A 54,248-nucleotide genomic window follows, 5' to 3' on the forward strand; every position below is an offset into this window, starting at 1 on the left:
GCGATGGGTCTCGCCCGAGCGCTCGCCGACCAGGGCGTGCTTGGCCTCGTCGTGCCAGTAATAGTCGGCCCCGATGGTGGAGATCGGCACGAAGCCGTCGGCCCCGGTCTCGTCGAGCTTGATGAAGAGGCCGGACCGGGTGACGCCGGAGATCTGGCCGGTGAAGGTCGCGCCGACCCGGTCGGCGAGGTGATGGGCGATGAGACGGTCGATGGTTTCCCGCTCGGCCGCCATGGCCCGCCGCTCGGCGGCCGAGATCTGCTCGCCGATCTGGTCGAGGGCCGCCACGGACATCTCGGAGGACAGGCCGTCCGAGCCGAGGCGGCAGGCGGAGATCAGGGCCCGGTGGACGATCAGGTCGGCGTAGCGCCGGATCGGCGAGGTAAAGTGGGCGTAGCGCCGGAGGTTGAGGCCGAAATGGCCGAGGTTCTGCGCGGCGTAGACCGCCTGGGCCTGCGAACGCAGGACGACCTCGTTGATGAAGATGGCGTGCTCGGTCTCCGCCACGGTGGCGAGGATGCGGTTGAACAGGGCCGGGCGCAGGATGCCTTCCTTCGGCAGCTTGATGCCGATGGAGGCCAAGACCTCGCCGAGGGCCCGCATTTTCTCAAGGGCCGGCTCGTCGTGCACCCGGTAGATCAGGGGTTGGCGCGCCTGCTCGAGGGTTTCGGCGGCCGCGACGTTGGCCTGGATCATGAACTCCTCGATGAGGCGGTGCGCATCGAGGCGGGCCGGGACCACCACGCGGTCGACCGCCCCGTCCGCGTCAAGCAGCACCTTGCGCTCGGGCAGGTCGAGGGCCAGCGGTCCGCGGGCGTCGCGGGCCTCGCGCAGGGCGGCGTAGGCCTCCCAGAGGGGTCGCAGCACGGGCTCGAGGAGGGGGGCGGTGACGTCGTCGGCGAAGCCGTCGATGGCGGCCTGGGCCTGGGCGTAGCTGAGCTTGGCCCGCGAGCGCATCATCACCCGGTGAAAACTGTGCCGGCGCTTCGTGCCGTCGGCGGCGATCACCATGCGGACGGCCAGCGCCGGCCGGTCCTCGGCCTCCCGCAGGGAGCAAAGGTCGTTGGAGATGCGCTCGGGCAGCATCGGCACGACGCGGTCCGGGAAATAGACCGAGTTGCCGCGCACCAAAGCCTCGCGGTCGAGGGCCGAGCCCGGACGCACGTAGGCGGCGACGTCGGCGATCGCCACGGTGACGACGAACCCGCCCGCGTTGGCCGGGTCGGGATCCGACGTCGCCATCACGGCGTCGTCGTGATCCTTGGCATCCGGCGGGTCGATGGTGAGCAGCGGTTCGGTGCGCCAATCCTCGCGGCCCGCGAGCCCCACCGGTACCACGGCGTCGGCCTCCGCCAGGGTGGCGGCGGCGAAGACGTGCGGGATGTGGTGAAGGTGCAGCGCGATCAGGCTGACGGCCTTCTCCGAGCCCAGCGACCCGAGGCGCTCGCGCACCCGGCCCTGGGCCAAGCCGAAGCGGCTTTCGCGCTGGAGGGTGACGCTGACGAGGTCGCCGTCGCGGGCGTCCCCCTCTTCGCCGGCGGGAATCGCGACTTCCCGGCCCTGTGCCCGCTTCTCGACGGGGATGATCCGCCCGCCCTCGGGGCCGGCGCGGAAGACGCCGATGATGTCCGACTTGCTCTTGCCCAGCACCTTGATGACGCGGGCGGTGTAGCGGCCCGGCTCGCCGGCGCTGGCCTCGACGCGCAGGAGCACCCGGTCGCCGATGCCCGGCGCCGGCTGGCCCGGGCGCTTGCCGCCGCGGGGCGTGGCGACGGTGATCTTCGGGGCGGCGGCGTTGCCGACGTCCCACTCGGCGGGGCTCGCCAGGAACTCGCCGTCGCGGTCCCGGGCGGTGATGTCGGCGAGCACCACCGGCGGCAGGCGGCCGGAGGGCGCGAGCCCGCCGCGCCCGCGGGCGATGGCGCCGTCCTCCTCGATCTCCTTCAGGATGCGTTTGAGGCCGATCCGGTCGGCGCCCTTGATGTTGAAGGCCGCCGCGATCTCGCGCTTGCCGACCGTCTCGGTGGAGGCGGCGATGAAGGCGAGGATCTGCTCCCGGGAGGGAAGACCGGCAGCGCCGGGATTGGGATGGATACGTTTTGCCAAGGGATCCGGCTCGCTGCGCGGGCGCGAAGCCATACGCGAAGAGGACGTGTCTCGCCGGGGGCGGGAGCGCACCCCGACGACTGCTCCGTAACATGGGCGCTGGACCCCGCCCCGGCAACGGCGCGGGCCCGGCCCTCAACATGGTTCAGCCGGTGGCGGCCGACTTGCGCAGGCGCTCGACCGCCGCATCGACGTCGAAGCCGGGCGCAACGAGTTCGGCCAGGGTGAACGGGCACAGGGCCGGCAAGCCGAATTCCACCTGTCCCTCGGCCTCGCGATATTCCGGGGCCTCGGCCTCGCGCACGCCCTGGGTCCAGAAGCCCTCGATGGTCAGGCCCTCGGTTCGGGCGGGGTCCGCGGCCAGCTTCGCCTGACCCTGCCGGGCGGCCTCGCGCCAGAGGGCGCTGGCCCGGTCGTCCGACATGAGGGCGGCCCGCACGAGGTTGGCGAGGAGCGTGCGAAGTTCCGTGGTGGTCTCGGACATGAAGGGCGCTCGGCGCGAGGGATCGGTCCCAACCCGAGGGCAAGCCTCGCGCCAGCCCGGATCACGATGCCTCTCAGTAGGGCGTTCCCTTCGCCCGCTGCCCCCGCAGGGCCTCGGCGTACCAGACCAACTCGTCGAGGAAGCGCTTGGCGGCCTTCGGCAGCCACTCGTCCTGGGCTGCCCCGGCTTCGTCCAGGGCCTTGCCGACGCGGGGGATCGGTAGGAGCGAGGGGATGCTCGAGGCGCCGAGCTCGGCCAGCATCGCTCGGAGCTGCATCGCCGCCCGCACGCCGCCGTACTGTCCGGCCGAGTAGCAGACGATGCCGGAGGGCCGCCAGGAATACTCCTCCAGGAAGTGGTCGAGGGTGTTCGAGAGGGCGGGCGGGATCGCATGGTTGTACTCGGCCGAGACGACCAGGAAGGCGTCCGCGCGCCGGTAGAGCGTCGCCAGGTCTTCGAGGACGGTTGGGGCCTCCCCCTTCGGGTATTCCTTGTACATCCGGTCGAGGAGGGGGAGCTTCAGCTCGGCCGGGTCCACCAGGGGCGCCTCGATGCCGCGGCGCTCCAGTTCACCGATGGCGAAGCGGGCAGCGCGCAGGCCCTGCCGGTCGGAGCGGACGGAGCCGAGAATGACGGGGACGACGAGGGACATGGGAGGACCTCCGGGGATGCCGCTCCTGGATACGCCGGGGTGCCGGCAGCCTCCAAGCCCACCGGCCGGCGGGCTCCGCTGTCAGAACCGCGTCGTCAGCCGCGTGAGCCAGTCGGGCGAGGCGTCGACGAGGCGCGTTTCCAGCGCCTTGTCGACGCCGAGCACGATCGCGAGTCCCGTCAACACGAGGATGAGGCCGAGGGCGATCTTGAGGCCCTTCCCGAGGCCCATCATGCGGTCGCGCCAGCCCACCAGGGTGGCGCGGGACAGGGTGCCGAGGATGCAGAGGGGCAGGGCGGCGCCAAGGCCGAACAGAACCATGGTGAGGGCGACGGCGCCGAGGTCGCGCCCCTGGGAGGCGAGGAGCGAGGCGGCCCCGAGGGTCGGCCCGACGCAGGGGCTCCAGACCGCGCCGAGGAGGAGGCCGACGCCGAACTGCCCCGAGAGGCCGGCGGTGGCGAGCCCGCCGAAGCGTGCCTCGGTCCAGTTGCTCAGCGGACCGGCGGCGACGGCGAGGCGGGTCTGCGCCGCCGGCAGCATCAGCACGAGGCCGAGCAGGATCATCAGGATGGCGGCGCCCGTCCGGAAGATCCCGGTGTCGAGCCCCAGGCCGAAGCCGATCGTGGCCACGAACAGGCCGATCGCCACGAAGGAGAGGGCAAGACCCCCGGCGAGTGCCAGGGGCCCGAACCGATGCTCGGAGGCGGCGGCGCCGAGGACCAGCGGCAGCAGCGGCAGCACGCAGGGTGAGAGCACCGACAGCAGGCCGGCGAGGAAGGCCAGTCCCAGGCTCGCGCCCATCGGAGCGTCCTAAAGCGTCTTCTCGACGAGGCCCTCGATCCACTCGGGCTGGGTCTCGCCCACCGAGCGGCCGGTCTCGGTCTCGCCCTTGAAGGCGATCAGGGTGCTCTGCATGCGGGCGTTGAACTGTCGCAGCACGTCCTTGCGGGTGTCGAAGTCGACGTCGAAGATGACGAGGTCCTTGAACCGGGGCTGCTCGGCGAGCTTGGCCAGGATCGGCTTCTGGGTCTTGCAGATCGGGCACCAGGGCGCGCTCACCTCGATGAGGATCGGCTTGCCCGCCTTCTGCGCGGCCGCGAAGGCCTCGGGCGTGAAGGGCACCGTTTCGGCGGCGGCCGGCCCAGACAGGGCGAGGGGCGCGAGCGCCAGGAGGGCGAGGAGCGAGCGGCGGTACAGCATGGAAGGGCTTGCCTCGGCTTGGATGTGAATCGGGCCTCAGGGCCCGGCGCCGTCCTGAGCGCGTCGCGTCCAGGTTTCGTCGGGGTGGATCGCCGCCGTGTCGTGGCGCTCCTGCCAGCCCTCGATTCCCTCGGGATACCAGTGGACGTTCCGGTAGCCGAGCCCGATCAGGCGCTTGCCGAGGTTCCAGCTGCCCCAGCAATCCGGGTGGCAGTAGGTGACGATCGCCCGGCCGCGGTCCCCCTGCGTCAGCGCCGCGATGCGGTCGGCGAGCGCGGCCTGTTCCGGAGGGGTGAGGGTCCCGGACCCGGCCCCCGGCAGCCAGGTACTGTCCGGGATGGCCCGGTGGATCGGCCGCCACAGGCGTCCGGCCGGCTGGTTCGGCGGCGTCGGGCCGGCCTCGGACACGTCGATCAGCACGACCGACCCGCCCGCGATCAGGGCGTCGAGTTGAGGCCCGTCCAAGACCGTGGCGCCCGCCAGGGTCTTGGGGGTGTAGCCCTGGAGCGCGCCCTCCCACAGGCCGGCGGGCTCGGGCACGTCGACCGGCGAGTCCGCCGGGGACGCGGCGGTCAGAACCGTGGCGGCCAGGCAAGCCACCAGGAAGGCGGCCGCGGCCCCGCGGAGGCGCTCAGTTGCTGGCGACCGGTGCATCGAAGCTGCGCTCCCAGCGTCCGCCCTGGTTGTCCTGCGTCACCACCGTGACCGGACCCTTGCCCTCCGGCAGCATGGCGAAATTGATCACCGGGTTGGCCGAGATCGAGATGTCGCCCTCCATGACGAAGACGTTCTTGCCGCCGTAGCTGACGCTGATCCGGTTGATGTAGCGCGCGGGCGTGTACTCGCGGCTGACCTGATTCATCTGCAGGCCGGTGAAGTTCGGATGGCGGATCATCAGGGTCGCTGCGATGGGCTTGCCCGGGGCCGCATCGGCGAATTTCAGGCGCATGTCGCCCATGCCCTTCATCGCCTCCTCGTCGGTCATCCCCATGGGCGCGGAGCAGCCGCCGGAGGCCTTCACGAACTGGGTGGTCTGCACGAGCGCGCCGTCCTTGGTCTCCGCGACCGCGTGGACGTTGGTGTAGGTGTTGACCCGGACGCGCAGTTTCAGCTCCTCCGGATCGGCGGCGGGGCCGAAGGTGAAGTGCGCGGCCAGCGGCGCCGGATTGTCGTCGATGACGAGGTAGAGGCCCTTGATCCGGTCCTTGTCGGCGATCGTCAGGGTCAGGGGCACCAGGGAGGCATCGTTGGCCCGGTCCGGCAGGTCCATCCGCACCAGCGGCTTGGCGGTCTCCACCGGGCGGTTTCCGAAGATCGATTGCTGCAGGTCTTTCCAGTGCGCGTCGCGCTCGGCCGCATCGTCGCCCGCGGCGGCCCAGGCGGTCACGGGCGCGGCCAGGGCCGCGAGGAACAGGCCAGCGTTCAGGGCGGCGGCGCGGTGGGACATCCGCATGGCGTTTCACTCCTCGCACGATCGTGCAGGCCGTCTCGCGACTGCGGAGGCCTTTGCAGCCTGCTTACGCCAAGGCGCGGGGAAAGTCCGATTTCGGATTGTGGTGCGCGGAAATATCGTGCGCAAGATTGCGTGACGAGGCGTCGGGCACGTCAGGGCGTTCGATTCGTCGAGGCATCCGTCTTCGTCGCTGAATCGATGTCGCCGTGTCGCGTGCCCTTACCAGAGCGAGAATTCCGTGCCGAAATCCGTGGTCTTGAGCCGATCGCAGGTCTGCGGGTCCGCCCGGCAATCCGCGTCGGGCTTCAACGCAAGGGTCCCGTTCGGGGCGGTCTCGAAGGTCAGGAGCACCGGGGGCTCGTCGCCCTTGGTGTAGGCGAGGCTGACCTCGAAGCGGACGAAGTCGAAGCGGTCGCGGTCGGCATAGACGATGAGGTCGCGCGAGACCGACTCGCCGGGATTCAGATCGGAGGGCTCGCCCCCCGCCGCGGTGGCGCCGGCGAACAGCCGGCCCTCGCGCAGGATCGCCTCGCCGGAACCCGCGAAGTCGTAGGCGCGCGCCGTCCGTGTGCGATCCGCCGACGCCTTCCCGTCCTCGGGCTTGCCGCTGGAGGACGCATCGAAGCGCACCCGTACCCCCGTGACGTTGTAGACGAGGCCGAGTACGCGCACGCCGGTCTGGCCGACGTTCTTGCGCGTCACCGTGGAGCGGATGGCGACGTGCCGGTCGCGCTCGCCGGCCCGCACGAGGCTCGTGGTCACCGAGACGGCGGGCGGCTCCAGGGCCGGCTTGATCCGGGCCTCGTAGATGAAGGTGTAGACCGCCCATGCGCCGGCCGCGAGGATCGCGAGGGTCTGCACCAGGGCGTTGGTACGCTCCAGGCGGTCGCCCCGCCGGGATCGCTGAATCTGGTCGTCCGTCTGCATCCCGGTCCCGGCCCTCACGTCGGGGCGGCAAGCCCGCTGGCAGGGTCATGGTTCCGCCTTCGGGGCCTGCCGCGACCCACAGTCGGGATTCCGCAGGTCGTCGGAAACGCACAACGCCGGAGCCCCGCGCGAGGCCCCGGCGTTGCGCCGTCATCCGGTGAGCCGGGCCTGACGCCCGGCTCGGTCGCTCTCAGAGCGAGTAGTACATCGTGAACTCGACCGGGTGCGGGGTCATCTCGTAGCGCATGACCTCCGTCATCTTCAGCTCGATGAAGGAGTCGATCTGGTCGTCGGTGAAGACGTTGCCGGCCTTGAGGAAGGCGCGGTCGCGGTCGAGGTTCTGCAGGGCCTCACGGAGCGAGCCGCAGACGGTGGGGATCTTCTTCAGCTCGCGCGGCGGCAGGTCGTAGAGATCCTTGTCCATGGCCGCGCCCGGATCGATCTTGTTGATGATGCCGTCGAGGCCGGCCATCAGCAGGGCCGAGAAGGCGAGGTAGGGGTTCGCCATCGGGTCGGGGAAGCGGACCTCGACGCGCTTGGCCTTCGGGTTCGTCGTCCACGGGATGCGGCAGGAGGCCGAGCGGTTGCGCGCCGAGTAGGCGAGCAGCACGGGGGCTTCGTAGCCGGGTACCAGGCGCTTGTAGGAGTTGGTCGACGGGTTGGTGAAGGCGTTCAGCGCCTTGGCGTGCTTGATGATGCCGCCGATGTACCAGAGGCACTCCTGCGAGAGGTCGGCGTACTTGTCGCCGGCGAAGAGCGGCTTGCCGTCCTTCCAGATCGACTGGTGCACGTGCATGCCCGAGCCGTTGTCGCCGTAGACCGGCTTCGGCATGAACGTCGCGGTCTTGCCGTAGCTCTGGGCGACCTGGTGGATGCAGTACTTGTAGATCTGCATGTGGTCGGCGAGCAGCGTCAGGGTGTCGAACTTCATGCCCAGTTCGTGCTGGGCGGACGCCACCTCGTGGTGGTGCTTCTCGACCTTCACGCCCATGGACTGCATGGCGGCCAGCATCTCGCCGCGCATGTCCTGCGCCGAATCCTGCGGCGGCACCGGGAAGTAGCCGCCCTTGGTGGCGACGCGGTGGCCGAGGTTGCCGCCCTCGTAGTCGGTGAAGCCGTTGGTCGGCAGCTCGGTCGAATCGAGCTGGAAGCCGGTGTGGTACGGGTCGGAGCCGAACTTCACGTCGTCGAACACGAAGAACTCGGCCTCGGGACCGACATAGATGGTGTCGCCGATGCCGGTGGACTTCAGGAAGGCCTCAGCCAGCTTGGCGGTGCCGCGCGGGTCGCGGCTGTAGGGCGCGCCGGTGGAGGGCTCGAGCACGTCGCAGACGATCGACATGGTCGAGGCCGAGAAGAACGGATCCATGCAGGCGGTGGCCGGGTCCGGCATCAGCAGCATGTCGGATTCGTTGATGGCCTTCCAGCCGGCGATCGACGAGCCGTCGAACATCGTGCCTTCGGAGAACATCTCGTCGTCGATCAGCGAGACGTCGAACGTGACGTGCTGCCACTTACCGCGCGGATCGGTGAACCGAAGGTCGACGTACTTGACGTCGTTGTCCTTGATTTCCTTCAGGACGTCGGCTGCTGTCTTGGCCATCCTTGGGGGTCTCCTTCATGTCTCGGCCCGTTGCGGCCGTGGTTTTGCCGCAGCGTGCGCCGGCGCGCCGCAGAGCGGAAGGGTCTTAGCCGTCGAGCGTCGCGGGCGTGGAGCGTCTTGGGCGTCGAGCGTTTAGCGCAGGTGGAGCGTCCGGGCCAGCGCAATTTCTCGGCGCCCGGCACCGGGCCGCCGCGAGAACAGACGCAAAAACAGAAACTTAGATCCGCTTTTCGGCCGTCTTGGCAGGTCGGAGAGCCCTGATGGGATCGGATGTCCGTGACGCCGCGCGCGTCTGTCCGCATGGCGGGGGAGAATCGGAGCGCGCCGAGCGGTGCGGCGGGACCTCCGGGGCGCCTCTCCGGGAACGAGGCCGGATCCAGGCCGAGGGGGTGTCCGCGCGAGGCCTTCCCGTCGATCGTTCACGGGGCGGAGTCTTTCGCCGGGCGTCCGGGGCGGGGACCCGAGGCCTCAGATCGCGTCGGTCCCGGTCTCGCCGGTGCGGATGCGGATGGCTTCCTCGATGGTCGAAACGAAGATCTTGCCGTCGCCGATGCGCCCGGTCTGGGCCGACTTGCGGATCGCCTCGACGGCGCCCTCCACGAGAGCATCCGACAGGACGATCTCGAGCTTCACCTTGGGCAGGAAGTCGACCACGTACTCGGCCCCGCGATAGAGTTCGGTGTGGCCCTTCTGGCGTCCGAAACCCTTCGCCTCGATCACGGTGATGCCCTGGAGGCCGACCTCCTGCAGAGCTTCCTTCACCTCGTCCAGTTTGAAAGGCTTGATGATCGCTTCGATCTTCTTCATGCCGGGCGGGCCTGACCTCGATGCTTCTTGATCCATCGTTGGTATCATCGCCGTCCCGCCTTCGCCACGCCGATTTGTTCGGTGAGGGCGGAAAACTGCACAACAAACATGCAGGTGCCGCAAATCGTTTGAGCGGATGGCGGGCCTGAGGCCGTTTCATGAGCCCCAGACGAGCAGCCGGCAGACATCCCGGCACGCATTCCAGAAGGAATCCCCCATGACCACCCTGCATCTGCTCAACGTCGAGGCGATGCGCCGGGTCGATGCAGCCGCGATCGCGGCCGGAACCCCCGGTCTCGCCCTGATGGAGCGGGCCGGGGCCGCCGTGGCGGAGCGGGCCCGCTTGCTGGCCGGGGCGGGTGCGCGCATCCTCGTCCTGTGCGGACCGGGCAACAACGGCGGCGACGGCTACGTGGCGGCCCGCCGCCTCGTCGAGGCCGGCCATCCGGTCGACCTTGCCGGGCTGGTGCCGCCCGCAGCGTTGTCCGGCGATGCGGCCGAGGCGGCGAAGGCCTGGATTGGACCGGTGCTCGCGCTTTCGGCGGTCGGCGATCTCTCGGCCTACGGCCTCGTCGTCGACGCCCTGTTCGGCGCAGGTCTCGCACGCGATCTCGAGGGGGACGTCGCCGCCCTGGTGAACCGGCTCGGGCAGGCCGCCTGCCCGGTCCTCGCCGTCGACGTGCCCAGCGGGATCGACGGCGACACCGGCGCCGTGCGCGGCGTCGCGGTGCTGGCGACCGAGACCGTCACCTTCGTGGCCCTGAAGCCCGGACACCTGCTCCAGCCCGGACGGAGCCATTGCGGCACCCTGCAGGTGGCCGAGATCGGGATCGGCGCGGACGCGCTGGAGGCGGGCCTAGCCGGAGCCGCGCCGGCCTGGCGCAACGGCCCGGGCCTCTGGGAGGCGGCCTTCCCGCGGCTGAGTGCCGCGAGCCACAAGTACACGCGCGGGCACGCCCTCGTCCTCTCCGGCCCCGCCTATCGCACGGGGGCGGCCCGAATGGCGGCCCGCGCCGCGCTGCGCGTGGGCGCCGGCCTCGTCACCCTGGTCTCGCCGAGCGCGGCCCTGGCGGAGAACGCCGCCCACTGCACCGCCCTCATGCTGCGCGCCTGCGACAGCGCCGACGACCTCGACGACCTCCTCGTGGACGAGCGCCTCAACGTGGTCCTGGCCGGCCCGGGCCTCGGAATCGGCGCGGCCACCCGCGATCTCGTGGCGGTGGCGGCCGCGGCGGGGCGCACCCTCGTCCTCGACGCCGACGCCCTGACGAGCTTCACGGGGCAGGCCGCCCTCCTGGGGGCCCACCTCTGCGATGGCGGGTCCGCCGCGGTGCTGACGCCGCACGAGGGCGAGTTCGCCCGCTTGTTCGAAGGTACGGACGCGGTCGATCCGGAGGCGGACAAGCTGACGCGCGCCCGCCGCGCCGCTGCTCTGGCCGGCGCCGTCGTGGTCCTCAAGGGCGCCGATACGGTCGTCGCCGCCCCCGATGGCCGGGCCGCCATCAACGATCACGGCACGCCCTATCTCGGCACCGCCGGCGCCGGCGACGTCCTGGCCGGCCTCGTCGCCGGGCTCCTGGCCCAGGGGATGGACCCGTTCGAGGCGGCGGCCGCGGCGGTCTGGCTCCACGGCGATGCGGGTCTGCGCCACGGGCCGGGCCTGATCGCCGAGGACCTGCCGGAGAGGATGCCCGAGGTTCTCCGCGCGCTGCTCGGGGCCTAGGTGACCTCGAACAGGGTCCAGAGCCCGGTGTCGAAGCGCTCCAGCACCGTGGCGCTGATGAGCCAGCGTCCCGGATTGTCCGCCTTGAAGGCGATCCGCGCCGTGCGGCCTTCGAGAAGCTGGAAGGTGTCGAGCCAGTAGGGCTCCCAGCCGTCGTCGAGGGGGTGGAGCAGCCGGAAGACGTGGCCGTGCAGGTGCAGCGACTGCGGGAAGGCGGTCTCGTTCCGGATCGCCAGCACCACCACCTGGCCGCGCTTGACCGAGAAGAGCGGCGCCATCCCGGCCGTGCCGGGGGCGCCGTTCACCGACCAGACCCGGGACGGGTCGCCGGTATAGACCGGCTCGGCGGCGGGCTTGTCCTTGTCGAGGCGGGCGCCCCCCGTGAGGGTGATGTCGCGTCGGACCGCGTTCTGCAGCTTCACCTCGGCCGGCAGCAGGGGATTGTCGCCGATCTTGGCGATCGGCGGTCGCGGCGGTGCGGCGGCTTCCGCCGTGGTCGAGAGGGTCGCGAGCGCGATGCCGTTGCCGATCAGCGCCGTGATCGCGCCCTTGTCGCCGGCGTCGGTGGGCATGTCGAGCATGAGGTCGTAGCGGGTGCCGGGCGGGAAGGGCAGGGTGGCGCGCAGAGGCTCGAAGGTGTCGGTGGGCTGGCCGTCGACCGCCAGCACGTAGACTTTCACGCCGTCGAAGCGGATGCGGGTGCCGCGGGCGTTGCAGACGTTGCCGAGGCGCAGCCGCAGGCGGCTGCCCGGACGGGCCGTGATCGGGGCCGGCACCGGCACGCCGTTCAGCGTGACGAGGCTGCCGAGGCGCCCCGAGCTTGCCGCGAAGAGCGGCTGGCCGAAGGGCAGCAGGGTCGTCGTGTCGTCGAGCCGCCAGTCCTGCATCAGCAGGGTCAGGTCCTGGTCCACGGCCGGGGGCGTGGCCTCCTCGACCACTAGGGCGCCGGCGAGGCCCCGGCCCGAGGGCTCGCTCGAGCCGCCGACCACCAGGGGACGGATCAGGAAGGTGCCGGCATCCGGCGGCACGAACGCGTAGGTGAAGTCGGCGCCCGGGGCGATCGGCGCCTGGGTGACGCCACCGACGCCGTCCATGGGATTCTGGTTGCGCACCCCGTGCCAGTGTAGGCTGAGCGGCTTGTCCGTCCTGTTCTCGACCTTCAGCCGCGCCGTCTCGCCGAGCCGGATCCGCACCACGGGCGGCGCGGCCTGGCCGTCGAACGACCAGACCGGCGTCGCGGCGGCCGGCTCGGGTTTCAGGCGCAGGGTGCCGGGGGCCGCCGTCAGGGTGCGGGCGGGGCCCGCAGCGGCCGGGGCGGGCACGGAAGCAGCCGGGGCGGACGGCGCCTTCGTCCCCTGCGCACGGACGCCGCGGGGCAGCAGGGCCAGGGCCGCGACGCCGCCCAGCAGGGCGCGGCGCGAGGCCGAGACGGGATCGTTCGGGACGAGCGATCGGGTGTTCGGCATGAAACCTCGGCATCGGGGGAGGGCAGGGCGCGGCGCGCGTCCAGGCGGTGATCGCGGTCCGGGCAGCGCTTGTAGAATGGGGATTCGGCGGACGCCAAATCGCCCCCCGGCGGCGGTCGCCGATGCCGGGAGCGATCGGCGGCAGGCCCCGATTTTTTTGCTGCGGCCCGTGGCGCGCGTGCTATAGGACCCCGCTCTGGCGGCGGAAAGCGCGCCGGGCGTTGGCGCTTGCGGGCGTGGCGGAACTGGTAGACGCGCTGGATTTAGGTTCCAGTGTCGCAAGACGTGGGGGTTCGAGCCCCTCCGCCCGCACCAGTCCATCGCCATCGGGAACGGATTGGCTCAGTGCGATGGCCGGCCGGCCCGCTGCACGAAGCCGGCCCCCGGCGGCGCATCGTTCCGGCGCCGACCTCGTGGGGCCCGCAGGAGCGGGCCGCGAGGGACCAACCGAATTTGCGCGATCACACGGACGACAGCGGAAAGACGACCATGCAGGTGACCGAGACACTCTCCCAGGGACTGAAGCGCGAGTTTCAGGTCCTGCTCGCCGCGAACGAGCTCGAGGAGCGCCTGACCAGCGAGCTGTCGACCCTCAAGGACAAGGCTCAGATCAAGGGCTTCCGTCCCGGCAAGGTGCCGGTCGCGCATCTGCGCAAGCTCTACGGCCGCTCGGTCATGGCCGACGTGCTGCAGAACGCCGTCAACGAGGCGAACCAGAAGATCGTCACGGAGAACAACCTCAAGCTCGCCCTCGAGCCCAAGATCGAGTTCCCCGGCGAGCAGTCGATCGTCGAGCGCGCCCTCGACGCCAAGGACGACGTCTCGTTCAACGTCGCTCTCGAGGTGCTGCCCACCTTCGAGCTCGTCGACCTGTCCGACGTCAGCCTGACGAAGCAGGTGGCCAAGCCCTCCGACGCGGAGGTAGACGAGGCCATCACCCGCATGGCCTCCTCCAACCGCGCCTTCGCCCCCCGCGAGGAGGGGGCCGCCGCCGAGACCGGCGACCGCGTCACCATCGACTTCGTCGGCCGCATCGACGGCACCGAGTTCGAGGGCGGCACGGGCGAGGGCATCGACCTGGAGCTCGGCTCCGGCTCGTTCATCCCCGGCTTCGAGGAGCAGCTCGTCGGCGCCAAGGTCGGTGACAAGCGCGTCGTGAAGTCGACCTTCCCGGAGGCCTACGGCGCCGCCCACCTCGCGGGCAAGGATGCCGAGTTCGACGTGACCGTCACGGCGATCCAGGCCCCGGGCGAGACCAAGATCGACGACGAGCTCGCCAAGACCTTCGGCATGGAGTCCCTCGAGAAGCTCAAGGAGGCGGTCTCCACCGCCATCGGCAGCGACTTCGAGGCGCAGTCCCGCCGCAAGCTCAAGAAGGACCTGCTCGACGCCCTCGACACGAAGTACGCCTTCGAGCTGCCCCCGAGCCTCGTCCACCAGGAATTCGCCGCCGTCTGGGCCCAGGTCGAGCAGGACCTGAAGTCCCGCGAGAAGACCTTCGAGGACGAGGGCACCACCGAGGAGAAGGCGACCGCCGAGTACCGCAAAATCGCCGAGCGTCGCGTCCGCCTCGGCTTGGTGCTTGCACAGGTCGGTGAGACGGCCGATATCAAGGTCTCGGACGACGAGGTGAACCAGGCGCTGATCGCCCGGGTGCGGCAGTATCCCGGACAGGAGCAGCAGGTCTGGGACTTCTACCGCAAGAACGCCCAGGCGCTCGCCGAGCTCCGTGCGCCGATCTTCGAGGAGAAGGTCGTCGACCACGTGCTCGCGCAGGTGACGCTCACCGAGGAGCCGGTCTCGAAGGAGGCGCTGTTCGCCGACGAGGACGACGCCGAGGCGGGTGCCGAGGGCCAGTCCGAGACGAAGAGCGCGACCGACGCGTCCGCCTCGACCGGAACCGACGAGGGCCTGCCCGCCGTCGCCAAGGCCGATTGAGCCCGGCTGCTCCCACGAGGGCGGCGGGCTCGAGAGTAAGGCGATGTTCACCATCGCCGTAGTTCGCTGAAACGTCCGGTGCGCGCCCGATTCGCGGCGCGGCCGGACCCCTTGTAGCTGGGGCACGTGATGATGAGAGATCCGGTCGACTATTATAACAGCGCGCTCGTGCCCATGGTGGTCGAGCAGTCGAGCCGCGGTGAGCGTGCCTTCGACATCTACTCGCGCCTGCTTCGCGAGCGCATCATCTTCCTGACCGGCCCGGTCGAGGATTACGGCGCATCGCTGATCGTCGCGCAGCTGCTGTTCCTCGAGGCCGAGAACCCCAAGAAGGAAATCTCCTTCTACATCAACTCGCCGGGCGGCGTCGTGACCTCCGGCCTGTCGATCTACGACACCATGCAGTTCATCCGCTGCCCCGTGACCACGCTCTGCGTCGGCCAGGCCGCGTCGATGGGCTCGCTGCTGCTCACCGCCGGCGAGCCCGGCCACCGCTTCGCCCTGCCGAACGCCCGGATCATGGTCCACCAGCCCTCCGGCGGCTTCCAGGGCCAGGCCACCGACATCCTGATCCATGCCCGCGAGATCGAGGCCCTCAAGAAGCGCCTCAACGAGATCTACGTGAAGCACACCGGCCGCGACTACGACACCATCGTCCAGGCACTGGAGCGCGACAACTTCATGACGGCCGACGCCGCCAAGGAGTTCGGGCTCATCGACGAGGTGATCCAGAAGCGGCCGGAGCCCGTCGCCGCGTAAGCTCGACCGGGACCGCCGGGCCGTCCGACCCGGCGCGTCGTTTCGAGGCGGGGCGCTTTTTGGGCGCCTGCCTTGATCCCGTCGCGGTCGCGTGCTTGCATCGCCAGTCTGATCGAAGTCGGCAGATGCGCGCAGGTGACTGTTTCTTTAGGCGGACGCCATTAAATTCGAAGGATGCGTGTGCGCCCCGGACCGGCGCCATGCCCGCGAACGGAGACCGATATGAGCAAGACTGGCGGCAACGACTCGAAGAGCACGCTGTACTGCTCGTTTTGCGGCAAGAGCCAGCACGAGGTCCGCAAGCTGATCGCGGGCCCGACGGTGTTCATCTGCGACGAGTGTGTCGAACTGTGCATGGACATCATCCGCGAGGAGTCGAAATCCTCCCTGGTGAAGTCGCGCGATGGGGTGCCGACCCCGAAGGAAATCCGCCGCGTCCTCGATGACTACGTCATCGGTCAGGATTTCGCGAAGAAGGTCCTCTCGGTCGCGGTCCACAACCACTACAAGCGCCTCGCCCACGCTTCGAAGCACAACGACGTCGAGCTGGCGAAGTCGAACATCATGCTGATCGGGCCGACCGGCTCGGGCAAGACGCTGCTGGCCCAGACCCTGGCCCGCATCCTCGACGTGCCGTTCACCATGGCGGACGCCACGACCCTGACGGAGGCCGGCTACGTCGGCGAGGACGTCGAGAACATCATCCTGAAGCTGCTCCAGGCCTCCGACTACAACGTCGAGCGGGCGCAGCGCGGCATCGTCTACATCGACGAGATCGACAAGATCTCGCGCAAGTCGGATAACCCGTCGATCACCCGCGACGTCTCGGGCGAGGGCGTGCAGCAGGCGCTGCTGAAGATCATGGAAGGCACCGTCGCCTCCGTGCCTCCGCAGGGCGGCCGCAAGCACCCGCAGCAGGAATTCCTGCAGGTCGACACCACCAACATCCTGTTCATCTGCGGCGGCGCCTTCGCGGGCCTCGAGCGGATCATCTCGGCCCGCGGCAAGGGGACCTCGATCGGCTTCGGCGCGACCGTGCAGGCCCCGGACGACCGCCGCACCGGCGAGATCTTCCGCAACGTGGAGCCCGAGGACCTGCTGAAGTTCGGCCTCATCCCCGAGTTCGTCGGCCGCCTGCCCGTGCTGGCGACCCTGGAGGACCTCGACGAGACCGCCCTGAAGCGCATCCTGCAGGAGCCGAAGAACGCCCTGGTCAAGCAGTACCAGCGCCTGTTCGAGATGGAGAATGTCGACCTGACCTTCCAGGAGGAGGCGCTCTCCATGGTCGCCCGCAAAGCGATCGAGCGGAAGACCGGCGCCCGCGGCCTGCGCTCCATCCTGGAGACAATCCTCCTGGAGACGATGTACGACCTGCCGGGCCTCGAGTCCGTCGAGCAGGTCGTGATCGGCCCCGAGGTGGTCGAGGGCAAGGCCAGGCCGCTCTACATCCACGGCGACCGCAACAAGGAAGCCCCGGCCAGCGTCAGCGCCTGAGGCCCCGCGCGGGTCTCGTCAGGTCTGGGTCGAGCCTCGGGGCGGATGCTTGAAACCATCCGCCCCGATTTCCATCTGAAGCCTCAGCGCGACGGCCGTACGCTCACCCCCTGAGGTGCGGTGTCCCGCCACCAGCCGCACCGTCCAAGACCGTTTTCCAGACTGTCTTCCAAGACCGTCCCTTAAGACACTTCCGACCCCCTCGCGGCCCGGTCGGCCCCTGGCAGGATGCTTGCTCCCTGGGAGGAGTGACTGCCCGGCGTCCATCATGAGGAAGTCCGATATGACTCAATCGAAATCGCGCCAGCCGGTCGTTCCGGGCTCGACGGGCTCCTATGCCGTCCTCCCCTTGCGCGACATCGTCGTGTTCCCCCACATCATCGTCCCGCTCTTCGTCGGCCGCGAGAAGTCGATCCGCGCCCTCGAGGAGGCGGTCCGCACCGACCGGCACATCCTGCTGGCGACGCAGATCAATGCCAGCGAGGACGATCCCTCGACGGACGCCATCTACAAGATCGGCACGCTCGCCAGCGTGCTGCAGCTCTTGAAGCTGCCCGACGGCACCGTGAAGGTGCTGGTCGAAGGCGCCGGCCGCGCCAAGATCGCCCGCTTCACCAAGTCCGACACCTACTACGAGGCCGAGGCCGAGACCCTCACCGACGAGCTCGGCGACAGCGTCGAGGCGGAGGCCCTGGCGCGCTCGGTCATCGCCGAGTTCGAGAATTATGTGAAGCTCAACAAGAAGATCTCGCCCGAGGTCGTCTCCGCGGTGACCCAGATCGACGAGCCCTCGAAGCTCGCCGACACCGTGGGCTCGCACCTCGCCGTCAAGATCGCCGACAAGCAGGCGATCCTGGAGATTCCCACGGTGGCGCAGCGCCTTGAGCGCGTGCTGTCGCTGATGGAAAGCGAGATCTCCGTGCTTCAGGTGGAGAAGCGCATCCGGACCCGCGTCAAGCGGCAGATGGAGAAGACCCAGCGCGAGTACTACCTCAACGAGCAGATGAAGGCGATCCAGAAGGAGCTGGGCGACTCCGAGGACGGCAAGGACGAGCTGGCCGAGCTCGAGGAGAAGATCGAGAAGACCAAGTTCACCAAGGAAGCCCGCGACAAGGCGGTGGCGGAGCTCAAGAAGCTGCGCCAGATGTCGCCGATGTCGGCCGAGGCGACCGTGGTGCGCAACTACCTCGACTGGATGCTCGGCATCCCGTGGGGCAAGCGCTCGAAGATCAAGAAAGATCTCCTCGGCGCCCAGGTCATGCTCGACGAGGACCATTTCGGCCTCGACAAGGTGAAGGAGCGGATCGTCGAGTACCTCGCCGTGCAGCAGCGGGCGAACAAGCTCACGGGTCCGATCCTGTGCCTCGTCGGTCCTCCCGGCGTCGGCAAGACCTCGCTGGGCAAGTCCATCGCCAAGGCGACGGGCCGTGAGTTCGTGCGCATGTCGCTGGGCGGCGTGCGCGACGAGGCCGAGATCCGCGGTCACCGCCGGACCTATATCGGGTCGATGCCCGGCAAGATCGTCCAGTCGATGCGCAAGGCGAAGACCTCCAACCCGCTCATCCTGCTCGACGAGATCGACAAGATGGGTATGGACTTCCGGGGCGACCCGTCGGCCGCCCTGCTGGAGGTCCTCGACCCGGAGCAAAACGCCACGTTCAACGACCACTATCTGGAGGTGGATTACGACCTCTCGAACGTGATGTTCGTCACCACCGCCAACACGCTGAACATCCCGGCGCCCCTGATGGACCGCATGGAGGTGATCCGCATCGCCGGCTACACCGAGGAAGAGAAGCTCGAGATCGCGCGCAAGCATCTGATCCCGGGCGCCGTGAAGAAGCACGGTCTCGACGCCAAGGAGTGGCAGGTCGACGATTCCGGCCTGTTGATGCTCATCCGCCGCTATACGCGGGAGGCGGGCGTCCGCAACCTGGAGCGTGAGATCTCCAACCTGATCCGTAAGGCGGTGAAGGAGATCCTCATCACCAAGGTGAAGGCTGTCGCCGTCACCGAGGAGAACCTGCCGGTCTTCCTCGGCCCGCCGAAGTTCCGCTACGGCGAGATCGACGAGGAGGATCAGGTTGGCGTGGTCACGGGTCTGGCCTGGACCGAGGTCGGCGGCGAGTTGCTGACGATCGAGGGCGTCATGATGCCCGGCAAGGGCAAGATGACGGTGACGGGCAACCTGCGCGACGTGATGAAGGAGTCGATCTCCGCCGCGGCGAGCTACGTCCGCTCGCGGGCCGTCGACTTCGGCATCGAGCCGCCGCTGTTCGACCGCCGGGACATCCACGTCCACGTTCCCGAGGGGGCGACCCCGAAGGACGGTCCGTCCGCCGGCATCGGCATGGCCACCGCGATCATCTCGACGCTGACGGGCATCCCGGTGCGCCGCGACGTGGCGATGACGGGCGAGGTCACCCTGCGGGGCCGCGTGCTCCCCATCGGCGGCCTGAAGGAGAAGCTGCTCGCGGCGCTCCGTGGCGGCATCAAGACGGTCCTCATCCCCGAGGAGAACGCCAAGGACATCGCCGAGGTGCCCGACAGCGTGAAGAACGGGATGGAGATCATCCCGGTCTCGCGGATGGACCAGGTGCTCCAGCACGCTCTGGTTCGGGTCCCGGAGGCGATCGAATGGGAAGAGCCGGCCCCGAAGGTCCGCCCGGTCATCGCCGACGACGATTCCGCGACGGTCATCGCCCACTGAGGTCGATGCAACTCTGACCCGAAACGAGGCCCCGGCAGGCATGCCGGGGCCTTTTTCATGCCCAGACCCAAGGGCCGCCGGGGGAGGGGGTTGCGCGCCCGCCCGCGCGTCCGCTACGAAGCCGTCGCGCCGCGCGACGAAGGCCGGCGCTCCGGGCGGTTAGCTCAGTTGGTAGAGCGTCTCCTTTACACGGAGAGGGTCGGCGGTTCGAGCCCGTCACCGCCCACCAGTCGCAACGCGGCGATCGCGACCCTGCCCCAACGCTGAGGTGTCCCGTGGCGGACGATGCCGAGATCCACGCGAGGCCGGCCCGGGGATTCCCGCCGCCCTGGATCGTGGTCGAGCGGGACGGAAGCTTCTGCGTCGAGGACGGAGAGGGCTTGGCCGTGGCCTGGACCTACTTTTCGGAGGAGGCCGGTGCCCATGCGGCCACGGGCGCGATGACCCGGGAGGAGGCGCAGCGCATCGCCAAGGCGATCGCCATGGTGCCGGAGATGCGGACCATCATCCGCTCCCTGCAGGATGGTCTCGCTGAGGCGGATGCCGACGATGGGCGGGGCTGAGAGGGCGCGATCGGCCGGAACCCTGCGATGACCGGGGTCGGCATCGATGGGGTCGAGGCCATCGGGTATTCCGGCACGGCTCTCACCATCACGGCCTCGGCGATGACCACCATGATCCCGCTGCGGATCATCGCCCTCGTCGCCAGCGTGGCCGTCATCACCTAGGGCCTGCTGATCGGGAGCTGACCGGTGGTCCTCACCGAGGCGATCCAGATCCCCCTCAACGCCTATCGGCTCTGGCAGATGGTGCGCCTCGTGCGCCAGGGGGAGGCGGCGGCCGAGGGCGACCTCTCCCTCGACTGGCGCCGGCCCTTCGGCCGCGCGGTCCGCTTCCGGGCGGGGCGGACCGTCTTCCGCCACGGCGATGACGCGGGCGAGATGTTCGACGTGGAGAGCGGTCGCTTCCGGAATACGGGATCGCGGTGCGGGCCGGCGGGGTCGTCGGCGAGCTCGGATTGCTCTCGCCGGGCAACACCCGGACCGCCTCGCTGGTCTGCGTCGAGGCGGGGCAGGCCCTGCGGATCTCCGATTTGGAGGTCAAGCAGCTCTACGACCAGAACCCGGAATTTCGCTTCTCCTTCCTGAAGCTCACCAGCGAGCGCCTGATCCAGGGCGCGCAGGCGCGCGCCCAGCCCCACGAGGCGGCGGGACCCGCGACGCGGACCGGGGCGCTCTGAAGGGGGCACCGCGCCACCGGCCGCGAAGGCCCGTGCGCAACGTCTCAGCCGCCGGCCATCACCAGGGCCCAGTAGCGCTTGTAACGGGTGCCCGGCGCGTCGACGCGGGCGATGCCGATGCGCCGGAGCTGCGGGATCAGCATGTTCTTGTTGTGCTCGCTCGAGGCCTTCCAGCGGGCCAGCACCTCGTCGAAGGTGGCCGAGCCGGCGCTGAGGTTCTCCGCGGCGTAACTCCGACCGAAGCCGGCCTGGGCCATGCGGGAATCGAAGGTGCCGCCGATCTCGTGGCTGAGGCGGCCGGCCTTCGCGTTGGAGGCCGCCTGGTACGAGGCGGCCCGGATCAGGCTCGAATCGATCACCACCGGGCCGAGGCCGTGCTGCGCCCGGTAGCGCGAGATCGCGGCGGCGGCCGCCTGCTCGTCCAGGATGACGAGGCTGGTGGGCTGGTCGGGGGCGAGGAGGGTGGGGGCACCGCAACCGGCCAGTGCCAGCAGGACGGCGAGGCCGAGGGCGCCCGCGCCGAGGCGGAGCGGCGGGCGCGGAGGGGCGGGACGGGGAAAGCGCATCGGTGCGGACGGATCTCGGGAATGGGCCTGTCGGCCCTTCGCCTCCGCATTCCATGCGGCGAAAACGCGGCGGTCCGCACGGGTTCGCGCGCCGGAGGGGCGCCTGTGTCTCCCTGGTCACGGGGCAAAGTCAGATCCGCGTGCCGCGATCGCGGGGCGGCGCACCGCAGCGCCAGGCGGTGATGCGGAATTCGGGATGGCTGCCGATCCACTGCGCCAGCTGCGGCTGCGCCACGTGCAGGCAGGCCGGGGCGTCGTCTACGTCGAGGGCGAGCCTGCGCGACTCGCAGGTATCGGGCGCGCGGGCGAGGCAGACGGTGAAGTAGAGGAAGAAGACACCCGACATCCGTCGCCCCCCGAAGAATCCTCGGGAAGGGTAGGGCGCGGCGGGGAGAAGACGAGATGGTGCGTGCGGAACGCGATGGCGCGGGCGACGGGACTCGAACCCGCGACCTCCGGCGTGACAGGCCGGCACTCTAACCGACTGAGCTACGCCCGCATCCAATATTCGGTGAAGAAGTGACGTGGCGCGGGCGACGGGACTCGAACCCGCGACCTCCGGCGTGACAGGCCGGCACTCTAACCGACTGAGCTACGCCCGCTTGACGTCCCGCCCCGTTTCCGGCGGTGTCGGGGGTGTAGGTTCAGCGCCCGGGGCTGTCAAGCAATCCCCGAGCGCATTCGGCCGGGAATTTCCGGTCCCGCCTCGGTCGCGCGATGGAGCCCCGAGAGTCGGCATTGAATCCGCGTCGCTTTTCTGTCATAGCCCCCTCGCGTTGAACCGCCCGGCCGATCGGGCTGCCGTGGCGGTTCGTGCTGCTCCATCAGAAGCATCAACCGAGCGCATCTCTTCGATCCAGCCGGATCGGAGCCGCTGCGCGTTCAGGAGAGCCAAATGCCCAAGCTGAAAACCAAGTCGGGCGCGAAGAAGCGCTTCAAGATCACCGGCACTGGCAAGGTCATGTATGCCCAGGCCGGCAAGCGCCACGGGATGATCAAGCGGACGACGAAGCAGATCCGCAACCTGCGCGGCACCACCACCCTGTTCGAGGGCGATGCTGCCAACGTGAAGAAGTACTTCCTGCCCAACAGCCGGTAAGCCTTCACGACGCCGACACTGCTTTTTTCGTAATCCAGGAGAACTCCCATGGCCCGCGTCAAACGCGGCGTGACCAGTCACGCGAAGCACAAGAAAGTCCTCAAGGCCGCCCGTGGTTATTACGGCCGCCGCAAGAACACGATCCGGATCGCCAAGCAGGCGGTTGAGAAGGGCATGCAGTATGCCTACCGCGATCGGAAGAACAAGAAGCGCACGTTCCGTGCCCTCTGGATCCAGCGCCTCAACGCCGCGGTCCGTGAGCATGGCCTGACCTATTCGCGCTTCATCAACGGCCTGTCGAAGTCCGGCATCGAGGTGGACCGCAAGGCCCTCTCGGAGCTCGCCATCCACGAGCCCGCCTCCTTCGCCGCCGTGGTCGAGCTGGCCAAGGCCGCCCTCCCGGCAGCCAAGGCCGCTTGAGTTAAGGCCGCCTGAGGCGAGCCCGGCTCGCCCAAGCCGGGCGCTCTTCTTCACGAAAGGCGCGGCGCCCCCGGGGAGCCGCGCCTTTCGTCTTTGTGCCCGACGATCCGGGGTTTTTGGCCCCCTGCCGCTTGCGTTGCGGCCGGGGACCGGGAAAACCCTCGCCCCGATGCCGATCGAGCCCGCCCGGTCCCGCGAGGGGCGGCGCCGCAGCCGGTGAGTGGAACCGATGACCGATCTCGACACCCTCGAAGGCGACCTGCTCCGTCAGGTCGCGGACGCCGCCGACGAGGCCGCCCTCGACGCCGTGCGCGTCGCGGCGCTCGGCAAGAAGGGGTCGGTCTCCGAACTCCTGAAGACCCTCGGGGCGATGACCCCCGACGAGCGCAAGGCGCGCGGCCCCCTCATCAACGGCCTGCGCGACCGGGTGCAGGGCGCGCTCACGGCCCGGCGGGACGCCCTGGCGGAAGCGGCCCTCGCCGCCCGCCTCGCGGCCGAGCGCATCGACGTGACCCTGCCGGTGCGCGAGGCGCCGGAGGTGCGCGGCCGCGTCCACCCGATCAGCCAGGTCATGGACGAGATCACGGCGATCTTCGCCGACATGGGCTTCTCGGTGGCGGAAGGGCCCGACATCGAGACCGACGACTACAACTTCACCGCCCTCAACTTCCCGCCCGGCCACCCGGCGCGAGAGATGCACGACACCTTCTTCCTGGCCCCCGACCGCAACGGCCAGCGCAAGGTCCTGCGCACCCACACCTCGCCGGTGCAGATCCGGACCATGCGGTCGCAGCAGCCGCCGATCCGGGTGATCTGCCCGGGACGGACCTATCGGCACGATTCCGACCAGACCCACACGCCGATGTTCCATCAGGTCGAGGGGCTGGTGATCGACAAGGCGGCCAACATCGCCAACCTGAAATGGGTGCTGGAGGAGTTCTGCCGCACCTTCTTCGAGGTCGAGGCGGTGAAGATGCGCTTCCGCCCGTCGTTCTTCCCCTTCACCGAGCCCTCCGCGGAGGTGGACATCCAGTGCTCGCGCAAGGGCGGCGAGATCCGTTTCGGCGAGGGCACGGACTGGCTCGAGATCCTCGGCTGCGGCATGGTCCACCCCAACGTGCTGCGCAATTGCGGCCTCGATCCCGACAGCGTCCAGGGCTTCGCCTTCGGCGTCGGCATCGACCGGATCGCGATGCTGAAGTACGGGATGCCGGACCTGCGCCCCTTCTTCGAGGCGGACGTGCGCTGGCTCGACCATTACGGCTTCCGGCCCCTCGACATCCCGAGCCTGGTGGCCGGGCTGACGGGCTGATCCCCGGCTTTCGCGCGCCGGCCCCGGCCGGACGAGACCTTTTCTTTCCTGTTCGGCGCCGGCATCCCGCCCACCTGGGAGCCTCGGACGCCAGGGGATTCAAGCGATGAAACTCACCCTCTCCTGGCTCAAGGATCACCTCGACACCGAGGCGTCCCTCGACACCGTGGCCGAGACCCTGACGCGGATCGGGCTCGAGGTCGAAGGCATTGAGGACAAGGCCGCCAGCCTGAAGTCTTTCGTGATCGCCCACGTGCTCACCGCCGAGCCGCACCCGAACGCGGACCGCCTGCGCGTCTGCACGGTGGAGGCCGGCACCGGACAGCCCGTGCAGGTGGTGTGCGGCGCGCCCAACGCCCGCGCCGGGATGAAGACGGTGTTCGCCCCCCCGGGCACCTACGTGCCCGGCCTCGACAAGACCCTGGCGGTGGGCACCATCCGGGGCGTCGAGAGCCTCGGCATGCTGTGCTCGGGCGCCGAGCTCGGCCTCGGCGACGAGGCCAGCGGCATCCTCGACCTGCCCGCGGATGCGCCCACGGGCCAGCCCTACGCCCTTTACGCCAAGCTCGACGACCCGGTGGTGGAGATCAACCTCACCCCGAACCGGCCCGACTGCACCGCCATCCACGGCATCGCCCGCGACCTCGCGGCGACCGGCCTCGGCGATCTCAAGCGCCCGCCCCAGCCGCCGGTGCGCGGGGAGGGCGCCTGCCCGGTGCCCGTCACCCTCGATTTCGCGGCGCCCGACGCGGGCCTCTGCCCCTACTTCACCCTGCGCCTCGTGCGCGGCGTCAAGAACGGCCCCTCGCCGGACTGGATGCAGGCGCGCCTGCGAGCGCTCGGCCTGCGCCCGATCAACGCGCTCGTGGACATCACCAACTACCTGACCTTCGACCGCGGCCGGCCCCTCCACGTCTTCGACGCCGCCAAGGTGGCGGGCGGCCTCGTGGTCCGCCGCGCCCGCGACGGCGAGACCCTGAAGGCCCTCGACGGCAAGACCTACGCGCTGACCGGCGACACCGTCGTCATCGCCGACGACAAGGGCGTCGAGTCCATCGGCGGCATCATCGGCGGCGAGGCCTCCGGCTGCGACGACGGGACCACCGACGTGCTCATCGAATCGGCCCTGTGGGACCCGGTGAACATCGCCCAGTCCGGCCGCCGCCTCGGAATCATCACCGACGCCCGCTACCGCTTCGAGCGCGGCGTCGATCCGGCCTTCACCCTGCCGGGCCTCGACCTCGCCACCCGCCTGCTCCTGGAGATCTGCGGCGGCAGCCCGAGCCAGCCCGTGATCATGGGCGAGCCGCCCCAGACCGAGCGCGTCATCGACTTCCCCTGGACCGAGACCCGGCGTCTCGCCGGGATCGAGCTCTCCCGAGCCGAGATGAAGGTCACGCTGGAGGCCCTCGGCTTCCACGTCGCCGGCTCGGGCGACCGGGTGAAGGTGCTCACCCCCTCCTGGCGGCCGGACGTCGAGGGCAAGGCCGATCTCGTCGAGGAGATCATCCGCATCGCCGGCCTCGACCGCATCGAGCCCAAGCCCCTGCCGCGCATCGAGGCGGCGGTGGGCAAGCCGGTGCTGACCGTGTTGCAGAAGCGCACGCGCCTCGCCAAGCGGGCGCTGGCCAGCCGCGGCCTCGTCGAGGCCGTGACCTGGTCGTTCATTCCGCACGACGACGCGATCCTGTTCGGCGGCGGGGGCGCCGACCTCGCCCTGGCCAACCCGATCGCGGCCGATCTCTCCGACATGCGCCCGAGCCTCGTGCCCGGCCTGCTGCGCGCCGCCCAGCGCAACGCCGACCGCGGCAGCCCGGACGTCGCCCTGCTCGAGGTCGGCCAGTGCTTCGCCACCGATCAGCCGGAGGGGCAGACCATCCGGGCCGCCGCCATCCGCCGCGGCACCGCCACCCAGGCGGGCGCGGGCCGGCACTGGGACGGACGCACCGACGGCGTCGATGCCTTCGACGCCAAGGCCGACGCCCTGGCCCTGCTCGCCGCCTTCGGCATTCCCACCGGCGGCCTGCAGGTCGTGGCCGGCAGCCCGGACTGGCTGCATCCCGGCCGTTCCGGCACCCTGCAGTTCGGCCCCAAGAACCCGGTCGGGTTCTTCGGCGAGGTCCATCCCCGCGTGATGAAGGCCCTCGACCTCAAGGGCCAGCTCGTCGCCTTCGAGATCACCCTCGACGCGGTGCCCCTGCCGAAATACCGTCCCACCAAGGTCAAGCCGGCGCTGGCCCTGTCGGACTTCCAGCCGATCTCCCGCGACTTCGCATTCGTGGTCGGCCGCGACGTGGCGGCCGGGGACGTGGTCAAGGCCGCGCAGGCCGCCGAGCGCAAGCTCATCGCCGGCATCGACGTGTTCGACCTCTACGAGGGCGTCGGCATTCCGGAGGGCGCGAAGTCGGTGGCGATCGCGGTCCGCCTTCAGCCGGTGGACCGAACCCTCACCGATGCGGAGATCGAGGCCGTCAGCGCCCGGATCGTCGCCGAGGTCGCGCGCAAGACCGGGGCGACCCTTCGCTCCTGACAGGAGAGACCACCCATGCTCGATGCGGACCTCGTCGCCGCCCTCTCGGCCGCCAAGTACCTCCCGGCGCCCGAGATGCGCGCGGCCCTGGCGGAGCCGGATCGCATCGCCGACGCGGTGCTCGCGGTCCTCGATCGGGCCGCCCGGGAGCCGGACCTGGAGGAGGCCGAGGCCGACCTCCTGTTCTGGGGCCTGCACGTCCTCGCCGCGGCCCGGGACAGCCGGGTCTACCGACCGCTGATCCGGCTGCTGGCCCTGGACGGCGAGACCCTCGACATCCTCCTCGGCGACGCGGTGACGACGACCCTGACCCGGATCCTCGTCAGCGTCTTCGACGGGGACGCGGCTCCCCTCGGCGCCCTGCTGGTCGACAGCACCGTCGACGACGCCGTGCGGAACGAGGCCTTCGCCGCCCTGGCCTACCTGACCCAGACCGGCCGCATCCCGCCGCAGGAGACCCACGACCTCCTGGTCCGCTTCGACGACAAGCGGGCCGCCGTCGAGGGCGACCTCGCCTGGGCCGGCTGGGAGGAGGCGATCGCCCTCCTGGGCCTGCGCGACCTGGGGGGACGCGTCCTCGCCGCCCGTCGGGACGGGCGGCTCACCCAGTCGAACAGCGACCCGACCTGGTTCCCCAGGGCCCTGCGCGAGGCGGAGGCGGAGGGCGACGACCTCGGCCGCTTCGATCCCCTGCGCTTCGGCCCCCTCGAAGACCCCCTGGCGGACCTCGCCTGGACGGCGGAGGGCTTCGGCCAGCCGGTGCGCAATCCCCTGAAGCACGTCGGCCGCAACGACCCGTGCCCCTGCGGCAGCGGCAAGAAGTTCAAGAAATGCTGCCTCGACAAGGCCGTCGCCTGACGGGGGCTCGCGGGGCGAATGGCGCCGCTCCGCCGGGTGCCCCGCGACCACGCGGGCGCGCCGCTGCGATCCGGTTCGGTGCAAGGACGGAACCCGGAAATCCACCTTGGTTAATCCCGGGCCCGCGCAATGCTCGCATGGTCAGGCCCCTTTTTAATCCCTGCCGGATCGAACAAAATACCAGCATAGCCCGGTGCGATTCCGGCGTTTCAGCCTGGGCCGGCCCTTGTGCGGGGCAGCGTGACCGAACATATTTCGCCCTGAGGCGTCGCTTGGCGCCAAGAGGTCCTGTGCGTGAGCCTCATTCCGAAATCACACGCTGAGAGAGCTTCCAAGGGAAACTCCCATGGCATTCGATAACAGCCCCTTCCGGTATGGCGCCCAGCCGACCGGGTACGCCGGCAGCCAGGTCGAGATCGACCAGGGCCTGCGGACCTTCATGCTCGGCGTCTACAACAACATGGTCATCGGCCTCGGAATCTCCGGTCTCGTGGCGCTCGGCCTCAACATGGCCGCCGTCGCGCAGACGGCGACCGGCCGCGTCGCCCTGACGCCGTTCGGCCAGCTCCTCTACACCAGCCCGCTGAAGTGGGTCGTCATGCTGGCGCCGCTCGCCTTCATCTTCATCTTCTCGATGCGGATGGAGCGGATGTCCGCGGCCTCGGCGCGCCTGACCTTCTTCGCCTTTGCGGCGGTGATGGGCGCCTCGATGTCCTCCCTCCTGCTTGTCTTCACGGGCGCGAGCGTGGTGCGGGTGTTCTTCATCACGGCGGCGACCTTCGGCGGTCTCAGCCTCTACGGCTACAGCACCAAGCGCAGCCTGTCGGGCATGGGCTCGTTCCTGATCATGGGCCTGATCGGCCTCATCATCGCCTCGCTGGTGAACATCTTCCTCGCTTCTTCGGCGCTTCAGTTCGCGATCTCGGTGATCGGCGTGCTGATCTTCGCGGGCCTCACCGCCTACGACACGCAGAAGCTCAAGGAGATGTTCCTCTACAGCGGCGCCGATGCCGAGGGTGCGGCCAAGCTGTCGGTGAACGGTGCCCTGACCCTGTACCTGGACTTCATCAACATGTTCCAGATGCTGCTCTCGCTCCTCGGCGACCGTCGCTGAGCGAACCCGGTCTCTTGGAGGCATGACGAAAAGGCCCCGGCGGGACACTGCCGGGGCCTTTTTCATGGGCTAAGTGCCGGGGCCCGGTCGCCACGCAGGCGCGATCACACCGCCCGCAGCGGTGGCTCCAGGACGGCCAGGACGCGGGCGAGGTCGGTGCCGCGCTTCATCACGAGGCCAGAGGCCGCCACCACAGCGTAGGCGCCCTGGCGCCGGGCGAGCTTGGGGTCCTTCTCGACCCGGTAGAGGGGCATCTCGGAGCTGCGCCGGTAGATCGAGAACACCGCCTTGTCGCGCCGGAAATCGAGGGCGTAGTCGCGCCACTCGCCCTGCGACACCATCCGTCCGTAGAGGTTGAAGAGAACGCGCAGTTCGGCGCGGTCGAAGGCGATCTGGGGCTGCACCGGCGCGGTCGGGAAGGGGATGACCCGGGCGGCGGCCTCGGGCGATCGCGAATCGGCACCGGTTCTCTCGCTCATCGTCACTCCTGTCCCGGACTGGTCCCTCATGATGGTGCTGGGCCCTCCTCGCGGCAAGGGCGGCGACTCCCGCTCGGCACGGACACACATCACCACGATTTCGCCGCCATGAGGCCCAGCGTCGGCCTTGATGGAGAGTAACACCTGTGGCCGAAACTTCGTCGATCCCGTTCCGGCGCGGCGTCCGATCTCCACGGCTCCCCAGCTCTTCGGACGGCGCCCGATTCGGCGGGACCGGCACTCCAGAGGTTTCGAGACCCAAGGACTTCAGGCCGCCTCTTCGGAGCGCGGCCCTTTTTTTGGCCCGCGCCCGCGGAACGGATGCCGGCGCGGGCCCGTCCCTCGGTGATCTACCCGACAGAACCCGCGATCCTGCGAGGCACTTCTCCACAAAGTAGCCGAGGCGAGGACAGCGAGGCACCCGAGTGGCGCGCTATTATTTCGACATTCACGACGGCCGCGCGTTCGTCCCGGATCCGATCGGCCAGGATTGCGTCGACGCGGACCATGTCCGCCGCGAAGCGATGCGTGCCTTGCCGGAGATCGCGCGGGACGCGATCTCCCAGCGCGGGGCCGATGCCCAGGCCTTCAAGGTCGTCGTTCGCAACACGGACAGCGCGGCGGTCTACACCGCGACCCTGACCTTCTCGGGCTCGTGGGTGAGCCCGGGGGAGCGGCCGGACGAGCCTACGCCGTGAGGGCCGGATGCCGGCCGGCGGCGGCTTCGTCGCCCTGGCGCCGGTGCCGAGGAGGCGGCCGGAGCGTCGGATCCCGGCAGGTCTTGTGCGGCAGGTCTTGTGCGGCAGGTCTCGTGCGGCAGGTCTCGTGCGGCAGGTCTCGTGTGGCAGGTCTCGCCCGACAGATCTTGCGTGACAGAACTTGCGCGAAAACTCTGCCGCACGGAGAAACTCCGTCTATGAAGGGGTGAATTTACCGCCGGGGACGGGTCGTGGTCAGCTTCGATGCCGAGTTTCGCCAGACGCTCGCGACCCTGTTCGCCTGGCGCCGCGACGTGCGCCGGTTCCGGACCGATCCGGTGGACGAGGCGCTGCTGCGCGGCTGCCTCGATCTCGCGTGCTTCAGTCCGTCCGTCGGCAACAGCCAGCCCTGGCGCTTCGTGCGGGTCGCGGAGCCGGCGCGCCGGGCCCGGGTGCTCGCCAGCTTCGAGCGCTGCAACGCCGCCGCCGCCGAGGCCTACGCCGCCGAGCAGCGGGAAGCCTATGTCCGCCTGAAGCTCGCCGGCCTGCGCGAGGCCCCGGTCCATCTCGCGGTGTTCTGCGACGAGGCCACCGCCACCGGGCATGGCCTTGGGCGCGCGACCATGCCGGAGATGCTGCGCTACTCCGTGGTTACCGCCGTCCAGACCTTCTGGCTCGCCGCCCGGGCCCATGGCCTCGGCGTGGGCTGGGTCTCCATCCTCGAGCCCGGCACGGTCTGCGAGATCCTGGAGGTGCCCTGCACCTGGAGCCTCGTCGCCTATCTCTGCGTCGGCTTTCCCGTGGAGGAACACGAGGACCCGGAACTCGTACGCCATGGCTGGCAGCAGCGCCTGGGCACCGGAATGCCTCTGATCGAGCGCTGACCCTCCGGGACCTGACAGAGTCAAGGAAGTCCGAAGGCGAAGCGCGAGCTTTGTTGCGATTTCGCGGGCCGTGCTTTACCGCGCTGCCGGAATCCTGCGTATTGTCCGCGCTCCTCTGCTTCGTTTTACCGGAACGAGAACCTGCCTGCGCGCTTGATGCTCGGGCAAACGGTCACGCTTTCGGAGAGACAGGTCATGGTTCGGCACGGCACGGTTCACCCTCGCGCAGGGGCTGCGGCGGTCCTTGGCGCTGCCCTCGGGGCGTCTCTCCTGGGGGCACCCGCCCAGGCCCGGGAGGTCGTGGCCTTCCACGACGGCGTGATGCCGGGCTCGATCATCGTGCGCACCGCCGAGCGCCGGCTCTACCTCGTCAACGGCGACGGCACCGCGATCCGCTACCCCGTCGCGGTCGGCAAGCCCGGCAAGCAGTGGAGCGGCGCCACCCAGATCGACGGCAAGTACGTGGAGCCGGCCTGGTCGCCGCCGCGGGAGGTCAAGCGCGACAACCCCCGTCTGCCTGCCGTCATCGCCGGCGGCTCGCCCTCCAACCCGATGGGCGTCGCGGCGATGACCCTGGCCGGCGGCGAGTACGCCATTCACGGCACCAACCGGCCGAACTCGATCGGCACCTACGCGTCCTACGGCTGCATCCGGATGTACAACCAGGACATCGCCGACCTCTACGAACGCGTCTCGGTGGGCACGCAGGTCTACGTCACCCGCTAGCGTTCATCGGGGATCCGGGGATACCGGTTCTCCCGAAAAGACAAACGGCAAGACAGGGCTCTCGGACCGGATACCCGCGCGACCTCGACACGACCGCGCGGGTCTTCCATGGGGTTGTTAACGTGCCGGCGGCGCCGTCGCTTCGACGGCCGTGAAGGCCTCGAGGATACGGTAGGTATGCTCGGCGCCCTCCGGCACCAGCCAGGAATCGCCGGGCTCGAGCAACACCGTCTCGCCCTCGACGATTAGCTCCGCCCGGCCGGCGATCACGTAGCCGACCGTCTCGTAGGGGCGCTTGGCCATGGGCTTGTCGGCGCTGGGCGCTTCGTCGCGCCACATCCGCATCGCGACCACCTGCCCGCGGGCCAGGGCGACTTCGCCGTGCGGACCCGCGCCTGCAGTCTTGCTCGAAACCTTGATCGCCATCGTCGTGCTCCTTGGCGTGTGTCCGTGGCCGGAACAACGGGAGGGGATCGCCGCCGTTCCGGCGACGAAACGCCCTCGGAGTTTGTCAGGGATCAGTGGAAACCGGTGATCCCGGAACGACGAACGACGAGAAGGGCCTCGCGGGTCCGTCAGGTTCGGGATGAACCCGACAGAGTCTAGAAGTCGACGGCGATGCCCTTGATCTCCCAGTCGTCGTAGCGCACCGGCTCCAGGCCGCCCCGGCCCTGTCGCTCCCGCTTCGCCGCGATCGCGGCGGCATGGGCATCGATCGCCGCCCGCCGCTCCGCCGCCTCCGCCAGCGCCCGCGCCGCCTCCGGCGTCAGGGCCCGGCCCTCGGCCGGAGCCTCATCCGCAGCGTTTTCCGTCGGTTCCGGGCTGGTCATGGCTTGCATCTCGGTGTCACGGGTGGAAGGGCATCGCAGGGAGGCCCGCCGTGCGCGGGCTCATGCTTCAGGAAGTGGCACTCATGGCGACACGCCGCAACACGGATGCGCCGACGGCGCCGATCGATCGCGGCGTCGCCGGGCTGGCCGCCCGTCAGGTCGCGCACAGCGCGGTGGCCGACCTCATCGGCAAGACCCGCGGCTTCGCCCTCGAGGATGCCCTGGCGCAGGCCAGCCGGAACGCAGGCCTCGACGCCGCCGATGCGGGCCTCGCCCGCGCCATCGCCACCGCGACCTTCCGGCGCCTCGGCTTCCTCCGCCGGGTGCTCGCCGCCCGCATGTCGCAGGGGCTGCCCGAGGACCAGCCACGCCTCGTGGCGCTCCTGGCCACCGGCGCCGTGCAGATCCTCGATCTGAACGTCCCCGACCACGCCGCCGTCGACCTCGGCGTGCGCCTCGCCAAGGCCGATCCGCAACTCCAGCACCTGTCCGGCCTCGTGAATGCGGTCCTGCGCCGGATCGTGCGCGAGCGGTCCGAGATCGTGGCCGATCCCGGCGATCCCCTGGCCGACAACACCCCGGACTGGCTCGCCCGGCGCTGGCGCGCCGCCTACGGCGAGGAGACGGCCCGCGCCATCGCGGCGGCGCATCTCCAGGGCGCGGCCCTCGACATCACGGTGCGGGGTTCGGCGGCCGAATGGGCGGAACGCCTCGGCGGCGTGGCCCTGCCGACCGGCAGCGTGCGCCTGCACGACATCCACGCCGCCGTCGCGGACCTGCCGGGCTATGCCGAGGGCCAGTGGTGGGTGCAGGACGCCGCCGCGGCCCTGCCGGCCCGGCTCCTCGCCGTCCGCCCCGGCGAGCGGGTCGCCGATCTCTGTGCCGCCCCCGGCGGCAAGACCGCACAGCTCGCCGCTGCGGGGGCGTCCGTGCTCGCCGTGGACCGGTCGAGCCCTCGTTTGGAGCGCCTGTCGCAGAATTTCGCCCGGCTCGGATTGGAGGCGGAGATCCGGGTCGGCGATGCCCTGGCACTGACTGACGACGGGGCCTTCGATGCCGTTCTCCTGGATGCGCCCTGCTCGGCCACCGGTACCCTGCGGCGGCACCCCGACGTGGCCTGGACCAAGACCGAGAGCGACATCAGTCGCCTGATCGGCCTGCAGAAACGCCTGTTCGACAAGGCCGCCGCCCTGGTGCGCCCCGGCGGACGCCTCGTCTACTGCACCTGCTCCCTGGAGCGGGAGGAGGGGGAGTATCAGGTCGCGACCTTCCTGACCCGCAACCCGGATTTCGAGCGGGTCCCCGTCGAGGCCTCCGAACTCGGTGGCCTGTCGGAGCCGATCGATGCCGCCGGCGACCTGCGGACCCTACCCGCCCACCTCCACGGCACCACACCGGATCGAAGCGGCGGTCTCGACGGCTTCTTCGCAAGCCGGCTGCGCCGAAAGACCTGAGCGATGGGCTCGCTCCGGCTCGGCGGCGCCCGTCACGGAGCGGCACCGGTCCTGTTCCTGCTGGGATTGCTCGCCGTCGGGGCCATGCCCGCCCGGGCGCAGGTGGATCTCCGCATCCTGCCGCCGAAGCCGGCCTACGTGCGCAATCCCACCTGTGCGCCGGTGGCGACCAGCATCCCCTTCGCGGAGCACGAAGGGACGCGCGACGTCGGATTGTCGCCATCGCCGCGTGAGATGCCGCTGAATCAGGGCGAGAGCGCGATCTGCTTCGCCTACGCCACCGCCGACATGATTTCGCATCGGCTGGGGCGCCAGATCGCCCCCCTCGATGTCGCCACGAAATACTACTTCGCCGATCCCGAGCGCCTGACGGCCATCCCGGCCCTGCGCCGGCACCTGAAGGCACACCCGAACTGGCGCGCCGACATCGCCTGGAGCCGCAACGCCGCCGAAATGTCGCCGGCCGGCAACCCGAAGCTGCTGCCCTACTTCGACAAGATCGAGGGCGGCGAGGAGGATACGGCCGCGCTCCTCTACAACATCGGCGGCCTCTGCGAGGATCGCGATCTGCCCTCCAACGACGGCTATCGCTACGCCGCGTCGACCCTGCGTCGCCTGCGCTATCGCAGCCGCCTGGCGCCCCGGCCGATGAGCTTCCGCAGCCTCGCCGGCACGGTCCCCCATCTTCGCCACCCTCAGACCGATACCTTCAATGCGGGCTGGATCGCGCATGTGGACGCACGCTGCCGACGGGTCGGCCTGCCCGTGCCTCTGCTTCCGGTGTCCTATCGGCTGGCAGCCAATCAGGCCGAGTTCGTGGAGATGCGGGATTCGGGGACGCCCCCGAGCCCGCGGGCGATCAGCCGGATCCTGGCGATGATCGATTACGCCCTGGACCACGGTCGCGTGCCCACCATCGGCTACAGCTGGTACCTGCTGGAGGATCGAGATCCCAAGGACCCGGATCTCCACGCGGATCACGCCAGTCCGGTCATCGGGCGGCGAACCGTCGGGGGTCGCTGCCAATATCGGGTGCAGGACAACACCGGCGAATACTGCGCCCGTATGCGACCCGGCATGCGCGAGGCCTGCGAGAACGGCCGCGTCTGGGTCGACGAGGAGGCCCTGCGCCGGACCCTCTACAGTGTCACGTACCTGCGCTGAGCCGCGACGCGAGTCCGTCACCGGCAAGGAAACCAACGACAGGCTGGGCCGTTACTTCGTTAACCACGAGGGAGCCGATCATGTCGTCACGCTGGATGACCCTGCAGGACATCGCCGATTCGCGCAGCATCAGTCTCGACCAGGCGCGTGTCTGGGTGGATGCCGTGCATTGCCCGCGGGTCTTCCGCGCCGACGCCACGCTCTACCTCGTCTAGGTCCAGCCGAGACGTCAGAGGCGCCGGTCGAGCCTCAGGATGCGGCAGGGTTCACCGGCCCTGTCGGCCGGTGCGTGCGGCGCGCGGATCAACAGCGCTTCGGCCGAACCCAGGATGAAGAGCATCGAGGAATCCTGGCGGTTCTCGGGGTAGACCACCGGGAGGCGGTCGGGCGCCGTCTCGATCCGCGACCGGAGATAGTCTTGGCGCAAATCGTTCTCGGGCAGGTCGCAGCCCAGGATCGCCGGCTCGGACAGGTCCGCCGACGCCCGCGGATCGCCCAGCAATGCGCGGATCGCCGGAACCACGAACAGCAATCCGCAGACCACCGAGGCCACGGGATTGCCGGGCAGGCCGAGCACGGCCATCCGGCCGAGGCGCCCGTGCATCAGGGGTTTGCCGGGCCGCAGCGCGACGCGCCAGAATCCGAGTTCGAGGCCACGGCTGCGCAGGGCCGATTGCACGAGGTCGTGGTCGCCGACCGAGGCCCCGCCCAGCGTGATCAGGAGATCCGCGTCGGCCGAAACCGCCCGGAGGATCGCATCGTCCAGGGCCGCGAGGGTGTCGCCGGCGATTCCGAGATCGATGGCCTCCGCGCCCGCCTCCCGAACCAGGGCCGCGACGGCCAGCCCGTTCGAGGCGACGATCTGGTCCCATCGCGCCGGTTGCCCGGGGGCCACCAACTCGTCCCCCGTGGCGAGGATGGCCACCCGTGGGCGCCGCCGGACGCAGAGTTGGCCGTGGCCTCCGGCGGCCGCGAGGGCGATGCGGCGCGGATCCAGCGCGTCGCCGGCGGCGAGCAGGCGATCGTCCACGCGGAAATCGAGGCCGCTCGGGCGGATGAAGCGGCCCGCGGGCACGGAGTCCCGCCCGGTCACACCGTCGGATGTCGCCTCGGCGTTCTCCTGGATCAGGATCGCGTCGGCCCCCTCCGGCACCGGCGCACCGGTGAAGATCCGCACGGCCTCACCGGGTCCCACCACACCGGCGAAACCGTGCCCGGCGGCACTGGTCCCGATGAGCCGCAGGGTGGCGGGCGCGTCCGCGAGGTCGGCGCTGCGGACCGCGTAACCGTCCATGGCCGAGGCGGGGAAGGGCGGTTGCGTCCGGGTGGCCCGCACCTCCGCCGCCAGCGTACGCCCGGCGGCCTGCCCGATCGCGACGGTCTCCGTCTCGACCGGACCCGGAATGCCTTCGAGAACCCGCGACAGCGCCTCGGCGACCGGGATCATGCCCGCGGACCCCGTCCGTTTCGGAGGCCTGCCGCTCAAGCGCGATCCTCGGCGCGGTAGGCCCCGGAGCGACCGCCATCCTTGGCGAGCAGCCGGATGCCCTCGATCCGCATGCCGCGATCGGCCGCCTTCACCATGTCGTAGATGGTCAGACAGGCCACCGAGACCGCGGTCAGCGCCTCCATCTCGACGCCGGTCGGCCCCAGCACCTTCACCTCCGCCGTCACCCGAAGGCCCGGAAGGCCGTCGTCGGGCTCGCAATCGACGCGCACCTTCGAGAGCAGGAGGGGATGGCAGAGGGGGATGAGCTCGTGGGTGCGCTTCGCGGCCATGATGCCGGCGAGCCGCGCCGTGCCGATGACGTCGCCCTTCTTGGCGTCGCCCTCGCGGATCAGCCGCAGGGTTTCGGGCAGCATGACCACGAGCCCGGTCGCGCGGGCGGTGCGGGTGGTCGCGTCCTTCTCGGACACGTCGACCATGTTGGCCGCGCCGGACGCGTCGAGGTGGGTGAGTTCGGCCATCGTCGCGTCCTCAGGCCTGGGCGTCGCCGAACAGCAGGCGCCGGGTGGCCGCCGTCACGTCGGCCTCGCGCATCAGGCTCTCGCCGACCAGGATGGTGTCGAGGCCGGCCGCCGCGAGCCGGACCACGTCGGCATGGCCCGCGATGCCGCTCTCGGCCACGGCGATCCGGTCGGCCGGCACGCCCGCGGCGAGGCGGATCGCGGTCTCGAACGAGACCTCGAAGGTCTTCAGGTTGCGGTTGTTGATGCCCACCAGCCGGGTGCCGAGGGGCAGGGCCCGCGCCAACTCCTCGGTGTCGTGGACCTCGACCAGCACGTCCATGCCGAGGTCGTGCGCGGTCTCCACCAGAACGGCGGCCTCGTCGTCCTCGAGGCAGGCCATGATGACCAGGATGCAGTCGGCGCCCCAGGCCCGCGCCTCGAACACCTGGTAGGGCTCGAACAGGAAGTCCTTGCGCAGGACCGGAAGGGCGCAGGCGGCGCGCGCCTCGGTGAGGTATTCGGGCCTGCCCTGGAACGAGGGCGTGTCGGTGAGCACCGAGAGGCAGGTGGCGCCGCCGGCCTCGTAGGCGGCGGCGAGGACGGCCGGGTCGAAGTCCGCGCGGATCAGGCCCTTGGAGGGCGAGGCCTTCTTCACCTCGGCGATCAGGGCCGGGCGCTTCTGCGCGATATGCGCCGCGATGGCCTCGGCGAAGCCCCGCGGCGGCGTGACGTCGGCGATGCGCTTCTCGAGCTTGGTCTGCGGCACCCGCAGCTTCGCCTCGGCGATCTCACGCCGCTTATAGGTCTCGATGCGGGCCAGCACGTCCTTGCGCTCGGTGGACGCGGTCTCGGGGACGGACCCGGATTTGGGCTCGGACATGACGGGCTTTCAGGCGTTCGAGCGACGGTTCGAGAGACGGACCAGCGTCCGGAGTGTGGCACGCGCGGCGCCGCTGTCGAGGGCCTGACCGGCCCGGACGACACCCTCCGCCAGGGTGCCGGCGGCCTCCGCCACCACCAGGGCGGCCCCCGCGTTGAGGACGGCGATGTCGCGATAGGCGTTGCGCCCCCCATCCAGCACCCCGGCCAGGGCGGCGGCGTTGTGCTCCGGGTCGCCGCCCCGCAGGGCTTCCAGCCCATGGAGCGGCAGGCCGACCTCGCGCGGATCGATGGTGAAGCGCGAGATCCGGCCGTCCGCCAGCGCCACCACGGCGGTGGGGCCGGTCACGGTGATCTCGTCGAGGCCGTCGCTGCCGTGCACGGTCCAGACCCGGTCGCTGCCGAGTTCCGCCAGGACGCCGGTCAGCGGCTCGGCCCAGGCCGGCGACGAGACGCCGAAGAGCTGGCGCCGCACGCCGGCCGGGTTCGCCAGCGGGCCCAGCATGTTGAAGATCGTCCGCATCGGCAGTTCGGCCCGCACCGGAGCCACGTGGCGCATGGCGGCGTGGTGGGTCTGGGCGAACATGAAGCACAGGCCCGCCTCGGCGAGGCACAGGCTCAGTTCGTCCGGCGCGAGGCCGATGCGCACGCCGAGGGCCGTGAGCACGTCGGCGGCGCCGGAGCGCGAGGTGGCGGCCCGGTTGCCGTGCTTGGCCACCGGCACGCCGCAGGCGGCGGTGATGATCGCCGCCAGGGTCGAAACGTTGTAGCTGCCCGAATGGTCGCCCCCGGTGCCGACCACGTCGACGGCGCCCGCGACGCCGGGCACCGGCAGCATCCGCGCCCGCATGGCCTCGACGGCACCGACGATCTCGTCCGGGGCCTCGCCGCGGACCTTCAGCGCCGTCAGGAAGGCGCTGGCCTGAACCGGCGTGACCTCGCCCGAGAGCAGATCGTCGAAGGCCTGCCGCGCCTCGGCACGGTCCAGGCCCGCGCCGGTGGCGACCTTGGCGAGGAGGGGCTTGAAGGATTCCATGTGGCTCGGGCGTGACGGTCCGGCACGGAGAACCGGATTGATTCCAGACAGGCGACGTAACCCGTCAATGCACGCCGTCGCGGCCCTTGTCACGCGCCGCATTCCACGTGGCCGCGATGTCCAGGAAATTCCGCAGGATCTGCGATCCGTGATGCGACAGGATGCTTTCGGGGTGGAACTGCACGCCGTGGACGGGCCGATGGGCATGCTGAAGGCCCATGATCAGGCCGTCGGCCTCGGCCGTGACGGTGAGATCGGTCGGGCAGCCGCCCCGCTCCACCACCAGGGAATGGTAGCGGGTGGCGTCGAACGGCCCGTTCAGCCCCCGGAAGATGCCCGACGCCCGATGCTGGATGCTGGAGACCTTGCCGTGCATCGGCGTCGGCGCCCGCACCACGTCGCCGCCGAAGGCCTGCCCGATGGCCTGGAGCCCGAGGCAGACGCCGAAGATCGGGATCTCGGTCGAGAGGTCCTTGACCACGTCGAGGCAGATGCCGGCCTCGTTCGGCGAACAGGGTCCCGGCGACAGCACCACGGCGTCGGGCCGGCGCGCGCGGATCTCCTGCGTGGTGATGGCGTCGTTGCGCACCACGTCGATCGAACCGCAGAGGGGGCCGATCAGGTGGACGAGATTCCAGGTGAAGGAATCGTAATTGTCGATGACGAGGACGTCGGACATCGGAGCTTCGCGCGCAGGCATGACGGCGGTGTGGCGCGAGTCCGGCGACCCGTCAACCGGGCGCTACTGTCCCCGCCGGGCCCGGCTCGCGAACACCACCGCATCCTCGGCCGCGCGGAACAGGGCCTTGGCTTTGTTGACGCATTCCTGCTGTTCGGAGGCCGGATCGGAATCGTAGACGATGCCGGCACCGGCCTGGACGTGCATGCGGCCGTCCTTCACCAGGGCGGTGCGCAGCACGATGCAGGTGTCCATCTCGCCGCGCGCGCCGAAATAGCCGATGCAGCCGCCGTAGGGGCCGCGCTTCTCGCGCTCGAGTTCGTCGATGATCTCCATGGCCCGCACCTTCGGGGCACCGGAGACGGTTCCGGCCGGAAAGCCGGCGGCGAGGGCCGCGAGGGCATCGTGCTTCGGGTCGAGGTCGCCCTCGACGTTCGAGACGATGTGCATGACCTGGCTGTAGAACTCGAGGAAGAACGAACCCGTGACCGTGACGCTGCCGATGCGCGCGACGCGGCCGACATCGTTGCGGCCGAGGTCGAGCAGCATGAGGTGCTCGGAGCGCTCCTTGGGATCGGCCAGCAGTTCCTCGGCCAGCGCCTTGTCCTCGGCCGGCGTCGCGCCGCGCCGGCGCGTCCCGGCGATCGGCCGGATGGTGACGCGCCCGTCACGGACCCGCACCAGGATCTCGGGCGACGAGCAGACGAGCTGGAAATCCTCGAAGTCGAGGTAGCACAGGAACGGGGCCGGGTTGGTCCGGCGCAGCGAGCGGTAGAGGGCCAGGGCCGGCAGGGTGAAGGGCGCCTCGAAGCGCTGCGAGAGCACGACCTGGAAGACGTCGCCGGCGACGATGTACTCCTTGGCCCGGGCGACCATTCCCAGGTACGCTTCGGGTGTCGTGTTCGAGACCGGCTCGGGATGCGCGATCGCGTGCGGGTCGATACGGGCCTCGACAGGGAGGGGGCCTTCGAGGATCTCGGCCACCCGCTCCAGCCGACCCAACGTCGCCTCGTAGGCGGCGCGTGCGCCGATTCCGGCGGTCGGGCGCACCGGGCCGACCACGGTGATCAGGTCGCGGACCGAGTCGAAGACCACCATCACGCGCGGTCGCACGAGGATCGCGTCCGGCACCCCGAGCGGATCGGGGTTCGGGTCTCCGAGGGCTTCCATGGCCCGGACCATGTCGTAGCCGAGATAGCCGAACAGGCCCGCCGCCATCGGCGGCAGCACATCCGTGTCGCCCTCCGCGCCGATCGCGCTCTCGGCGATAAGGGCCCGTAGGCTCGCCAGGGGCGCAGCCGCCTCGGGCGTGAACACCAACAGGTCGGGACCGCGCGCGATCTCCGCCCGGCCGTCGCGGCAGCGCCAGGCCAGGTCGGGGTCGAGCCCGATCATCGAGTAGCGTCCGCGCACGACGCCCCCCTCGACGGATTCGAGCAGGAAGGCGGTGCCGGGGTGCTCGGCCCGCAGCTTCAGGAAGGCGGCGACGGGCGTCTCGAGATCCGCCACCAGGGTGAGGTTGAGGAGGGCGGGACGGCCCGCCTCGTAGGCGTCGACGAAGGCCGTGAAGGCGGGGTCCTCGGACATCGTCGGCTCAGTACTCGCCGCCGCCGATCGCCCGGCGGAAGGCCGCCTGGTTGATGGTCACGCCCACCGAGGTCTGCACGTCGCCGATGTACTGACCCAGGACATCGTCGGCGATGGTGGGCTGGAAACGCTTGCCGATCGCCTCGTCCTCCGGCGAGCCGGGAACGAAGGCCGGCATCGTCGCGGCCGTGACCTTGAACAGGGCGCGGCTCTCGCCGGCCTCTGCGGAAGCCGACTTGTCGACGGCCGTCGCGAAGACGCGGTTGACAACCTCGGCCGTCAGATCGCCCTGGGCCTGGTTGCGGGCCAGGTCGGTCAGGCTCTGGACGGTCAGGCCCGCTTCCGCGGCGACGGCCTCGACGGTCTCGCCCTGGTCGAGGCGCGCCGACAGCGCCTTGGCCTTCGCCAGCAGCCGGCTCTGGACTTCGGCGGCGCGCCAGCGGGCGACGACCTCGTCGCGCACCTCATCCAGCGGCTTGTCGTGGGCGCGGTCGACCCCGGTCACGTCGTACCAGATGTATCCCCCGGTCTTGGTGCGCAGGGGCTCGTTGTCGCCACCCATCTCGGCCCGGAACAGGGCGGTCAGGGTGGTGTCGCGATCCGGGATGCCCTCGACGGTCCTGCCGGCGGGATCGAGGCCCTGCGCGGTGACGGCCGGAATCGTCTGGAGCGGCAGGTCGCGCTCCTTGGCGATGTCGGCCAGGGGCTTCGAATTGGCGCGCTGGTCCTCGATCGCGTCGTGGGCCGCGTCGATGCCGCTGTTGGCGCGCTCCAGGGCGATGGTCTTGGCGATGTCCGCGGAGACCTCGGCCAGCGGTTTCACCGTTCCCGGCTCGATGGCGGTGACGCGCAGGAGGACGGTGCCGAAGCGGCCCTTCACCGGTGCGCTGACCGTATTCAGGGGCAGGGCGAAGGCGGCGTCCGCCACGGCGGGATCGAACAGCTCCGCCTTGGAGAGCGTCCCGAGGGAGAGGTTCTTGGCATCGGCGCCGGTCTCGGCGGCGGCCGCCTCGAACGGCTTGTCGCCGGCTTCGATCGCCGTCCGGGCCGCCTCGGCGGCAGCCTGATCGGGATACACGATCTGCTGGATCGTGCGACGCTCCGGCGTCCCGTACCGCGCCTTCTCGGAATCGTAGCGCTTGGCGATGTCCTCGGCGGTCACGGCCTCGGGCTTGGCCATCGCCTGCGGGTCGAGGACCAGCAGGGTGACGGCGCGGGCTTCCGGCGCGCGGAAGGCGAACTTGTTGTCCTCATAATACGCCTTGACCGCATCCTCGGAGGGCGCCGGGATCTCACCGGCCACGGAGGGCGGCAGCATCATCAGAGCGACCGAACGGCGCTCGGTGGTGTAGCGGTGCACCGCCTCGCGCAGGGCCTCGGGGACATGCAGGTCGGCCGCGACCGCCTCGGCGAGCTGCAGGCGGGCGGCGACCGAGCGCTGCTCGCGCACGAAGGTGGCCTCGTTGATGCCGGCGCGCTGAAGCGTCTGGTAGAAGAGGGCGGGATCGAATTTGCCGTCGGCGCCCTGGAAGCTCTTCTCCTCCTGGATCGCGCGCAGCACGGCCGCATCGGGGATGCTCAGGCCGAGGGCGGCGGTCTGTTGGTCGAGGGAGGCTTCGCTGACGAGCTGCGCGAGCACCTGGCGGTCGATGCCGAGGGCCCGGGCCTGATCGGGCGTCAGGGTGCGGCGGGTCTGGCTCTGGTAGCGCTGGAGCTGGCTCTGATAGGCGCTGCGCACCGTTTCGGCGGAGATCTGCGCCCGGCCCACGGTGGCCACGCTGGTGGACGAGCCCGCGCGGAAGAATTCCTCGACGCCGAAGATCGCCACGCCGGCGATCAGGAAGGTGAAGACCACCGTGAGGATGATCTTGCCGAGCCAGTGCTGGCTGGCCTTGCGCATGTTCTGCAGCATCGAACGTCCGGGCACCCGTCGCGTGGGCGCCGGAAGCGCCCGTCATTCCTGGGAAGGTCGCCCGCGATAGACCATCCGTGCTGTCACCGCAAAGGGCGTTCGCGGTTTGCGCCCATCCTGAGGCTCTGTTAGGGCCGGCGCGACCGCGAAGCGAAGCCTTAGCAGCGAGGGACGGGATGACGAAGTCGGGGCGACGGCCGCTGGTTGCCGGCAACTGGAAGATGAACGGCCTGCGCAGCTCGGTCGCCGTCGTGGAAGCCGTCCGCAACGGCCTGACCGCCGCCCTGCTCGACACGGTCGACGTGCTCATCTGCCCGCCCTCCACGCTGATCGCCTCCTGCGTGGCGGCCGCCTACGGCTCGCCGATCGCCATCGGCGGCCAGAATCTCCACGCCAAGCCGAACGGCGCCTTCACCGGCAGCATCTCGGCGGAGATGCTGGCCGATCTCGGAGCCTCCTACGTCATCGTCGGCCATTCCGAGCGCCGGGCCTACCACCACGAGACCGACGATGGCGTACACGCCAAGGCGCTGGCCGCCCGCCGCGCGGGCCTCTGCGGCATCATCTGCGTCGGCGAGACGAAGGAGGAGCGCGAGGAGGGCCGGACCCTCGACATCGTGCGCGCGCAGCTCGCGATCGGCGTACCGAAGGGAGCCACCGCCAAGGACACGGTCATCGCCTACGAGCCGGTCTGGGCGATCGGCACCGGCCTGACGCCGACCCCGGCCGACATCGCCGAGGTCCATGCCTCGCTGCGCGAGATGCTCGGCCAACTCATCGGCGCCGAGGCCCAGGCGGTGCGCATCCTCTATGGCGGCTCGGTCAAGCCGAGCAATGCCCGCGAGCTGATGGCGGTGGACAACGTCGACGGCGCGCTGGTCGGCGGCGCCAGCCTGGTCGCCGACGACTTCCTCGGCATCGCCCGCGCCTACCTGCGCTAGGGATCGAGCCGAAAAATCCCATTTCATTCGGATTCGGTCCCGGGGTTTCGGCGGGAGTGGCCCATGGTTCGTCGGCGGACATGATCCGGCAATCGGACGCGGATCGGGCCTGGGCCGTCGAGGAGGCCTGCCGCAACGCCCGACCCTCGCCGCTGGAGATCGGCCTCGGCGGCTGGATCCTGCGGGCCTCGGGCGGTCCGACCCGTCGGACGAACTCCCTCAATCCCCTGCGCGGCTGGCGCGACGATCCCGCCCGCATCGTCGCGGAGGCCGAGACCCTCTACCGGAACCTCGGCCGGCCGCTGATCGTCCGGGTCCCGGATCTCGCGCCCGAGATGGATGTCCTGCTCGACGGTCTCGGCTATCGGTCCGAGGGCGAGGCCTGCACGCTCTTCGCCGAGCTTCCGCCGGACGACCGCGACGGGGCGGAGGGCGTCGCCCTCGACAATGCCCCGGACGCGGCGTGGCTGGCGGCGCGGGCCGCCTGCGAGGGCGTGGTGTCCGAGGTCGCCCTGCGGACCTACCGCGACTCGATCGCGTGTCTGATCCTGCCCCGGATGTTCGCGCGGCGGATCGAGGCGGACCGGACGGTGGCCGTCGCCTACGGCGTCCTGCATCGCGGGATCCTCGTGTTCGAATCCGTCGCGACGCACCCGTCCCATCGCCGGGCGGGCCATGCGCGCAGCCTGATCCTGGCCCTGATGGCCTGGGCCCGGCGGGAGGGGGCGACCGGGGCCTGCCTGCAGGTGGTTGCCGAGAATGCGCCGGCGCGCGCCCTCTATGCCGGGCTCGGCTTCTCGCGCAGCCTCTACGGCTATCGCTACCGCCGCCGGGACTAGGGCTGCCTCCGCGATAACTCCGGGGTTCGAAGGACTGCCGCGCCGGCCGACGCGGTGCCGAAGCATCGGTCCGGTTGGCGCGCGGGGCCATCTGGTGTATGGCCCCGCGGATATGTCGGCGGCGCCAGGACTCACCGGCCCGTAACGCATTCGTGCCCGGGTCTCTCCTCGGAACCGGCGCGCGGATGATGAAGCTTCCGGAAACCCGATGCAGACCGTTCTGATCTCGATCCATCTCATCGTCGTCCTCGGCCTCATCGCCGTGGTCCTTCTCCAGCGCTCCGAGGGCGGTCTCGGTCTCGGCGGCGGCGGGAGCGGCGGCGTGGCGGGTTTCATGACGGGGCGCGGACAGGCCAACGCCTTGACCCGCGCGACGGCCATCCTCGCCGCCCTGTTCTTCACCACCAGCATGGCGCTCGCGATCCTGTCGCACCGGAGTGCGGCCCCGCGCTCGATCCTGGAAGGAACCGGAACCAGCCAGCCCGCGACTCAGCCGAATGCCGGCAACCTGCTCGACACCCTGCGGGGTCAGAGCGGCACCCAGCCCGGGACTCCGGCGAGTGGGACTTCGGCGCCCGGCACCCCGGCGCAGGTGCCCGCGACCGCGCCGGCCCAGCCGGCCGTGCCGCAGGCCCCGCAGTCGCGCTGACCGGCCGGTCGATGGCCCGACGGAGGGGGCCTTCGACCGAGACGTGACCGCGGCGAGGTCGCCGGGCCCGGTCGGGTCGAGGTGAACCGCGGGGTTATCCAGACACCCGGCGTCCAAGTGCTCGGACAAGTGCTCGGACGCCGCTCCTCGTTGCAACGCCGATCGAACGACGTCCTCGCCGCGCATGCGCAGGTATCGCGGGGGATAGGCGTTTTTGTTGTTTGGCGAATCGTTCTCCCTTGTTTATGGACCGAGGCCCATGACGCGGTACGTATTCATCACCGGCGGCGTGGTTTCCTCGCTGGGCAAGGGTCTCGCATCGGCGGCGCTCGCGGCCCTGCTGCAGGCCCGGGGCTACAAGGTCCGCCTGCGCAAGCTCGACCCTTACTTGAACGTCGATCCGGGCACGATGAGCCCGACGCAGCACGGCGAGGTGTTCGTCACCGACGACGGCGCCGAGACCGACCTCGACCTCGGGCATTACGAGCGCTTCACCGGCCTCGCCGCGACGCGGGCCGACAACATCACCACCGGGCGGATCTACCTCGACATCATCACCAAGGAGCGGCGCGGCGATTACCTCGGCGCGACGATCCAGGTGATCCCGCACGTGACCAACGCGATCAAGGACTTCGTCCTCGAGGGGAACGAGGCCTTCGACTTCGTGCTGGTCGAGATCGGCGGCACGGTCGGCGACATCGAGGGCCTGCCGTTCTTCGAGGCGATCCGGCAGCTCGGGCAGGAGCTGCCCCGCGGCGCCACCGCCTTCGTGCACCTGACCCTGCTGCCCTACATCCCCTCCGCCGGGGAGCTGAAGACCAAGCCGACCCAGCACTCGGTGAAGGAGCTGCGCTCCATCGGCATCCAGCCCGACATGCTGCTCTGCCGCTGCGACCGGCCGATCCCGACGGACGAGCGGCGCAAGCTCGGCCTGTTCTGCAACGTCCGCGAGACCGCCGTGATCGAGGCCCGCGACGTCGCCTCGATCTACGACGTGCCGCTCTCCTACCGCGAGGCCGGTCTCGACCGGGAGGTGCTGGCGCATTTCGGCCTGCCCTCGCAGGACGAGCCGGACCTGTCGCGTTGGCGCACGATCTCGGAGCGGGTGAAGAACCCCGAGGGCGAGGTCTCCATCGCCATCGTGGGCAAGTACACGGGCCTTAAGGACGCCTACAAGTCGCTCACCGAGGCGCTGACCCACGGTGGCATCGCGCATCGGGTCAAGGTCAACCTCGAGTGGATCGAGGCCGAGGTGTTCGAGCGCGAGGATCCCGCACCGTTCCTCGAGGGCATCCACGGCATCCTCGTCCCGGGCGGCTTCGGCCAGCGCGGCGCGGAGGGCAAGATCCGCGCGGCGCGTTATGCCCGCGAGCGCAAAATCCCGTATTTCGGCATCTGCTTCGGCATGCAGATGGCGGTCATCGAAGCGGCCCGGGCGCTCGCCGGCGTCGCGGAGGCCAACTCGACAGAGTTCGGCGAGACCCGCGAGCCGGTGGTCGGGCTCCTGACCGAATGGCTGAAGGGCAATGAGCTCGAGCGCCGCGCCGCGGCCGGCGACCTCGGGGGCACCATGCGCCTCGGCGCCTATCAGGCGAGCCTGCGGCCGGATTCGAAGATCGCCGAGATCTACGGCACCACCGACATTTCCGAGCGCCACCGCCACCGCTACGAGGTCAACATGGCCTATCGCGAGTGCCTGGAGGCCAAGGGCCTGCGCTTCTCGGGCCTCTCGCCGGACGGACTCCTGCCGGAGACCGTCGAGCATGTCGGGCATCCCTGGTTCATCGGCGTGCAGTTCCATCCGGAACTGAAGTCCCGCCCGTTCGAGCCGCATCCGCTCTTCAAGAGCTTCATCGGCGCCGCCATCGTCCAGAGCCGTCTGGTCTAGCCAGGTATCGGAACGGCCGCGCACCGACCGTCTTCGCCGGCCTGCGGCCTGAGGCGTCGTTCCCGGCTTGCGGGAGCGACGGTCGGGCCGACGGACGGCTGTTCCGACCGGGCTCAGACCCATGCCTCCCGGGCATCGCCCGGGCGGGTACGGCGGCGCCCGGCTCCTGGGGAACGTCGCCCCCGTTGCTCCATTGACTGTTCACACGGGGTCGCTGCCCCACAGGGAGTCATGGAATGCCGCCGATCTTCACCGCCGATTTCGAAACCCGCCGCGATGCCGAGATGAGCGTGGAACACCTCGTTCAGGAGCACGGCATCGACCGGAACGCGATCACGGTTGTGGCGGCAGGCGATCGCAACAGCGCCGGTACGGAACAGGCGGGGGGCGATCTGGAGGACGGCCGGAGCAAGGGCGAGACCGAGGGGGAGCCTGCGCTGACGGGGGCGATCCAGGTTCGGGTCGACGCCGAGGCCGCGCAGAAAGGCGTCATCGACGAGTCGTTCTCGACCTTCGGTGGACGGACCGTTCAGCGCTGACGCGCGCGGCTCACGCCGCCAGCGCGATGACATCCGAGTCGGGCCGCGCCGTCTCGCGCGGTCCGAACAGGTGCTGATGCAGGGCGTTCGGGCAGTGAACGCGTCCCGAGGCGTCAGTGATCCGCACCTCGGTCATCCCCGCGATCATCAGCGACCAGCCCTGCTCCACGGCGCCCAGGACGGAGCTGTGGCGGAAACTGAAGCACCGCTCCAAGACGCGCGCGCTGACGGTGAAGCTCACGGGATGAGATCCTTGGCTGGTCGCTCGGCACCCGGCTTCGGGCATCCGGCGAGATCGGGAGATGGGAGCCGTGCGGCGCCTGTGGCTGCGCCGACGGGTTGCGTGTGCACCGCAATAATGGCTTCCGGTTGACAAACGCTGAGCGAAAACGTGCGGCGTGCGAATTCGATCAACCCTGCGCGGGATCGTGACCGGCGACGGCACGGACGGCGTTCACGACGGCCTCGGGATGCTGGTGGTGCAGCATGTGACCGGTCCCCGTCAGGAGGGTGAACGCCGCCCCCGGGATGAGCTGCGAGGCCCAAGAGCCGTGTCGCGGCGTGCTGACGACGAGATCCGAATCGCCGCCGAGAATCCGGACGGGTACCCGGCAGGCCGGATACGCCAGTGCGTTTCGGGTCAGGCCGACCATCAGGCCGGCCGCGTCTTCGCCTTCGGTCACCAACTGGTCTGCGGTGCCGGCCAGCCCGAACGGATTGGCGGCGGCATAGCCCGGCGGCATCGTGGCCGGCAAAAACATCGCGTTCCACAGGAGCGGCAGCAGCGCAGGGTCCATCGTGCGCCCGAGGAGGTCCGACGCGAAACGCCCACCCGGCACCGCCCGAGGGCCGAACAGCAGGTGTTCAAGGCGCGGCTCGGGAAAGCAGATCGGCGCCAGGGCGACGACACCGGCGATCTCGTCGGGAAACCGAAGGCCGTACGCCAGCGCCAGCGCGCCACCGAAGGAATGCCCGACGATGATCGGCCGCTCCAGGCCGAGCGCCCGAACGCCCTCCCGGATCAGGGCGGCCTGCCGCCAGAGATCGGCGTCGGCTGCGCCCCGGCGCCGGCTGAAACCATGGCCCGGACGGTCGACGGCGATGACCCGGAACCGCTCGGCGAGGTGAGGCACCAGGCCGAGCCACATGTCTTCCAGGGACATCAGCGTCCCGTGTATGAGCACGATGGGCGATCCGGTCCCGGCTTCGGCGTAGGCGAGCGTACGCCCCTCGTGCAGGTCGATGGTCGATCGTGGCACGAGGCGCTCGGACACCGCGGGTGAGATCCCCCCGACCGGGCCGGCGATGGGTGCGATCTCCATCAGGACGAACGCCGGTTCCGCCCAGCGGGGGATGCGGACGCGGCGAGCCCCCGTCCGCTCGAGGCGCCCGTCATCACCCCGCGCCGATCGTTCGGCGCATGTCCGTGTGGCATGGTGGTCCTTCCCCCGACGGTTCCGGCAGATCGCTCGCCGCGTCCTCGAACGGTGACGCGCGGAAGGGCCGCCGGTTCTGTTCCGTGCCCGCACCTGCGCGGTTTTCACGCGTGGATTCGCGCGCCGGAAGAGGCGCGGCTCGCGGCCATGCGGCTGGCTTTGGCGCAGCGTCGGACTACCTTGCAGCCTGTGACCGAGATCCTGTTCTATCACCTCCAGAACCAGCCCCTCGAAAAGGTGCTCCCGAACCTGCTGGAGCGCTCTCTGGATCGCCAGTGGCGTGCGGCCATCCAGGCAGCCAGCGAGGAGCGGCTCCAGGCCCTGGACGACCAGCTCTGGACCTACAGCGACGACAGCTTCCTGCCGCATGGGACCGATCGCGACGTCGACGCGGCCAGCCAGCCCGTCGTGCTGACTCTGAAGGATGCGAACCCGAACGCCGCGTCGATCCGCTTCCTGGTGGAGGGCGCCGACCTGCCGCCCGATGCCGCCGACTATGCACGCATCTGCGTGCTGTTCGACGGCACCGACCAGGAGTCCCTCCTGCGCGCCCGTGCGCAGTGGAAGGAGGCGAAGGCCGCCGGACACACGATCGCCTATTGGCAGCAGGACGACGACGGCCGTTGGCAGAAGAAGGCCTGACGTCGCTGCCGCATTCCGACCATCGCCGAGAGGATTCGCCATGACACGTCTCGCCTTCGGCCTCGCGGCACTGCTGATCGCGACCCCGCCGCTGCAGGCGCAGCCCGCCCCGCAGCCCGCCCCGCAGGCGGAGCGTCCGGCCGAGGCGCGAAAAGCGTCCGAGCCGCGCGCCACCCAGGGCGGCAAGCTCCCGGCGGACGCCGTCACCGAGCACAGCGTCACCCTGCCGGATGGGCGCACGCTCGCCTTCACCGCCCGCGCCGGCAGCCTGCCGCTGGTGGACGAGGCCGGCAAGCTCCAGGCGGAGATCGCGTTCATCGCCTACACGCTGGCCGGCCAGGGCGCTGGGAAGACGCGCGATCCGGCGCGCCCCGTGACCTTCGCGGTGAATGGCGGGCCGGGCGCCGCCTCCGCCTACCTCAACATCGGTGCGATCGGACCCTGGCGCCTGCCGGTGGAGGGCGCCAGCATCAGCCCGTCGGCGCCGATCGGCCTCGTGCCGAACGACGGAACCTGGCTCGACTTCACCGACCTCGTGTTCCTCGACCCCGTCGGCACCGGCTACAGCCGCGCGGCCGACGGAGATGCCAAGCGCTACTGGAGCATCGACGCCGATGCGTCCGTGCTGGCCTCGGCCATCGCCCGCTGGCTCCGCACCAACGACCGCATGGCGGCGCCGAAATTCTACGTCGGCGAGAGCTACGGCGGCTTCCGCGGGCCGTTGATCGCCGCGAAGCTCCAGGAGGAGATCGGCATCGGCCTGTCGGGCATGGTTCTGCTCTCGCCGGTGCTCGATTTCGCCTGGCTGCAGGCACCGCGCACGACCCCCTGGGGCCACGTGATCAAGCTGCCGTCCTTCGCCGCCGCCGCAATCGAGCGGGCGGGCGGCATCCCGACGCGCGAGACCATGGCCGACGCAGAGGCCTACGCCACCGGACCCTACCTCGCCGATCTCCTGAAGGGGCCGTCCGACAGCGCCGCCGTGGCACGGCTGGGCGACCGGGTCGGTGCCCTGACCGGGCTCGACCCGAGCTTCGTGCGGCGCCAAGCCGGGCGTCTCTCCGGCCAGAGCGTCCAGCGCGAGATCGGCCGCGACACCGGCCGGGTCGCCAGCGCCTACGATACGGGCGTGACCGGATGGGACCCGGACCCGAATGCCGCCCATTCGGGCTTCGAGGACCCCCTGCTCACCGCGCTCCAGGCGCCGCTGACCAGCGCGATGATCGCGCTCTACACCGACACCCTGAACTACCGGGTGCCGGATCTGCGCTACGAACTCCTCAACGGGGCGGTGAACCGGGGCTGGACCTGGGGCGGCGGTCGCTCGGCGCCCGAATCCCTCGGCGCCCTGCGCGGCGTGCTGTCCCTCGACGGCAACATGCGGGTGCTGGTCGCCCACGGGTATACCGACCTGGTCACGCCGTATTTCGCGTCGAAGCTCCTGATCGACCAGATGCCGGCCTATGGCGGCGGGCGTCTCGATCTCGCCGTGTACCCGGGCGGGCACATGTTCTATTCCCGACCGGATTCGCGCGCCGCGTTTCATCGGGACGCGGCGGCTCTCTACGCGGCCGCGCTCAGCGCGCGGAGCCCCGCGCAGCGCTGAGGACCCCGTCGTGCCTGCTTCCACCGACCCGCGCCTGCTGATCCTGGCCGTGCTCGCGGCCTGCGGCCTGTCCGCCTGCACCAGCACCGAGACCCGGCGCACGGAGACTCCGGCACCTGAGCCGCTCCCCGTCGCCGTGCCGAAGCCCGCACCGGCCCCGACCTTCCAGGGACCCGTCCTGACGGGGAACGGCACCTGCACGGCGCCCGCGCCGGCGGGCGCCGCCGCGATCGAGATCGGCATCGGCGAGTGCGACCTCGTCCGCCTGAAGGGCAAGCCCCCCACCGACGTGCTGGTGGGGGAGGGGCGCGCCGGCCGCGAGGTGCAGGTGCTCTACAACGAGCCCGGCGCGAAGGAGCTGTACTTCTTCGTCAACAACCGGCTCGACCGCATCGTCAAGTGAGCGACCGGCTCAGCGCTCCGTGAGCTTCATCTCGATGCGCCGGTTGCGGGCATAGGCCTCCTCGGTGGTCCCGGCCTCGAGGGGCTGGAACTCGCCGAAGGCGGCGGCCAGGAGGTGCTGGGGCGGGATGCCCTTCGCGACCATGGCCTGCACGACCGCGATGGCGCGGGCCGCCGACAGGGCCCAGTTCGAGGGAAACTGCGCGCTGGCGATCGGCCGCGCATCGGTGTGGCCGTCGATGCGCAGCACCCAGGGAATGTCGGCCGGGATCTGCTTGGCGAGGTCGAGGATCGCGCCGGCGATGCGGTCGAGTTCGGGGCCGGCCTCCGCCTTGAGGCTGGCGGAGCCCGCCGGGAACAGCACCTCGGATTGCAGGACGAAGCGGTCGCCGACGATGCGGATGTCCGGGCGGTTGCCGAGGATCTGGCGTAGGCGGCCGAAGAAGTCCGAGCGATAGCGCGCGAGTTCCTGCACCTTCTGGGCCAGGGCCACGTTGAGGCGGCTGCCGAGGTCGGCGATGCGGGCCTGGCTCTCGCGGTCGCGGTTCTCGGAGGCCGCGAGCGCATCCTCAAGGGCGGCGAGCTGGCGCCGCATCGCCGCGATCTGCTCGTTCAGGAGATCGATCTGCGCGGCGGCGCGGGCGGTGTTGGCGCGCTCGGCCGCCAGTTGCTTGTCGACCTCGCCCTGGCGCCCGGCCGAGCCCTGCGACGCTTCGGCCTGCGCCCTGAGGCGATCGCGGTCGGCCTGCGCCCCGAGGAGGGTGTTGCGCAGGGACGAGGCCTGCTCCTCCTGCGTCTTCCGGGTCGAGCGCTCCAGGGCCAGCAGGTCCGTCAGGTCGGCGATCTGGCGATTGAGCCGGGTCAGCACCGAGTCCCGGCCGCTGATCTCCTGGGAGAGGAAGAACTGGCCGACCACGAAGATCGTGAGCAGGAACACGACCGCCAGCAGCAGCGTCGCCAGGGCGTCGACGTAGCCCGGCCAGACGTTGAGGCTCCGGTCGCGGCGACCGCGCGTGGAGGCCATGTCAGCTCCGCTCGCGGCCCAGGCGCTCCAGCACCTGCTTCAGCTCGCGCTCGCGGGTCGCCTGGGCCTCGACCCAGTCGCGGATCATCTGCTGCTCGGCCCGCATGTGCTGCACGAGCCCCTGGATGCCTTCCGCGAGATTCGTCATGGCCTGGGTGGCGACGCGCCCGTTGGCGCCCTCCGCCACCACGGCGGTCAGGCGGTCCACCGCCTCCTTCAGTTCGCGGGCGCTGGCGGGATCCTGTACCGGGAGTGGCGCGGGTTGCGCCTTCGTCGGGGCCGCGACCTCGACACGACCCTGCGGTATTTCGCCGGAGAGGAGCCAGTCCTCCAATTCGTTGTGGAAGCGCGCATGCGCCTGCCCGGCCTGCAGGTCGAGGAAGCCGATGATCAGCGAGCTCGCGAGGCCGAACAGGGAGGCCGAGAAGGCGAGGCCGATGCCGGAGAGCGGAACCGCGAGGCCGTTCTTAAGCTCGTCGAACATCGCCGCGGCCTCGCCGCCGCCCCGCATGGTCTTGATCACCGACCCGACCGCGCTCAGCGTGTCGATCAGGCCCCAGAACGTGCCGAGAAGGCCGAGCAGGATCAGGAGGCCCGAGACGTAGCGCAGGATTTCCCGGCCCTCGTCGAGGCGCGCAGCCGCCGTGTCGAGGAAGGCGCGGCTGGTCGACAGGGTGATCCCGTCGGGCCGGGCGGCGATGGCGGGGGCCAGGGGCGCCATCAGGGGCGGCGGCCGGCTCGGGCTCTCCCCCGCCGCCACTGCGTTCACGTAGCTCACCTCCCGATAGAGCCGCACCACCTGACCGAAGGCCAGCAGAACCGCGACGAGCAGGACCCCGAGGATGAGCCCGTTGAGGCCGGGATTGGCAAGGAAGGCCGGCGTGATCTGGCGGAACAGGACGAAGGCGAGGAAGCCGACCAGGATCAGGAAGACCAGCATCCGGACGAGGTAGATGCCCGGCTTGGCGATCGTCGCGGGTGCGGGGGGGGTCGCCATCGGCTCGGGCACACTCTCAACGCGGAACTGTCGGCCCGCGGGGAGCGAGCGGGGCGAACGCGCCGGCACATTGCAGGGTGGTTCGGCGCCGATCAAGTCGCGCGTGATCTGGTTCCGTGGATGGGCGCTCCGTTGCGCCGGCTAATCCCACGCCCGGGGCCAAGTCTCCTCCAGATGGGGGCCGAGGCGCACCGCGGCCACGCTCTTGGCGAGGCCCGTCGCATCGTCGGTCTCTACCGCGATGCCGCAAAGCGTCCCTTCGCCCTGGGCCGCCTCCAGGCGGGTACCGGGCGTCTTCTGCAGGAACCGGCGCAGAGGCTCGTCCTTCTGCATGCCGAGGATCGAATCGTAGTCGCCGCACATGCCGGCATCCGAGAGATAGGCGGTGCCGCCGGGCAGGATCCTGTGATCCGAGGTCGGGGTGTGGGTGTGGGTGCCCACGACCAGGCTGGCCCGGCCGTCGAGGAAATGACCGAAGGCCTGTTTCTCGCTCGTGGCCTCGGCATGCACGTCGACGATGACGGCATCCGCCACGGCGCCCAAGGG

At 70.2% G+C, this 54,248-nt stretch carries 54 protein-coding genes, 4 tRNA genes and 1 pseudogene (2 of these 59 only partly in view); 29 read left to right on the top strand and 30 right to left on the bottom strand.

Annotation, left to right across the window (positions count from 1 at the left end; all coding sequences use genetic code 11):
• From rnr to ASG63_RS13025, 10 genes are all read right to left on the bottom strand, one after another.
• A protein-coding gene (gene rnr, locus ASG63_RS12980) for a ribonuclease R (protein WP_056217415.1) crosses the window boundary here: on the bottom strand, positions 1 to 2,106 show its 5' portion. Its footprint begins 204 nt before the window's first position; 2,106 of the gene's 2,310 nt are visible here — the first part of the coding sequence; it begins with the start codon at positions 2,104 to 2,106; the stop codon falls past the left edge of the window.
• A 145-nt stretch (positions 2,107 to 2,251) separates the two neighbouring features.
• Positions 2,252 to 2,590 (bottom strand): hypothetical protein, encoded by a 339-nt coding sequence (locus ASG63_RS12985; protein ID WP_056216739.1) that lies wholly within the window; start codon positions 2,588 to 2,590, stop codon positions 2,252 to 2,254.
• 73 nt (positions 2,591 to 2,663) lie between these two features.
• Complete coding sequence (locus ASG63_RS12990) at positions 2,664 to 3,242, bottom strand: NADPH-dependent FMN reductase (protein ID WP_056216742.1); 579 nt, start codon at positions 3,240 to 3,242, stop codon at positions 2,664 to 2,666.
• Positions 3,243 to 3,323: 81 nt separating this feature from the next.
• Positions 3,324 to 4,043 (bottom strand): cytochrome c biogenesis CcdA family protein, encoded by a 720-nt coding sequence (locus ASG63_RS12995; protein ID WP_056216745.1) that lies wholly within the window; start codon positions 4,041 to 4,043, stop codon positions 3,324 to 3,326.
• 9 nt (positions 4,044 to 4,052) lie between these two features.
• Positions 4,053 to 4,442 carry a thioredoxin family protein gene (locus ASG63_RS13000; protein ID WP_056216748.1) on the bottom strand — a complete coding sequence of 130 codons (390 nt, stop codon included), beginning with the start codon at positions 4,440 to 4,442 and terminating at the stop codon, positions 4,053 to 4,055.
• Between the two features lie 36 nt (positions 4,443 to 4,478).
• Entirely contained in the window at positions 4,479 to 5,096 is a 618-nt protein-coding gene (locus ASG63_RS13005; protein ID WP_082559296.1) for a rhodanese-like domain-containing protein, read from the bottom strand.
• The gene (locus ASG63_RS13010) at positions 5,074 to 5,889 is read right to left on the bottom strand and encodes a quinoprotein dehydrogenase-associated SoxYZ-like carrier (RefSeq protein ID WP_056217421.1); all 816 of its coding nucleotides are present in this window, start codon (positions 5,887 to 5,889) and stop codon (positions 5,074 to 5,076) included. The genes ASG63_RS13005 and ASG63_RS13010 overlap by 23 nt, the downstream gene beginning before the upstream one ends.
• A gap of 225 nt (positions 5,890 to 6,114) precedes the next feature.
• Positions 6,115 to 6,822 carry a hypothetical protein gene (locus tag ASG63_RS13015; protein ID WP_056216750.1) on the bottom strand — a complete coding sequence of 236 codons (708 nt, stop codon included), beginning with the start codon at positions 6,820 to 6,822 and terminating at the stop codon, positions 6,115 to 6,117.
• A gap of 190 nt (positions 6,823 to 7,012) precedes the next feature.
• On the bottom strand, positions 7,013 to 8,425 hold the full coding sequence (gene glnA / locus ASG63_RS13020) for a type I glutamate--ammonia ligase (protein ID WP_056216753.1): 1,413 nt from the start codon (positions 8,423 to 8,425) through the stop codon (positions 7,013 to 7,015).
• Between the two features lie 468 nt (positions 8,426 to 8,893).
• Positions 8,894 to 9,232, bottom strand: a complete 339-nt coding sequence (locus ASG63_RS13025) for a P-II family nitrogen regulator (RefSeq protein ID WP_003600526.1) — start codon at positions 9,230 to 9,232, stop codon at positions 8,894 to 8,896.
• A 217-nt stretch (positions 9,233 to 9,449) separates the two neighbouring features.
• Here ASG63_RS13025 and ASG63_RS13030 point away from each other — a divergent pair, with 217 nt between their 5' ends.
• Positions 9,450 to 10,955, top strand: coding sequence for an NAD(P)H-hydrate dehydratase (locus tag ASG63_RS13030; RefSeq protein ID WP_056216756.1), 1,506 nt, complete (start codon positions 9,450 to 9,452; stop codon positions 10,953 to 10,955).
• On the opposite strand, the gene ASG63_RS13035 is transcribed toward ASG63_RS13030, so the two are convergent.
• Complete coding sequence (locus ASG63_RS13035) at positions 10,952 to 12,421, bottom strand: multicopper oxidase family protein (protein WP_056216758.1); 1,470 nt, start codon at positions 12,419 to 12,421, stop codon at positions 10,952 to 10,954. The two genes, ASG63_RS13030 and ASG63_RS13035, sit on opposite strands and share 4 nt — an antisense overlap.
• 230 nt (positions 12,422 to 12,651) lie before the next feature.
• On the opposite strand from ASG63_RS13035, the gene ASG63_RS13040 reads away from it, so the two are divergent.
• From ASG63_RS13040 to ASG63_RS13075, 8 genes and pseudogenes are all read left to right on the top strand, one after another.
• Positions 12,652 to 12,736, top strand: a tRNA-Leu gene (locus ASG63_RS13040).
• A 174-nt stretch (positions 12,737 to 12,910) separates the two neighbouring features.
• Complete coding sequence (gene tig / locus ASG63_RS13045) at positions 12,911 to 14,359, top strand: trigger factor (RefSeq protein WP_056217424.1); 1,449 nt, start codon at positions 12,911 to 12,913, stop codon at positions 14,357 to 14,359.
• A 132-nt stretch (positions 14,360 to 14,491) separates the two neighbouring features.
• Positions 14,492 to 15,118, top strand: coding sequence for an ATP-dependent Clp protease proteolytic subunit (locus ASG63_RS13050; protein ID WP_055955505.1), 627 nt, complete (start codon positions 14,492 to 14,494; stop codon positions 15,116 to 15,118).
• A 222-nt stretch (positions 15,119 to 15,340) separates the two neighbouring features.
• Positions 15,341 to 16,612, top strand: a complete 1,272-nt coding sequence (clpX, locus tag ASG63_RS13055) for an ATP-dependent Clp protease ATP-binding subunit ClpX (RefSeq protein WP_055955375.1) — start codon at positions 15,341 to 15,343, stop codon at positions 16,610 to 16,612.
• A 283-nt stretch (positions 16,613 to 16,895) separates the two neighbouring features.
• Positions 16,896 to 19,322 (top strand): endopeptidase La, encoded by a 2,427-nt coding sequence (gene lon, locus ASG63_RS13060; RefSeq protein WP_056216760.1) that lies wholly within the window; start codon positions 16,896 to 16,898, stop codon positions 19,320 to 19,322.
• A 153-nt stretch (positions 19,323 to 19,475) separates the two neighbouring features.
• A tRNA-Val gene (locus tag ASG63_RS13065) sits at positions 19,476 to 19,551 on the top strand.
• 46 nt (positions 19,552 to 19,597) lie between these two features.
• Positions 19,598 to 19,885 (top strand): hypothetical protein, encoded by a 288-nt coding sequence (locus ASG63_RS13070; RefSeq protein ID WP_082487198.1) that lies wholly within the window; start codon positions 19,598 to 19,600, stop codon positions 19,883 to 19,885.
• 42 nt (positions 19,886 to 19,927) lie between these two features.
• A pseudogene (locus tag ASG63_RS13075) lies at positions 19,928 to 20,562 on the top strand (Crp/Fnr family transcriptional regulator).
• Between the two features lie 44 nt (positions 20,563 to 20,606).
• On the opposite strand, the gene ASG63_RS13080 reads toward ASG63_RS13075, so the two are convergent.
• The 4 genes from ASG63_RS13080 to ASG63_RS13095 all read right to left on the bottom strand — a co-directional run bounded on the left by ASG63_RS13080 (position 20,607) and on the right by ASG63_RS13095 (position 21,730).
• A complete protein-coding gene (locus tag ASG63_RS13080; RefSeq protein ID WP_056216763.1) occupies positions 20,607 to 21,128 on the bottom strand; it encodes a CAP domain-containing protein in 522 nt (173 codons plus the stop codon).
• 130 nt (positions 21,129 to 21,258) lie between these two features.
• A complete protein-coding gene (locus tag ASG63_RS13085) occupies positions 21,259 to 21,474 on the bottom strand; it encodes a hypothetical protein (RefSeq protein WP_056216766.1) in 216 nt (71 codons plus the stop codon).
• 76 nt (positions 21,475 to 21,550) lie between these two features.
• Positions 21,551 to 21,627, bottom strand: a tRNA-Asp gene (locus ASG63_RS13090).
• Positions 21,628 to 21,653: 26 nt separating this feature from the next.
• Positions 21,654 to 21,730, bottom strand: a tRNA-Asp gene (locus ASG63_RS13095).
• Between the two features lie 293 nt (positions 21,731 to 22,023).
• On the opposite strand from ASG63_RS13095, the gene rpmI reads away from it, so the two are divergent.
• The 6 genes from rpmI (at position 22,024) to ASG63_RS13125 (ending at position 28,461) form a co-directional block, all read left to right on the top strand.
• On the top strand, positions 22,024 to 22,227 hold the full coding sequence (gene rpmI, locus ASG63_RS13100; RefSeq protein ID WP_018044555.1) for a 50S ribosomal protein L35: 204 nt from the start codon (positions 22,024 to 22,026) through the stop codon (positions 22,225 to 22,227).
• Positions 22,228 to 22,275: 48 nt separating this feature from the next.
• The gene (rplT, locus tag ASG63_RS13105) at positions 22,276 to 22,647 is read left to right on the top strand and encodes a 50S ribosomal protein L20 (RefSeq protein WP_055955353.1); all 372 of its coding nucleotides are present in this window, start codon (positions 22,276 to 22,278) and stop codon (positions 22,645 to 22,647) included.
• A 229-nt stretch (positions 22,648 to 22,876) separates the two neighbouring features.
• Positions 22,877 to 23,959 carry a phenylalanine--tRNA ligase subunit alpha gene (pheS, locus tag ASG63_RS13110; protein ID WP_056216769.1) on the top strand — a complete coding sequence of 361 codons (1,083 nt, stop codon included), beginning with the start codon at positions 22,877 to 22,879 and terminating at the stop codon, positions 23,957 to 23,959.
• Positions 23,960 to 24,065: 106 nt separating this feature from the next.
• On the top strand, positions 24,066 to 26,489 hold the full coding sequence (gene pheT, locus ASG63_RS13115; RefSeq protein WP_056216772.1) for a phenylalanine--tRNA ligase subunit beta: 2,424 nt from the start codon (positions 24,066 to 24,068) through the stop codon (positions 26,487 to 26,489).
• Between the two features lie 15 nt (positions 26,490 to 26,504).
• Positions 26,505 to 27,347, top strand: a complete 843-nt coding sequence (locus ASG63_RS13120; RefSeq protein ID WP_056216775.1) for a DUF1186 domain-containing protein — start codon at positions 26,505 to 26,507, stop codon at positions 27,345 to 27,347.
• Between the two features lie 346 nt (positions 27,348 to 27,693).
• The gene (locus ASG63_RS13125) at positions 27,694 to 28,461 is read left to right on the top strand and encodes a Bax inhibitor-1/YccA family protein (protein WP_056216778.1); all 768 of its coding nucleotides are present in this window, start codon (positions 27,694 to 27,696) and stop codon (positions 28,459 to 28,461) included.
• A gap of 104 nt (positions 28,462 to 28,565) precedes the next feature.
• Here ASG63_RS13125 and ASG63_RS13130 read toward each other — a convergent pair whose 3' ends face one another.
• Complete coding sequence (locus ASG63_RS13130; RefSeq protein ID WP_056216782.1) at positions 28,566 to 28,940, bottom strand: DUF2794 domain-containing protein; 375 nt, start codon at positions 28,938 to 28,940, stop codon at positions 28,566 to 28,568.
• Between the two features lie 425 nt (positions 28,941 to 29,365).
• On the opposite strand from ASG63_RS13130, the gene ASG63_RS13135 reads away from it, so the two are divergent.
• The 3 genes from ASG63_RS13135 (at position 29,366) to ASG63_RS13145 (ending at position 31,248) form a co-directional block, all read left to right on the top strand.
• On the top strand, positions 29,366 to 29,638 hold the full coding sequence (locus ASG63_RS13135; RefSeq protein WP_056216785.1) for a DUF6894 family protein: 273 nt from the start codon (positions 29,366 to 29,368) through the stop codon (positions 29,636 to 29,638).
• 251 nt (positions 29,639 to 29,889) lie between these two features.
• Complete coding sequence (gene bluB, locus ASG63_RS13140) at positions 29,890 to 30,522, top strand: 5,6-dimethylbenzimidazole synthase (RefSeq protein ID WP_244472608.1); 633 nt, start codon at positions 29,890 to 29,892, stop codon at positions 30,520 to 30,522.
• Between the two features lie 195 nt (positions 30,523 to 30,717).
• A complete protein-coding gene (locus ASG63_RS13145; protein ID WP_056216792.1) occupies positions 30,718 to 31,248 on the top strand; it encodes a L,D-transpeptidase in 531 nt (176 codons plus the stop codon).
• Positions 31,249 to 31,365: 117 nt separating this feature from the next.
• Here ASG63_RS13145 and ASG63_RS13150 read toward each other — a convergent pair whose 3' ends face one another.
• Together ASG63_RS13150 and ASG63_RS13155 are read right to left on the bottom strand one after the other, a co-directional pair.
• The gene (locus ASG63_RS13150) at positions 31,366 to 31,674 is read right to left on the bottom strand and encodes a cupin domain-containing protein (protein WP_056216795.1); all 309 of its coding nucleotides are present in this window, start codon (positions 31,672 to 31,674) and stop codon (positions 31,366 to 31,368) included.
• Between the two features lie 176 nt (positions 31,675 to 31,850).
• Positions 31,851 to 32,078 carry a DUF1674 domain-containing protein gene (locus ASG63_RS13155; RefSeq protein ID WP_056216798.1) on the bottom strand — a complete coding sequence of 76 codons (228 nt, stop codon included), beginning with the start codon at positions 32,076 to 32,078 and terminating at the stop codon, positions 31,851 to 31,853.
• Positions 32,079 to 32,161: 83 nt separating this feature from the next.
• Here ASG63_RS13155 and ASG63_RS13160 point away from each other — a divergent pair, with 83 nt between their 5' ends.
• The 3 genes from ASG63_RS13160 to ASG63_RS26830 all read left to right on the top strand — a co-directional run bounded on the left by ASG63_RS13160 (position 32,162) and on the right by ASG63_RS26830 (position 34,911).
• The gene (locus ASG63_RS13160) at positions 32,162 to 33,532 is read left to right on the top strand and encodes an RsmB/NOP family class I SAM-dependent RNA methyltransferase (protein WP_056216800.1); all 1,371 of its coding nucleotides are present in this window, start codon (positions 32,162 to 32,164) and stop codon (positions 33,530 to 33,532) included.
• 3 nt (positions 33,533 to 33,535) lie between these two features.
• Entirely contained in the window at positions 33,536 to 34,696 is a 1,161-nt protein-coding gene (locus ASG63_RS13165) for a hypothetical protein (protein ID WP_056216803.1), read from the top strand.
• Between the two features lie 80 nt (positions 34,697 to 34,776).
• Positions 34,777 to 34,911, top strand: a complete 135-nt coding sequence (locus tag ASG63_RS26830) for a hypothetical protein (protein ID WP_274534736.1) — start codon at positions 34,777 to 34,779, stop codon at positions 34,909 to 34,911.
• 14 nt (positions 34,912 to 34,925) lie between these two features.
• Here the strand turns inward: ASG63_RS26830 and ASG63_RS13170 are convergent, their stop codons facing one another.
• From ASG63_RS13170 to ASG63_RS13200, 7 genes are all read right to left on the bottom strand, one after another.
• The gene (locus ASG63_RS13170; protein ID WP_056216806.1) at positions 34,926 to 36,143 is read right to left on the bottom strand and encodes a molybdopterin molybdotransferase MoeA; all 1,218 of its coding nucleotides are present in this window, start codon (positions 36,141 to 36,143) and stop codon (positions 34,926 to 34,928) included.
• A 35-nt stretch (positions 36,144 to 36,178) separates the two neighbouring features.
• Positions 36,179 to 36,664, bottom strand: coding sequence for a cyclic pyranopterin monophosphate synthase MoaC (moaC, locus tag ASG63_RS13175; RefSeq protein ID WP_056216808.1), 486 nt, complete (start codon positions 36,662 to 36,664; stop codon positions 36,179 to 36,181).
• A 10-nt stretch (positions 36,665 to 36,674) separates the two neighbouring features.
• On the bottom strand, positions 36,675 to 37,526 hold the full coding sequence (gene trpC / locus ASG63_RS13180) for an indole-3-glycerol phosphate synthase TrpC (RefSeq protein WP_056216811.1): 852 nt from the start codon (positions 37,524 to 37,526) through the stop codon (positions 36,675 to 36,677).
• 9 nt (positions 37,527 to 37,535) lie between these two features.
• Positions 37,536 to 38,561 carry an anthranilate phosphoribosyltransferase gene (gene trpD / locus ASG63_RS13185; RefSeq protein WP_056216814.1) on the bottom strand — a complete coding sequence of 342 codons (1,026 nt, stop codon included), beginning with the start codon at positions 38,559 to 38,561 and terminating at the stop codon, positions 37,536 to 37,538.
• 64 nt (positions 38,562 to 38,625) lie between these two features.
• Positions 38,626 to 39,240: an anthranilate synthase component II gene (locus ASG63_RS13190; RefSeq protein WP_056216817.1), complete on the bottom strand. Its 615-nt coding sequence runs from the start codon at positions 39,238 to 39,240 to the stop codon at positions 38,626 to 38,628.
• Positions 39,241 to 39,303: 63 nt separating this feature from the next.
• A complete protein-coding gene (gene trpE, locus ASG63_RS13195; protein ID WP_056216821.1) occupies positions 39,304 to 40,827 on the bottom strand; it encodes an anthranilate synthase component I in 1,524 nt (507 codons plus the stop codon).
• A gap of 7 nt (positions 40,828 to 40,834) precedes the next feature.
• Positions 40,835 to 42,739: a peptidylprolyl isomerase gene (locus ASG63_RS13200; protein ID WP_056216824.1), complete on the bottom strand. Its 1,905-nt coding sequence runs from the start codon at positions 42,737 to 42,739 to the stop codon at positions 40,835 to 40,837.
• A gap of 176 nt (positions 42,740 to 42,915) precedes the next feature.
• On the opposite strand from ASG63_RS13200, the gene tpiA reads away from it, so the two are divergent.
• The 5 genes from tpiA (at position 42,916) to ASG63_RS13225 (ending at position 47,595) form a co-directional block, all read left to right on the top strand.
• The gene (tpiA, locus tag ASG63_RS13205; RefSeq protein ID WP_056216829.1) at positions 42,916 to 43,680 is read left to right on the top strand and encodes a triose-phosphate isomerase; all 765 of its coding nucleotides are present in this window, start codon (positions 42,916 to 42,918) and stop codon (positions 43,678 to 43,680) included.
• Between the two features lie 80 nt (positions 43,681 to 43,760).
• Positions 43,761 to 44,519: a GNAT family N-acetyltransferase gene (locus ASG63_RS13210; protein ID WP_056216832.1), complete on the top strand. Its 759-nt coding sequence runs from the start codon at positions 43,761 to 43,763 to the stop codon at positions 44,517 to 44,519.
• 208 nt (positions 44,520 to 44,727) lie between these two features.
• Positions 44,728 to 45,168 carry a preprotein translocase subunit SecG gene (gene secG, locus ASG63_RS13215; protein ID WP_056216835.1) on the top strand — a complete coding sequence of 147 codons (441 nt, stop codon included), beginning with the start codon at positions 44,728 to 44,730 and terminating at the stop codon, positions 45,166 to 45,168.
• Positions 45,169 to 45,427: 259 nt separating this feature from the next.
• A complete protein-coding gene (locus ASG63_RS13220; RefSeq protein WP_056216838.1) occupies positions 45,428 to 47,056 on the top strand; it encodes a CTP synthase in 1,629 nt (542 codons plus the stop codon).
• A 236-nt stretch (positions 47,057 to 47,292) separates the two neighbouring features.
• A complete protein-coding gene (locus ASG63_RS13225) occupies positions 47,293 to 47,595 on the top strand; it encodes a hypothetical protein (RefSeq protein WP_056216841.1) in 303 nt (100 codons plus the stop codon).
• Between the two features lie 10 nt (positions 47,596 to 47,605).
• Here ASG63_RS13225 and ASG63_RS13230 read toward each other — a convergent pair whose 3' ends face one another.
• Both ASG63_RS13230 and ASG63_RS13235 read right to left on the bottom strand, forming a co-directional pair.
• The gene (locus ASG63_RS13230; protein ID WP_056216844.1) at positions 47,606 to 47,836 is read right to left on the bottom strand and encodes a hypothetical protein; all 231 of its coding nucleotides are present in this window, start codon (positions 47,834 to 47,836) and stop codon (positions 47,606 to 47,608) included.
• Positions 47,837 to 48,005: 169 nt separating this feature from the next.
• The gene (locus ASG63_RS13235) at positions 48,006 to 48,917 is read right to left on the bottom strand and encodes an alpha/beta fold hydrolase (protein ID WP_056216847.1); all 912 of its coding nucleotides are present in this window, start codon (positions 48,915 to 48,917) and stop codon (positions 48,006 to 48,008) included.
• A 303-nt stretch (positions 48,918 to 49,220) separates the two neighbouring features.
• Between ASG63_RS13235 and ASG63_RS13240 the strand changes: the two genes are divergently transcribed.
• Genes ASG63_RS13240 through ASG63_RS13250 form a run of 3 tightly spaced genes read left to right on the top strand, consistent with a single transcriptional unit; the run spans position 49,221 to position 51,682 of the window.
• A complete protein-coding gene (locus ASG63_RS13240) occupies positions 49,221 to 49,673 on the top strand; it encodes a DNA polymerase III subunit chi (protein WP_056216850.1) in 453 nt (150 codons plus the stop codon).
• A gap of 40 nt (positions 49,674 to 49,713) precedes the next feature.
• On the top strand, positions 49,714 to 51,279 hold the full coding sequence (locus tag ASG63_RS13245; protein ID WP_056216855.1) for a S10 family peptidase: 1,566 nt from the start codon (positions 49,714 to 49,716) through the stop codon (positions 51,277 to 51,279).
• 10 nt (positions 51,280 to 51,289) lie between these two features.
• The gene (locus ASG63_RS13250) at positions 51,290 to 51,682 is read left to right on the top strand and encodes a hypothetical protein (RefSeq protein WP_200957548.1); all 393 of its coding nucleotides are present in this window, start codon (positions 51,290 to 51,292) and stop codon (positions 51,680 to 51,682) included.
• A gap of 9 nt (positions 51,683 to 51,691) precedes the next feature.
• Here the strand turns inward: ASG63_RS13250 and ASG63_RS13255 are convergent, their stop codons facing one another.
• The 3 genes from ASG63_RS13255 to ASG63_RS13265 form a co-directional block, all read right to left on the bottom strand.
• Positions 51,692 to 52,705 (bottom strand): peptidoglycan -binding protein, encoded by a 1,014-nt coding sequence (locus ASG63_RS13255; RefSeq protein ID WP_056216859.1) that lies wholly within the window; start codon positions 52,703 to 52,705, stop codon positions 51,692 to 51,694.
• A gap of 1 nt (position 52,706) precedes the next feature.
• Entirely contained in the window at positions 52,707 to 53,702 is a 996-nt protein-coding gene (locus ASG63_RS13260) for a MotA/TolQ/ExbB proton channel family protein (RefSeq protein ID WP_056216864.1), read from the bottom strand.
• A gap of 141 nt (positions 53,703 to 53,843) precedes the next feature.
• Positions 53,844 to 54,248: the 3' portion of a TIGR00282 family metallophosphoesterase gene (locus ASG63_RS13265; protein ID WP_056216868.1), read on the bottom strand. Its footprint extends 417 nt past the window's final position; only the last 405 of its 822 coding nucleotides appear in the window; its start codon lies off the right edge, out of view; it ends in the stop codon at positions 53,844 to 53,846.

This window comes from Methylobacterium sp. Leaf94 (genome assembly GCF_001426045.1).
Lineage (GTDB): Bacteria > Pseudomonadota > Alphaproteobacteria > Rhizobiales > Beijerinckiaceae > Methylobacterium.

What these genes read in the sequence shown, in the direction of transcription:
- ASG63_RS12985 (WP_056216739.1), bottom strand. Translation starts at nt 2,590, where the DNA reads ATGTCCGAGACCACCACGGAACTTCGCACGCTCCTCGCCAACCTCGTG.
- ASG63_RS12990 (WP_056216742.1), bottom strand. Translation starts at nt 3,242, where the DNA reads ATGTCCCTCGTCGTCCCCGTCATTCTCGGCTCCGTCCGCTCCGACCGG.
- ASG63_RS12995 (WP_056216745.1), bottom strand. Translation starts at nt 4,043, where the DNA reads ATGGGCGCGAGCCTGGGACTGGCCTTCCTCGCCGGCCTGCTGTCGGTG.
- ASG63_RS13000 (WP_056216748.1), bottom strand. Translation starts at nt 4,442, where the DNA reads ATGCTGTACCGCCGCTCGCTCCTCGCCCTCCTGGCGCTCGCGCCCCTC.
- ASG63_RS13005 (WP_082559296.1), bottom strand. Translation starts at nt 5,096, where the DNA reads ATGCACCGGTCGCCAGCAACTGAGCGCCTCCGCGGGGCCGCGGCCGCC.
- ASG63_RS13010 (WP_056217421.1), bottom strand. Translation starts at nt 5,889, where the DNA reads ATGTCCCACCGCGCCGCCGCCCTGAACGCTGGCCTGTTCCTCGCGGCC.
- ASG63_RS13015 (WP_056216750.1), bottom strand. Translation starts at nt 6,822, where the DNA reads ATGCAGACGGACGACCAGATTCAGCGATCCCGGCGGGGCGACCGCCTG.
- glnA (WP_056216753.1), bottom strand. Translation starts at nt 8,425, where the DNA reads ATGGCCAAGACAGCAGCCGACGTCCTGAAGGAAATCAAGGACAACGAC.
- ASG63_RS13025 (WP_003600526.1), bottom strand. Translation starts at nt 9,232, where the DNA reads ATGAAGAAGATCGAAGCGATCATCAAGCCTTTCAAACTGGACGAGGTG.
- ASG63_RS13030 (WP_056216756.1), top strand. Translation starts at nt 9,450, where the DNA reads ATGACCACCCTGCATCTGCTCAACGTCGAGGCGATGCGCCGGGTCGAT.
- ASG63_RS13035 (WP_056216758.1), bottom strand. Translation starts at nt 12,421, where the DNA reads ATGCCGAACACCCGATCGCTCGTCCCGAACGATCCCGTCTCGGCCTCG.
- tig (WP_056217424.1), top strand. Translation starts at nt 12,911, where the DNA reads ATGCAGGTGACCGAGACACTCTCCCAGGGACTGAAGCGCGAGTTTCAG.
- ASG63_RS13050 (WP_055955505.1), top strand. Translation starts at nt 14,492, where the DNA reads ATGAGAGATCCGGTCGACTATTATAACAGCGCGCTCGTGCCCATGGTG.
- clpX (WP_055955375.1), top strand. Translation starts at nt 15,341, where the DNA reads ATGAGCAAGACTGGCGGCAACGACTCGAAGAGCACGCTGTACTGCTCG.
- lon (WP_056216760.1), top strand. Translation starts at nt 16,896, where the DNA reads ATGACTCAATCGAAATCGCGCCAGCCGGTCGTTCCGGGCTCGACGGGC.
- ASG63_RS13080 (WP_056216763.1), bottom strand. Translation starts at nt 21,128, where the DNA reads ATGCGCTTTCCCCGTCCCGCCCCTCCGCGCCCGCCGCTCCGCCTCGGC.
- ASG63_RS13085 (WP_056216766.1), bottom strand. Translation starts at nt 21,474, where the DNA reads ATGTCGGGTGTCTTCTTCCTCTACTTCACCGTCTGCCTCGCCCGCGCG.
- rpmI (WP_018044555.1), top strand. Translation starts at nt 22,024, where the DNA reads ATGCCCAAGCTGAAAACCAAGTCGGGCGCGAAGAAGCGCTTCAAGATC.
- rplT (WP_055955353.1), top strand. Translation starts at nt 22,276, where the DNA reads ATGGCCCGCGTCAAACGCGGCGTGACCAGTCACGCGAAGCACAAGAAA.
- pheS (WP_056216769.1), top strand. Translation starts at nt 22,877, where the DNA reads ATGACCGATCTCGACACCCTCGAAGGCGACCTGCTCCGTCAGGTCGCG.
- pheT (WP_056216772.1), top strand. Translation starts at nt 24,066, where the DNA reads ATGAAACTCACCCTCTCCTGGCTCAAGGATCACCTCGACACCGAGGCG.
- ASG63_RS13120 (WP_056216775.1), top strand. Translation starts at nt 26,505, where the DNA reads ATGCTCGATGCGGACCTCGTCGCCGCCCTCTCGGCCGCCAAGTACCTC.
- ASG63_RS13125 (WP_056216778.1), top strand. Translation starts at nt 27,694, where the DNA reads ATGGCATTCGATAACAGCCCCTTCCGGTATGGCGCCCAGCCGACCGGG.
- ASG63_RS13130 (WP_056216782.1), bottom strand. Translation starts at nt 28,940, where the DNA reads ATGAGCGAGAGAACCGGTGCCGATTCGCGATCGCCCGAGGCCGCCGCC.
- ASG63_RS13145 (WP_056216792.1), top strand. Translation starts at nt 30,718, where the DNA reads ATGGTTCGGCACGGCACGGTTCACCCTCGCGCAGGGGCTGCGGCGGTC.
- ASG63_RS13150 (WP_056216795.1), bottom strand. Translation starts at nt 31,674, where the DNA reads ATGGCGATCAAGGTTTCGAGCAAGACTGCAGGCGCGGGTCCGCACGGC.
- ASG63_RS13155 (WP_056216798.1), bottom strand. Translation starts at nt 32,078, where the DNA reads ATGACCAGCCCGGAACCGACGGAAAACGCTGCGGATGAGGCTCCGGCC.
- ASG63_RS13160 (WP_056216800.1), top strand. Translation starts at nt 32,162, where the DNA reads ATGGCGACACGCCGCAACACGGATGCGCCGACGGCGCCGATCGATCGC.
- ASG63_RS13165 (WP_056216803.1), top strand. Translation starts at nt 33,536, where the DNA reads ATGGGCTCGCTCCGGCTCGGCGGCGCCCGTCACGGAGCGGCACCGGTC.
- ASG63_RS26830 (WP_274534736.1), top strand. Translation starts at nt 34,777, where the DNA reads ATGTCGTCACGCTGGATGACCCTGCAGGACATCGCCGATTCGCGCAGC.
- ASG63_RS13170 (WP_056216806.1), bottom strand. Translation starts at nt 36,143, where the DNA reads ATGATCCCGGTCGCCGAGGCGCTGTCGCGGGTTCTCGAAGGCATTCCG.
- moaC (WP_056216808.1), bottom strand. Translation starts at nt 36,664, where the DNA reads ATGGCCGAACTCACCCACCTCGACGCGTCCGGCGCGGCCAACATGGTC.
- trpC (WP_056216811.1), bottom strand. Translation starts at nt 37,526, where the DNA reads ATGTCCGAGCCCAAATCCGGGTCCGTCCCCGAGACCGCGTCCACCGAG.
- trpD (WP_056216814.1), bottom strand. Translation starts at nt 38,561, where the DNA reads ATGGAATCCTTCAAGCCCCTCCTCGCCAAGGTCGCCACCGGCGCGGGC.
- ASG63_RS13190 (WP_056216817.1), bottom strand. Translation starts at nt 39,240, where the DNA reads ATGTCCGACGTCCTCGTCATCGACAATTACGATTCCTTCACCTGGAAT.
- trpE (WP_056216821.1), bottom strand. Translation starts at nt 40,827, where the DNA reads ATGTCCGAGGACCCCGCCTTCACGGCCTTCGTCGACGCCTACGAGGCG.
- ASG63_RS13200 (WP_056216824.1), bottom strand. Translation starts at nt 42,739, where the DNA reads ATGCTGCAGAACATGCGCAAGGCCAGCCAGCACTGGCTCGGCAAGATC.
- tpiA (WP_056216829.1), top strand. Translation starts at nt 42,916, where the DNA reads ATGACGAAGTCGGGGCGACGGCCGCTGGTTGCCGGCAACTGGAAGATG.
- ASG63_RS13210 (WP_056216832.1), top strand. Translation starts at nt 43,761, where the DNA reads ATGATCCGGCAATCGGACGCGGATCGGGCCTGGGCCGTCGAGGAGGCC.
- secG (WP_056216835.1), top strand. Translation starts at nt 44,728, where the DNA reads ATGCAGACCGTTCTGATCTCGATCCATCTCATCGTCGTCCTCGGCCTC.
- ASG63_RS13220 (WP_056216838.1), top strand. Translation starts at nt 45,428, where the DNA reads ATGACGCGGTACGTATTCATCACCGGCGGCGTGGTTTCCTCGCTGGGC.
- ASG63_RS13225 (WP_056216841.1), top strand. Translation starts at nt 47,293, where the DNA reads ATGCCGCCGATCTTCACCGCCGATTTCGAAACCCGCCGCGATGCCGAG.
- ASG63_RS13235 (WP_056216847.1), bottom strand. Translation starts at nt 48,917, where the DNA reads ATGGAGATCGCACCCATCGCCGGCCCGGTCGGGGGGATCTCACCCGCG.
- ASG63_RS13245 (WP_056216855.1), top strand. Translation starts at nt 49,714, where the DNA reads ATGACACGTCTCGCCTTCGGCCTCGCGGCACTGCTGATCGCGACCCCG.
- ASG63_RS13255 (WP_056216859.1), bottom strand. Translation starts at nt 52,705, where the DNA reads ATGGCCTCCACGCGCGGTCGCCGCGACCGGAGCCTCAACGTCTGGCCG.
- ASG63_RS13260 (WP_056216864.1), bottom strand. Translation starts at nt 53,702, where the DNA reads ATGGCGACCCCCCCCGCACCCGCGACGATCGCCAAGCCGGGCATCTAC.